General features: G+C 67.9%; 39 protein-coding genes and 3 pseudogenes. 19 read left to right on the top strand and 23 right to left on the bottom strand.

The annotated features are described in order from the left end of the window. Positions 1–379: 379 nt before the first annotated feature. From ACZ7M3_RS04255 to ACZ7M3_RS04240, 4 genes are all read right to left on the bottom strand, one after another. Positions 380–907 carry an SbtR family transcriptional regulator gene (locus ACZ7M3_RS04255; protein ID WP_472060581.1) on the bottom strand — a complete coding sequence of 176 codons (528 nt, stop codon included), beginning with the start codon at positions 905–907 and terminating at the stop codon, positions 380–382. A 166-nt stretch (positions 908–1073) separates the two neighbouring features. Beyond that, complete coding sequence (locus tag ACZ7M3_RS04250; protein ID WP_472060579.1) at positions 1074–3509, bottom strand: ATP-binding SpoIIE family protein phosphatase; 2436 nt, start codon at positions 3507–3509, stop codon at positions 1074–1076. Positions 3510–3560: 51 nt separating this feature from the next. Continuing rightward, positions 3561–4328 carry a SpoIIE family protein phosphatase gene (locus tag ACZ7M3_RS04245; RefSeq protein ID WP_472060577.1) on the bottom strand — a complete coding sequence of 256 codons (768 nt, stop codon included), beginning with the start codon at positions 4326–4328 and terminating at the stop codon, positions 3561–3563. Positions 4329–4902: 574 nt separating this feature from the next. Continuing rightward, on the bottom strand, positions 4903–5535 hold the full coding sequence (locus ACZ7M3_RS04240) for a TetR/AcrR family transcriptional regulator (RefSeq protein WP_472060576.1): 633 nt from the start codon (positions 5533–5535) through the stop codon (positions 4903–4905). A gap of 244 nt (positions 5536–5779) precedes the next feature. Here ACZ7M3_RS04240 and ACZ7M3_RS04235 point away from each other — a divergent pair, with 244 nt between their 5' ends. The 3 genes and pseudogenes from ACZ7M3_RS04235 to ACZ7M3_RS04225 all read left to right on the top strand — a co-directional run. Further along, positions 5780–9001 carry a bifunctional cytochrome P450/NADPH--P450 reductase gene (locus tag ACZ7M3_RS04235; protein WP_472060575.1) on the top strand — a complete coding sequence of 1074 codons (3222 nt, stop codon included), beginning with the start codon at positions 5780–5782 and terminating at the stop codon, positions 8999–9001. Between the two features lie 162 nt (positions 9002–9163). Next, positions 9164–10210 (top strand): zinc-binding dehydrogenase, encoded by a 1047-nt coding sequence (locus tag ACZ7M3_RS04230; RefSeq protein WP_472060573.1) that lies wholly within the window; start codon positions 9164–9166, stop codon positions 10208–10210. 108 nt (positions 10211–10318) lie between these two features. Further along, positions 10319–10507, top strand: a pseudogene (locus ACZ7M3_RS04225) (TetR/AcrR family transcriptional regulator); the annotation flags it as partial. A 429-nt stretch (positions 10508–10936) separates the two neighbouring features. Here the strand turns inward: ACZ7M3_RS04225 and ACZ7M3_RS04220 are convergent. Beyond that, complete coding sequence (locus ACZ7M3_RS04220; RefSeq protein ID WP_472060571.1) at positions 10937–11572, bottom strand: TetR/AcrR family transcriptional regulator; 636 nt, start codon at positions 11570–11572, stop codon at positions 10937–10939. A 138-nt stretch (positions 11573–11710) separates the two neighbouring features. Between ACZ7M3_RS04220 and ACZ7M3_RS04215 the strand changes: the two genes are divergently transcribed. The 14 genes and pseudogenes from ACZ7M3_RS04215 to ACZ7M3_RS04150 all read left to right on the top strand — a co-directional run bounded on the left by ACZ7M3_RS04215 (position 11711) and on the right by ACZ7M3_RS04150 (position 25101). After that, on the top strand, positions 11711–12856 hold the full coding sequence (locus ACZ7M3_RS04215) for a VOC family protein (RefSeq protein ID WP_472060569.1): 1146 nt from the start codon (positions 11711–11713) through the stop codon (positions 12854–12856). After that, positions 12853–13791, top strand: a complete 939-nt coding sequence (locus tag ACZ7M3_RS04210) for a fumarylacetoacetate hydrolase family protein (protein ID WP_472060567.1) — start codon at positions 12853–12855, stop codon at positions 13789–13791. The genes ACZ7M3_RS04215 and ACZ7M3_RS04210 overlap by 4 nt, the downstream gene beginning before the upstream one ends. Beyond that, complete coding sequence (mhpA, locus tag ACZ7M3_RS04205) at positions 13788–15407, top strand: bifunctional 3-(3-hydroxy-phenyl)propionate/3-hydroxycinnamic acid hydroxylase MhpA (RefSeq protein WP_472060565.1); 1620 nt, start codon at positions 13788–13790, stop codon at positions 15405–15407. The genes ACZ7M3_RS04210 and mhpA overlap by 4 nt, the downstream gene beginning before the upstream one ends. After that, positions 15404–17437: an acetoacetate--CoA ligase gene (locus ACZ7M3_RS04200; RefSeq protein WP_472060563.1), complete on the top strand. Its 2034-nt coding sequence runs from the start codon at positions 15404–15406 to the stop codon at positions 17435–17437. The genes mhpA and ACZ7M3_RS04200 overlap by 4 nt, the downstream gene beginning before the upstream one ends. Beyond that, positions 17434–17787, top strand: a complete 354-nt coding sequence (locus ACZ7M3_RS04195) for a DoxX family protein (RefSeq protein WP_472060561.1) — start codon at positions 17434–17436, stop codon at positions 17785–17787. The genes ACZ7M3_RS04200 and ACZ7M3_RS04195 overlap by 4 nt, the downstream gene beginning before the upstream one ends. Positions 17788–17899: 112 nt before the next feature. Continuing rightward, a complete protein-coding gene (locus ACZ7M3_RS04190; RefSeq protein WP_472060559.1) occupies positions 17900–18592 on the top strand; it encodes a hypothetical protein in 693 nt (230 codons plus the stop codon). A 430-nt stretch (positions 18593–19022) separates the two neighbouring features. Continuing rightward, positions 19023–19454 (top strand): annotated as a pseudogene (locus ACZ7M3_RS04185) (TraM recognition domain-containing protein); the annotation flags it as partial. A gap of 78 nt (positions 19455–19532) precedes the next feature. Then, on the top strand, positions 19533–19997 hold the full coding sequence (locus ACZ7M3_RS04180; RefSeq protein WP_472060557.1) for a hypothetical protein: 465 nt from the start codon (positions 19533–19535) through the stop codon (positions 19995–19997). Next, on the top strand, positions 19994–20758 hold the full coding sequence (locus ACZ7M3_RS04175; RefSeq protein ID WP_472060555.1) for a hypothetical protein: 765 nt from the start codon (positions 19994–19996) through the stop codon (positions 20756–20758). The genes ACZ7M3_RS04180 and ACZ7M3_RS04175 overlap by 4 nt, the downstream gene beginning before the upstream one ends. A gap of 282 nt (positions 20759–21040) precedes the next feature. Next, on the top strand, positions 21041–21637 hold the full coding sequence (locus ACZ7M3_RS04170) for a hypothetical protein (RefSeq protein ID WP_472060553.1): 597 nt from the start codon (positions 21041–21043) through the stop codon (positions 21635–21637). Further along, positions 21634–21840 (top strand): hypothetical protein, encoded by a 207-nt coding sequence (locus tag ACZ7M3_RS04165; RefSeq protein ID WP_472060551.1) that lies wholly within the window; start codon positions 21634–21636, stop codon positions 21838–21840. The genes ACZ7M3_RS04170 and ACZ7M3_RS04165 overlap by 4 nt, the downstream gene beginning before the upstream one ends. After that, positions 21840–23117, top strand: a complete 1278-nt coding sequence (locus ACZ7M3_RS04160; protein ID WP_472060549.1) for a DNA cytosine methyltransferase — start codon at positions 21840–21842, stop codon at positions 23115–23117. Before ACZ7M3_RS04165 ends, ACZ7M3_RS04160 begins: the two co-directional genes overlap by 1 nt. Further along, complete coding sequence (locus ACZ7M3_RS04155; RefSeq protein ID WP_472060547.1) at positions 23117–24385, top strand: DnaB-like helicase N-terminal domain-containing protein; 1269 nt, start codon at positions 23117–23119, stop codon at positions 24383–24385. Before ACZ7M3_RS04160 ends, ACZ7M3_RS04155 begins: the two co-directional genes overlap by 1 nt. Before the next feature lie 317 nt (positions 24386–24702). After that, complete coding sequence (locus tag ACZ7M3_RS04150; protein ID WP_472060545.1) at positions 24703–25101, top strand: hypothetical protein; 399 nt, start codon at positions 24703–24705, stop codon at positions 25099–25101. Between the two features lie 101 nt (positions 25102–25202). Here ACZ7M3_RS04150 and ACZ7M3_RS04145 read toward each other — a convergent pair whose 3' ends face one another. The 7 genes from ACZ7M3_RS04145 to ACZ7M3_RS04115 all read right to left on the bottom strand — a co-directional run bounded on the left by ACZ7M3_RS04145 (position 25203) and on the right by ACZ7M3_RS04115 (position 37208). Then, positions 25203–27710 (bottom strand): NACHT domain-containing protein, encoded by a 2508-nt coding sequence (locus tag ACZ7M3_RS04145; RefSeq protein ID WP_472060543.1) that lies wholly within the window; start codon positions 27708–27710, stop codon positions 25203–25205. Continuing rightward, entirely contained in the window at positions 27707–28054 is a 348-nt protein-coding gene (locus tag ACZ7M3_RS04140) for a hypothetical protein (protein ID WP_472060541.1), read from the bottom strand. The genes ACZ7M3_RS04145 and ACZ7M3_RS04140 overlap by 4 nt, the downstream gene beginning before the upstream one ends. Before the next feature lie 143 nt (positions 28055–28197). Then, positions 28198–28773 carry a hypothetical protein gene (locus ACZ7M3_RS04135; RefSeq protein WP_472060539.1) on the bottom strand — a complete coding sequence of 192 codons (576 nt, stop codon included), beginning with the start codon at positions 28771–28773 and terminating at the stop codon, positions 28198–28200. Positions 28774–29180: 407 nt separating this feature from the next. After that, on the bottom strand, positions 29181–33434 hold the full coding sequence (locus ACZ7M3_RS04130) for a hypothetical protein (RefSeq protein ID WP_472060537.1): 4254 nt from the start codon (positions 33432–33434) through the stop codon (positions 29181–29183). Positions 33435–34275: 841 nt separating this feature from the next. Further along, complete coding sequence (locus ACZ7M3_RS04125) at positions 34276–34668, bottom strand: hypothetical protein (RefSeq protein ID WP_472060535.1); 393 nt, start codon at positions 34666–34668, stop codon at positions 34276–34278. A 16-nt stretch (positions 34669–34684) separates the two neighbouring features. After that, positions 34685–35440: a transposase family protein gene (locus tag ACZ7M3_RS04120; protein WP_472060534.1), complete on the bottom strand. Its 756-nt coding sequence runs from the start codon at positions 35438–35440 to the stop codon at positions 34685–34687. Positions 35441–35660: 220 nt separating this feature from the next. Continuing rightward, positions 35661–37208, bottom strand: coding sequence for a restriction endonuclease (locus tag ACZ7M3_RS04115; protein WP_472060533.1), 1548 nt, complete (start codon positions 37206–37208; stop codon positions 35661–35663). 357 nt (positions 37209–37565) lie between these two features. On the opposite strand from ACZ7M3_RS04115, the gene ACZ7M3_RS04110 reads away from it, so the two are divergent. After that, entirely contained in the window at positions 37566–38927 is a 1362-nt protein-coding gene (locus ACZ7M3_RS04110; RefSeq protein ID WP_472060531.1) for a competence protein CoiA family protein, read from the top strand. Here the strand turns inward: ACZ7M3_RS04110 and ACZ7M3_RS04105 are convergent. The 9 genes from ACZ7M3_RS04105 to ACZ7M3_RS04065 all read right to left on the bottom strand — a co-directional run bounded on the left by ACZ7M3_RS04105 (position 38924) and on the right by ACZ7M3_RS04065 (position 51225). Further along, positions 38924–40033, bottom strand: a complete 1110-nt coding sequence (locus ACZ7M3_RS04105; RefSeq protein ID WP_472060529.1) for a three-Cys-motif partner protein TcmP — start codon at positions 40031–40033, stop codon at positions 38924–38926. The genes ACZ7M3_RS04110 and ACZ7M3_RS04105 overlap by 4 nt on opposite strands. Before the next feature lie 98 nt (positions 40034–40131). Then, positions 40132–40887, bottom strand: coding sequence for a DUF5131 family protein (locus tag ACZ7M3_RS04100; RefSeq protein WP_472060527.1), 756 nt, complete (start codon positions 40885–40887; stop codon positions 40132–40134). 327 nt (positions 40888–41214) lie between these two features. After that, positions 41215–42411 (bottom strand): Wadjet anti-phage system protein JetD domain-containing protein, encoded by a 1197-nt coding sequence (locus tag ACZ7M3_RS04095; RefSeq protein WP_472060525.1) that lies wholly within the window; start codon positions 42409–42411, stop codon positions 41215–41217. Between the two features lies 1 nt (position 42412). Continuing rightward, positions 42413–45829, bottom strand: coding sequence for an ATP-binding protein (locus ACZ7M3_RS04090; RefSeq protein WP_472060523.1), 3417 nt, complete (start codon positions 45827–45829; stop codon positions 42413–42415). Further along, a complete protein-coding gene (locus ACZ7M3_RS04085) occupies positions 45826–46452 on the bottom strand; it encodes a DUF4194 domain-containing protein (RefSeq protein ID WP_472060521.1) in 627 nt (208 codons plus the stop codon). The genes ACZ7M3_RS04090 and ACZ7M3_RS04085 overlap by 4 nt, the downstream gene beginning before the upstream one ends. Continuing rightward, positions 46449–47930, bottom strand: a complete 1482-nt coding sequence (locus ACZ7M3_RS04080) for a DUF3375 domain-containing protein (protein ID WP_472060519.1) — start codon at positions 47928–47930, stop codon at positions 46449–46451. The genes ACZ7M3_RS04085 and ACZ7M3_RS04080 overlap by 4 nt, the downstream gene beginning before the upstream one ends. Before the next feature lie 827 nt (positions 47931–48757). Beyond that, entirely contained in the window at positions 48758–49867 is a 1110-nt protein-coding gene (locus ACZ7M3_RS04075) for an IS110 family RNA-guided transposase (RefSeq protein WP_472060517.1), read from the bottom strand. 523 nt (positions 49868–50390) lie between these two features. After that, complete coding sequence (locus tag ACZ7M3_RS04070) at positions 50391–50753, bottom strand: hypothetical protein (RefSeq protein ID WP_472060515.1); 363 nt, start codon at positions 50751–50753, stop codon at positions 50391–50393. Positions 50754–50970: 217 nt separating this feature from the next. After that, positions 50971–51225 (bottom strand): Smr/MutS family protein, encoded by a 255-nt coding sequence (locus tag ACZ7M3_RS04065; protein WP_472060513.1) that lies wholly within the window; start codon positions 51223–51225, stop codon positions 50971–50973. Between the two features lie 635 nt (positions 51226–51860). On the opposite strand from ACZ7M3_RS04065, the gene ACZ7M3_RS04060 reads away from it, so the two are divergent. After that, on the top strand, positions 51861–52154 hold the full coding sequence (locus tag ACZ7M3_RS04060; protein ID WP_472060511.1) for an integrase core domain-containing protein: 294 nt from the start codon (positions 51861–51863) through the stop codon (positions 52152–52154). Positions 52155–52330: 176 nt separating this feature from the next. Here ACZ7M3_RS04060 and ACZ7M3_RS04055 read toward each other — a convergent pair whose 3' ends face one another. Together ACZ7M3_RS04055 and ACZ7M3_RS04050 are read right to left on the bottom strand one after the other, a co-directional pair. Further along, positions 52331–55480: a VCBS repeat-containing protein gene (locus ACZ7M3_RS04055; RefSeq protein WP_472060509.1), complete on the bottom strand. Its 3150-nt coding sequence runs from the start codon at positions 55478–55480 to the stop codon at positions 52331–52333. Positions 55481–56287: 807 nt separating this feature from the next. Further along, a pseudogene (locus ACZ7M3_RS04050) lies at positions 56288–57525 on the bottom strand (IS701 family transposase). Positions 57526–57671 lie beyond the last annotated feature (146 nt).

The raw sequence follows: 57671 nt of genomic DNA, 5'->3' as shown, positions 1-57671 counted from the left end.
AGGCGACGCTCCTACGCCACCCCCGGAGCGCCCTGCCCCCGAAGCCCGAAACCCCCACACCCGGCGCGCTGTACCGCGCCATGGTCCGCCTCACCCGACCCAGCGCCGACCACATCAGCGAAAACCGCTGCCCCTTACCCCCGCAGCGCTGAACAGCGAGCACACGAAAGCCCGGAGCTCTCGGCGATGGAACAGGGGCCGTGCAATCACCGTCCGGCCTGCCCGTTCACCCTTCGGCGTTCACGTCGTCGGGGGCAGCCGCATCCGGATCACGCAGCGGAGCAGGTCCTGGTCAGCACCGCTCGCCGCGAAATTCAGCAGGTAACGACCCAAGACGCACCGGGCCCACCGACCGGGCCATCCAAGAGGACCGGCGCGATCAGGTGGCGCTACTGCGCTCGCGGGAGGCGATACTCGCCGCCCCGGCACGGAGCATGGCCTCATACAGGACGTCATCCGCGGGTGCGGCAGGCAGCGGGCCCCGCGCAGGGGCCTGGAACGACTGGATCAGCAGCGCGACCAGGCGGCGCCAGGCGTCCGGGACAGTGTCGCCGGCGAAGGTGACGACACCGGCGTTGGCGACGAGCAGGCGGACGAGATCCTGGGTAGCGAAGTCCTCCCGTAGCTGCCCATTGCCCTTGGCGCGGGCCACCAGCTCCAGGAACCCCTGATACCCCGCCACGCGCCGCTCCTCCAGGCTCTCGGCGGCCGGGAACGTCGTGGTCAGCACGTCGGCGAAGCCCCGGTCGGCGGCCTGCATGGCACAGATGGCCTCGATGAACCCGGTGAAACCCGCCCACGGATCGGGCGCGCCGAGAGCTTCGTTTACGGCGGTGACGTAGGCGTCCATGCGGTCGGCGAAGACGGCGGCCCTCTGAGACAGATGCACGGACGTGCCGGAGTCCACCTCATCCTGCTCCCTTGACCGGCACCCAGCGTCACCACCAACTGCGGGACAGACCCTCATTCCTGATGGACCCGAGCAAGACGGTCTGGGCCGAGTTGAGCGAGAAGGAGCCTGCCGGCTTCGCGCTGTGGGACCCCCCTGTAGGCGCAGAGCTTTCGGGCCGTGATCAGCGGGGGCACGCGATCGGCTGCTCGGACCAGATGGTCTTGCGGTTCTGGCCATGGCGGCAGCCCCAGCGCTCGGCGAGTTGGGCAACGAGGAACAGGCCGCGTCCGCCCTCGTCGGTGGTGCGAGCGCGGCGCAGACGGGGTTGGGCGGTGTTGGAGTCGGTGACCTCACAGACCAGAGCATTGTGGCGGATCAGTCGCAGATCCGCCGGCTGACGACCGTAGCGGATCGCGTTGGTAACCAGTTCACTGACGATGAGTTCGGTGGTGAAGAGGAGGTCGCCCAACCCCCATGCGGTGAGTTGGCTGGTCGCCCATGCCCGAGCATCCGAGACAGCAGCCGGATCGGCCGGTATCTGCCAGTGCGCGGTGTCCTCGGCCGGTACGGCGCGAGTGCGTGCCAGCAGCAGGGTCGCGTCGTCACGCGGTGCATCGTCCACCAGATCGGTGAGGAGGGCCCTGGCGGTCTCGTCCAAGGCGCGGTCCGGGCGGCAGGAAGTGGCGAGGGCATCGGTCAGCCGCCGGAGCCCGTCGTCGCTGTCGAGCGCGCCGCGGTGGACCAGGCCGTCGGTGTAGAGCGCGAGGACGCTACCCGGCTCCAGGTCGATCATCGTGGTCTCGTACGGCATGCCGCAGACGGCGAGGGGCGGCCCTGGGGAGACGTCGACGGCTTCGGCGGTTCCGTCGGGCCGTACGAGCACGGGCGGCGGGTGCCCGGCGCTGGCCATGGCGCAGCGTCGGGTGACCGGGTCGTAGACCGCGTACAGGCAGGTGGCGCCCATGACGTCGTGGTCGCCAGGTGGTGCTTCCGCCGCGAGGCGCTGGACCAGGTCGGCGATCCGGGTGAGCAACTCGTCCGGCTCCAGTTCGAGGTCGGCGAGAGTCTGGATGGCGGCGCGCAGACGGCCCATGGTGGCGCTTGCGGGTATGCCGTGGCCGATCACGTCTCCGGCGACGAGGGCCAGCCGGAGAGAGGGCAGGGGGATGGCGTCGTACCAGTCGCCGCTGGTGCCCGCCCCACGGCCTGTGGGCAGGTAGACGCCGGCGGTCTCGGCTGCCGGAGTGTCGGTCGTGGCCGGGGGGAGGAGTCTTTGCTGCAGGGCCATGGCCGCTCTGTGCTCGCGCGTGTAGCGGCGCGCGTTGTCGATGGCGAGTGCTCCCCGTGAGGCGATCTGCCTCATGAGATCCACCTCGTCCTCGGTGAACGGATCGGATGGGCCGGTGCGCCAGACCACGATCGCGCCGAGGGTGAGGCCGTGGGCGTGCAGCGGTGCCACCATCACCGCGTGGGTGTCCTGCGGGAGGTACTGCTCGAGCAACTGTGGGCCGCCGATCAGGGCGATGTAGTCGTCCCGGCCGTAGACGACCGTCTCGCCGTGCTGGAAGCGGAGCAGGCGGGCGTGGTCGGACAGGGGTGGGACGAGGTTGCCGCGCTGAATGCCGGGCGGCCAAGCCGCGGTGGTCGGCGCCAGGGCCGCGATGCGCAGATGCAGATCTCCTCCGCCGAGCCGCGCGGGTTCGTCACCGTCGAAGACGGCGTGCGCAAGGTCAACCGCGGCGAGATCACCGAAGGTGGGTACAAGGACGTCCGCGAGATTCTGCGCGGTCCGCACGGCATCCAGGGAGCCTCCCACGCGCTCGGCAACCTCATGGGCAAGATCCAGCTGTCGGCGGGCACGCAGTTGGTCGGTGTTGTCTACGTACAGGGCTGCGACCCCGGCGGGGCGTCCTCGCGCATCCTCCAGTCGGAAGGCGGTCAGCGACAGCGCGTGCCGGCGCGCCGGATGGTGCCGCCAGCTCACTCGCTGGTTCCGGTGGATCACCGGGACACCCGTCTCGAGCACCTGCCGCAGCACCGCCTCGATGCTCTCGGCGTCCTCGGCACACAGCACGTCGCCCAGCCGGGCGCCGGGCTGTATGGGACGGCCGTCGGGAGTGTCCGGCATGGCGTTCGTCTGCACGGTGGTGAGATCCGTGTCGTGCAGGGCGATCGTGATCCGGTTCTGTGCGGACAGTGCGCGCAGGAGCGCTGCGCCGTGCTGGCGGTCGGTGACGTGAGGGGTGAGGGCCGCGAGCACGAGGAAGTCCGCCGAGCCCTTCACCCGTGTGGTCCGGAATGTGACGTCGATCGTGTTGCCGCACTGGTGTCGCAGTCGTACCCGGCCGGTCGCCGGCCATTGCGTGACCCTGCGCGGGTCGTGCGGGAGGTCGGCCACCAGTTCCTGCACGGGGCGTCCGTGGACCTCATCGGCGCAGAACCCGGTCAGTTCCTGTGCTGTGCCGGTCCACCCCACCACCGCTCCTCGCTCGTCGAGCACGGCTGCGGCCAGACCGTCGAAGGCGGGTGGCTTGCCGCCTTCGACGGTGCCGGAGACGCTCGTCGCTCCTTGGGAGGCGCCTGCCGGGTCGGCGTTTTCAACATCCGATGCGTCCATGTCTCTGGCTTTCATTACGGGAGAAGGGGGTCCTGTGACGGCTGTCGTCGCTCAGAGGGCGCCGACTGTGGACGGCAGGTCTTGTTCGGCCCAGACGACCTTGCCGTCTGCTGCGGAGCGGGAACCCCACCTGCGCGACAGTCGCGCGACCAGGTACAGGCCGCGGCCGTGCTCGTCGAGAGTGCGGGGATGACGGGGGCGCGGTTGGCCGGTATTGGTGTCGGAGACCTCACACGTCAGCACCCGGTGCTGGATGAGGCACAGGCGGCTCGGGCCGCCACCGTGGCGGATCGCGTTGGTGACCAGTTCACCGACGATCGACTCCACGGGCGTCACCAGCGGTTCCAGACCCCATTGCCTGAGCTGGCGGGCGGCCAGGTGCCGGGCTGTCGGGACGGTGACGAGTTCGTTCGGCAGGTCCCAGGAGGCGACTTGGGCGGGTTTCAGTGCGCGGGTCCGCGCGAGGAGCAAGGTGACGTCGTCGGCTGATGCCCGAGCCGGCAAGGTCTTCATCGCCCGCGAGCACAGGTCCTCCAGGGAGGCACCGGGCTGTGCCAGGGCGGCGCCCAGGCGCTGCAGGCCGACGTCGATGTCCTCGTCGCGGGACTCGATCAGGCCGTCGGAGTAGAAGGCGAGGACACTTCCTTCGGGCAGTTCCAGTTCCACGGACTCGAAAGGCACCAGGCCGAGACCCAGACCCAAAGGGGCCCCGGCGGGCAGGTCGGGGATGGTGACCCTGCCCTGCGCGTCGACGATCAGGGGCGGCGGATGCCCGGCCCGCGCCAGCGTGCACCGTCGGGTGACCGGGTCGGACGCCACTCGTGCGCCGAGGAGCAGCAGTTGGTCGCCTGGGCGTGGTCCGCCGCTGCTCCGGAGAATGCAGGTGTACCAGCTACACCATGCCCGCGTGCTTCGACCGGCGCCGCGCAGACAGCTCGGCTGCCAAGGCGTGGTCAGGCTCGTTGTCCGAAGTGCGAGCGAGCCGCGCAGCTACGTCCAGCGCCCCTGCGCGCGCACCGTCCAGGTGAGCGCACGGCGCCCAGGGGCCCGGGGTCCGGCGCAGCGCCGAGGGGGAGAAAGGCGCGGCCCGCGGCGACGAATGAGGGTGTAGTTGCCGGGAGGGCAGATCCGGGGGCGCGCACACAAGCTCGGGGCAGTCGTGACGAGGGCCGCCCGGAGCGCTCCGGACCGCGGACCTGTCCGTGGCGGTGCCGGCCTGTAAGTCCTTCCCCGCCGCTCGCCACCGCGCAGCCGGGTCAACAACACACCGTGCACAGGCAGCGGCTGCCCTGGGACGGTCTTCCCGGACATGACGGGTGACTCCAAGTACGTCGCAGGCTGAACTCGCCGGATCACGGGCGCCCCAGGCCGCAAACGCCTTGGAACCACCAACTCAGCGGCCGGCACCCTGGCCGTTACGACCGGCGGCGAGCCGGCCCTCCAGGCCCGTGATGAGTGTGTCGATCACCAGCCGGAACATGTGGTCCTGATCAGGGCCTGTCTGGTCTGCGTCCGTGACCTCGTCCGCGCCGGCAGCGGCACCGGGGGGCTTGAGGCTCGCCCACTGCTGGAGCGAGCCGTTGAGTTCGGCGCCGAGGACACCGACGACGACGGCGACCATGAGAGCGGCGGTCTCCGGGACATCCGACTGCGACACCCCGGCAGCGGCCACGATCGCGGTGAGCGCGGTCCAGAACGGGTCGTCGGGCTGAATGAAGTCCGGCTGGTGACTGAACGAGTAGGCCATCAGCTCCGGGTGACGGTGCGCCAGGGTCCGGAAGTCCATGGCGAGCAGGCGGATGCGCTCCTGCCAGGGAGCATCCTGAAGCGTCACGGTGCGGAACTGGGCTCCGACCATTCTCGCCACGCCGCGCAGCACGGCTTCCTTGTTCGGCACGTGGTGGTACAGCGACATCGGGTTCGCATCGAGCACGGTGGCGAGTTTGCGCATGGTGAGCGCCTCGACCCCGTCCTCGTCGATGAGCCGCAGGGCGGCGGCATAGATCCCTGCCTCGGTCAGAGGCACGTCTCTCTTTCTCGTTCCTCGCGGGGGACGCCTCACCTTCTGTTCCATACCCCGTACGGTATCAGTTCCGTACGCCGTATGGAAATGACCTGAATCACAGCGGCCACAGACGTGGCCGGGATTGCTTCACATTTCCATACGCCGTACGGTACTAATTCCATACGGCGTATGTTTTCGTACGGCGCCACGCCATCGACCTGCGCAGCGCGCCCTCGCCCATCCCCTCCACGCAGAGGAGCAAGCCATGACCACGCACTCCGCGAACGACCTTCGCCCCATCCGGTCCCCGCGCGGGATCCCCCTCCTCGGCAACACGCCGCAGATCCCCGACACCAATCCGGTGGAGTACTTCGGTGAGCTGTCCAAGCAGTTCCCCGAGGGCATCTACGGCATGGACATCGCCGGCATCGAGCAGGTCTTCGTCTACGACCCGGACCTGGTGGCCGAGGTCTGCGACGAGACGCGGTTCTTCAAGCAGATCGACAAGACGCCGCTGCACCACGTCCGGGACTTCGCGGGCGCGGGCCTGTTCACCGCTCACCAGCACGAAGAGGAATGGGGCATGGCACACCGTGTCCTATTGCCGGCGTTCAGCCAGCGGGCCATGAAGGCGTACTTCGGGCAGATGCTGGAGATCGCCCAGGACCTGGCGGGCAAGTGGGAGCGCAGGGAGGGGCAGTCGGTCAACATCACCGACGACTACACCCGCCTTACGCTGGACACGATCGCTCTGTCGGGGTTCGGCTACCGGTTCAAGTCCTTCGACAAGGAGGAGCTGCATCCCTTCCTCAACGCGCTGCTGGGCGCGCTGGTGGAGTCGCTGAGGCGCTCGCAGGAGCTGCCGATGATGACCAAGCTCCGTAAGGCGGACGACCGGAAGTACCGCCAGAACATCCGCCTGATGCAGGACCTGGTCGAGAGCGTGATCAAGGAGCGCCGCGAGGGGAGGGGCACCAGCGAGGAGGACCTGCTCGGCCTGATGCTGGAGGCCACCGACCCGGACACCGGCAAGCTGCTGGCCGACGACAACGTCCGCGACCAGGTGCTGACGTTCCTGATCGCCGGTCACGAGACCACCAGTGGTCTGCTGTCGTTCGCCACGTACTCACTGATGCGCAATCCGCATGTCCTGTCGCAGGCGTATGCCGAGGTGGACCGCCTGATGCCCGGCGACACCGTGCCGGACTACGACACGATCATGCAGCTGGACGTCATCCCGCGGATCCTGGACGAGACCCTGCGCCTGTGGGCTCCGATCCCGGCGTTCGGCAAGGCCCCGCTGGAGGACACCGTCATCGGCGGCCGCTACCTGCTGAAGAAGGGCACCCGGGTCAACATCCTCGAGGGCCCCCTGCACACCCACCCCAACGCGTGGGAGCGTCCGGACGAGTTCGACATCGACCGGTGGCTGCCGGAAGAGCGGGCTCAGCAGCACCCGCACGCCTACAAGCCGTTCGGTAACGGCGTACGTGCCTGCATCGGCCGCCAGTTCGCGCTCACCGAGGCCCGCCTGGCCCTGGCGCTGGTGCTGCAAAAGTTCAAACTCTCCGACACCAGCGACTACAAGATGGACGTGCGGGAGGCGCTGACGCGCAAGCCCGGCAATTTCGAGCTGATCGTCCGTCGCCGGCAGGAACACGAGCGGACCGTCTTCGGCGCCGCGGACCTGCAGACCGGCGACACGCAGGCGCAGGCAGCGGTCAGCGGCGTCGGCGTCAACCTCACTGTCGCCTACGGATCCAGTCTCGGCTCGTGTGAGGACCTTGCGCGCACCATCGCCGACCGCAGCGAGCGCTCCGGCTTCGGCACCACCCTGGTGAGCCTGGACGAGCTGGGCGACAACCTGCCCACCGAGGGCCTGCTCACCGTCGTCGCCGCCAGCTACAACGGCAAGGCACCCGACAACGCCCAGCGCTTCGACGACCTGCTCGCCGCCGGACTGCCGGAGGGCGCGCTGTCCAATGTGCGGTTCGCGCTGCTGGGCGCGGGCAACACCCAGTGGGTGGCCACCTACCAGGCATTCCCCAAGCGGATCGAGGAAGGTCTGCTGGCCGCCGGCGCCACCCCGGTCGTCGAGCGCGGCATCGCGGACGCCGCCGGTGACTTCGACGGCATGGCCACTCGGTGGATGGACACTCTGTGGGCCACCCTGGCCGAGGAGTACGCCGCCGACACCTCCGAGGCGAGCGGCCCGCGCTACCAGGTCCAGCTGCTCACCGAGTCCGACGTACGCCCGGCCATCGTCTCCGAGCAGGCGTACCCGCTCACTGTCGTGGCCAACGGGGAGCTCGTGGCCGACGCGACCGGCCTGTGGGACTTCAGCATCGAGCCGCCGCGCCCGTCAGCGAAGTCCCTCACCTTCGAGCTGCCCGACGGTGTCACCTATGACACCGGCAACCACCTGGCCGTCTTCGCCAAGAACGAACTCGCCCTGGTGGAGCGCGCACTGAGGCGGCTCGGTGTCGACTACGACCAGGTGCTCCGGCTCGACCAGCCGGCCGGTGGCCGCACGCACCTGCCGGTAGGCACTCCGGTCACCGCCGGCATCCTGCTCACCGAGTTCCTGGAGCTGCAGGACGTGGCCACCCGCTCCCAGATCCAGACCCTGGCCGAGTACACCGACTGCCCGTGGACCCGGCCGCAGCTCCAGGCGTACACCGCCGACACGCAGGAGGCCGAGGAGCGCTACCAGCAGGAAATCCTTGGCAAGCGGGTCTCGGTGCTGGGCCTGCTGGAGCGCTTCCCCGCGGTCGAGCTGCCGCTGGCGGTCCTCCTGGAGATGACGGGGCCGATCCGTCCCCGCTTCTACTCCATCTCCTCCGCCCCGTCGGCCAACCCGCGCCACGTGCGCCTGACCGTCGGCCTGCTGGAGGGCCCGGCCCTGTCCGGCGACGGCCAGTACCGCGGCACCTGCTCCTCCTACGTCGCCGGCCTCGAGCCTGGGGACGTCGTGTACGGCTACGTCCGCGTCCCCTCCCCGACGTTCGCCCCGCCCGCCGACCCCGCCACGCCGCTGATCCTGATCGGTCCCGGCACCGGCATCGCGCCGCTGCGCGGCTTCCTGGAGGAGCGGGCCTGGCAGCACGCCAACGGCACAAAGGTGGGCCTGTCACAGGTCTTCGTCGGCTGCCGCCACCCGGAGCACGACTACTTCTACCGCCAGGAGATGCAGGACTGGGAGCAGGCCGGGATCGCCCAGGTCCACACCGCCTTCTCCGCGGTGACCGGCCACCCTGCCCGGTTCGTTCAGAACGCCATCGCCCATGCCGCCGACATGGTGTGGCAGGCCATCGAGGACGGCGCGTACATCTACGTCTGCGGTGACGGCCGCCGTATGGCACCCGCCGTCCGCGAGGCCCTCGCCGCCATCTACCGCCGGCAGACCGGCTGCGACGACGAGACCGCCCAGCAGTGGCTCGCCCAGCTCGAGGCCGACGAGCGCTACCAGCAGGACGTCTTCGCCTGACCGTCGCACGCCGTCACGGCGTGCGACCCCCAGCCGCCGGGAGGCGTGCGGCACCCCCGCTGCCTGCCGTACGCCTCCCGGCCACCACAAGCCATTCAGACGCCACACGGCACCCATGTCCCCGAACCACCGGGCGGTGCCGCTCACAGAAAGCAGATCGTCATGGACACCATGCTCGCCGGACGCTTCCACCTGGACAGCAAGAAGTTCGCCGTGGAGGAGGTCCCCATCCCCGTACCGGGCCCTGGCGAGGTCCTCATCAAGGTGAAGGCCGCAGGCGTCTGCCTTTCGGACGTCCACCTGATCGACGGCTCCCTCGTCCCGCTGTTCGCCACCTCCGACACGGTCACCGTCGGCCACGAGGTCGCAGGTGTGGTCCACACCCTCGGCCCCGACCTCAAGCGCGGCCTGCCCGTCGGCACCCGCGTCACCCTGGAGGCCGGCAAGACCTGCGGTACGTGCGCCGGATGCGTGCGCCGCCGCCCCTGCACCCAGATGCTCACCGCAGGCATCGACTACGACGGCGGCTGGGCCGAGTACGTGATCGCCCGCGAGGACACCCTCATCCCCATCCCCGACAGCCTCCCCTTCGACCAGGCAGCGATCATCCCCGACGCGGTCTCCACCCCCTACGCCGCCGTCGTCACCACCGCGGGCGTCCGTCCCGCCCAGTCCGTCGGCGTCTGGGGTGTGGGCGGCGTCGGCGCCCACAACGTACGTCTCGCCCGCCTGGTCGGCGCCGCGCCGATCATCGCCGTCGACCCGCTGCCCACCGCCCGTGAGCGTGCCCTGGACTTCGGTGCGGACTACGCCCTGGACCCGGCCGCCCCCGACTTCGCTGACCAGGTCCGCGCAGCCACCGAGGGACGGGGCCTGGACTTCGCCTTCGACTGCGCCGGCGTCCCCGCCGTCCGCGAGCAGGCCGCCTCCGTGCTCGGCCTGGGCGGCTCCCTCATCCTGGTGGGCATCACCCCCAGGCCGCTCACCATCACCGAGGGCCTGACCTTCAACTACCTGTGCAAGCAGGTCCGCGGTCACTACGGCGGTAGTCCCGAGTCGGTTTCCGAGCTGGTGCGGCTGACCGCGGCAGGCCGCCTCGACCTGGCCCCCTCCATCACGGACCACATTTCGCTGGTGGACGCGCCCGACGCGGTCAGCCGTCTGGAGAACAAGATCGGCGACCCGATCCGCCTCATCCTCGTCCCCTGACGCCTGTCAGCAGGACATCAAGCCACCCTGGGCAGGGGTGAGTGGGCGCCGGTGCGTGAGGGAGCACCGGCGCCCACGGCTTTCCGGCAACCGTGGAGAGGCAGAACCATGCAGACGACCACCGCCCCGGGCCGCGCTCCGCAGCGCAAGGATGCTCACTCCAACCGCAGACGCGTCCTCGCGGCCGCCCGGCAGAAACTGCGGCAGGACCCCGACGCGAGTCTCGACAGCATCGCTCAGGCAGCCGGTGTCGCCCGGCGTACCCTCTACGGACACTTCCCGAGCCGGGATGCGCTGGTCGCCGAGCTGACACAGGACGCAGGCCATGAACTCCGGCAGGCGTTCGCCGCAGCCCGTACCCCTGATGCTGACCCGATCGAGGCGATGACGCGGATGGTGTTGGCGGCATGGGCGGTGGGCGACCAATACCGCATGCTCATCGCCTTGGCGCGACGGCATCTGGGAGGAAATGCGATCCGCGCCACCCTGGCACCGGCCCGCGCAGAAGCCGTCGCCACCCTACGACGTGGTCAGTGCGAAGGCGTCTTCGCGGACCACCTTCCAGCACCCCTCCTCGCCCAAGCGCTGGAGGCACTGATGCCGGCACTCGCCGAGGAGAACGCCGCGTGCACGTGGGACGACCTCACAGGTGAGGCCGCGGCCACCGCGTTCCTCGTCGCCGCCGGCGTAGCGCACAGGCGGCTGCGCTTCAGGTGCAGGACGTTGTCAGGCGGATTCGGGCAGCGGGCGCCGGGTGACCTCATGGGCGTCGTCCGCAGCGAGGCCGAGCATGCGCAGGACCATCTCGGCGAGGTCGGAGGCGGCCTCATCGCCGTCCAGGTCCGGGCGGTCCAGCCTGAGAGCCACGAGGGACAGCAGGGTGCCGCCCAGTGCGGACAGGGCGGTGGTCGCGTTGCCGCAGGTAAAACGGCCCGACGCGATGCCGATCTCCAGATCGCGCAGGGCCCTCGGGGATAGGCCGCTGTCGGAGTGGATGTGGAACAGGCCGCGGTCACGCAGGATCCGCATCAGTTCCGGGTGGGAGTCCGCCATCCGGGCGGTGAGCCGGAAACCGGCCGCGACCAGCTCGGCCGGGTCGTCGATGCCTTCCACACGCGCGTCGATGACCTGCCCGAACTCCTCCAAGGCGTCCGACACCGCGGCGTCGAACAGCTCCGTCTTCGACTCGAAGTGGTTGTAGAAGGATCCGAAACCGACATCGGCGCGCTCGGCGATGGCCTGGATGCTGACGCTGGTGTCCCCGGTCTCCGCGAGGATCTGACGGGCCGCACGGACGAGCGCCTGACGGGTCTCGGCGCGGCGCCGCTCGAAGCGGTTCTTGGGCGGGGCTGACGTCGACATACGACCCAGTGTAACCGCCGCCACGATGGCACTGCCATTACTGATGAGATCCTCAATTATTTGGGCCGCACCCATTGACGCAGGGAAACGGCAGAGTTGATGATTTCCTCATTACGGCAGTGTTGCTTGGAGGACACCATGTCTCACATCCCCGTTAACAAGGGCGGTCCTCTGACGCCCCACCAAGACCTTCACAGTGAGCAGGGCGCCCTGCGCGGCGAGCACCCCGCACGATCCCGAAATCCGGTGATCAAGGTGGCGGACCTGGCCTGGCTCGAGTTCGAGAAGCCCGACCTGGACCGGGCCGAGGTGTTCGCCCGCGACTTCGGCTTCGCGATCGCCGCCCGCACCCCGCACGAACTGTGGCTTCGCGGCACGTACGCAGGCTCTCCCTGCATGGTCATCCGGCGTGGGCACGCCTCCCGCTTCCTCGGGCCGGCGTTCCGTGCGGCCGAGCGGGCGGACGTGGACCGGCTGGCCGCCGCCGTCGGACACACCGTCCGGGACATCGACGTCCCCGGCGGCGGTCGGTCGGTCGCCTTGTTCGATCCCTCGGGCCTCCCGGTCCGGGTGGTGCACTGCGCCGAGCCGTTGCCCGCGCTGCCCGAGCAGCCGCCGCTGACCCTCAACACCGGCACCGAACCCCGACGTACGAACACCACCCAGCGTCCGCCCCGGGAGCCGTCCCGCATCCAGCGCCTCGGCCATGTGGTGCTGGAGACACGGACGTTCACCCGCACCCTGGACTGGTACCTGGACACCCTCGGACTGATCGTGTCCGACTTCCTGTTCCTGGACGGGCAGCGCGAGCGCGGGCCGACGATGGCGTTCATCCGCTGCGACCAGGGCAGCCTGCCCGTGGACCATCACACCCTCGCCCTGCACCTGGGGCCCGGCAACGGGTACGTCCACTCCGCCTACCAGGTCACCGACCTCGACGCGATCGCCGCCGGCGGGGAGTACCTGGCCGAGCGCGGCTACCGGCGCAGCTGGGGGATCGGTCGGCACATCCAGGGCAGCCAGCTCTTCGACTACTGGCGCGACCCCGACCGCTTCATGCTGGAGCACTTCGCCGACGGCGACCTGTTCTCCCGCGACCTCGAACCCGGATGGGCGCCGATGTCGGCGAGCGGCCTGGCCCAGTGGGGTCCGCCCGTCACCCGCGACTTCCTGGGCACCAACCCCTCTCCCGCCAAGCTTCGCGAGGTCATGACGGCCCTGCGCGGCGACAACGAACTCGACCCCGCACGCCTGCTGGGCCTGATGAAAGCGATGAGCTCATGAGCACCAACGTTCTGCGCACCCCCGACGGCTGGTGGGCCGTCCGGGACGAGCACGCCGTCCGCATCGAGACCAAGGCGGTCACCACCGCCGAATTGCTCGCCGACCGGGCCGCCGTGCGGGAGGCCGCCGCCTCCGGCGAGAGCGGCACGCCCGTCGCCGGCCTGGTGACACTGTCCCCGGTCACCACTCCGTGCCGGGTGGTCGCCCAGATGGTCAACTACCGGAGTCACGCCAAGGATTCGGGGTTCACCGGCGACATCCCGCCCACCTTCTTCCGTAAGGCGTCCGGCTCGGTCAGCGGCCCGCACGAGACGATCGTCCGCCCGGCGCATGTGCGGTTTCTCGACTACGAGGTGGAACTCGGCCTCGTCATGGGCGCACCCCTGCCGGTGGGCACCGTCGTGGAGGAGCGGGACCTGCCCTCGTATGTCGCCGGACTCGTCCTCACCAACGACGTCAGCGCCCGTGACGTCCAGCTGACCAAGACCCAGTTCTACGAGAGCAAGTCCTACCCGACCTTCACGCCCACCGGGCCGTACCTGGCCCTGCTGGAGCCCGAGGACTTCGCCCGCCTGATCGACCTGCGGCTGCGTCTGAACGTCAACGGCGTGCCGCGCCAGGACCGCACCCTCGCCGACATGATCGTACGGCCGGCACAGGCGCTCACCCTGCTCGCCCGCTTCCAGACCCTCGACCCGGGCGACCTGCTGCTCACCGGCACACCCGGCGGTACCGCCCTGAAGGCCCCGCCCAAGCCGGTCGAGAGGATCGCAGCCCTGCTGCCCCCCGCCCTGAAATGGAAGGCGTTCTTCAACGGCCAGGCCAAGAACCCCCGATACCTGCGTAATGGAGACCTCGTCACCGCCACCATCGCCACCCCCGACGGGCACATCGACCTGGGCGAGCAGCAGACCGCTGTCGCGGACGCCACGTGAGCGCCGCATCCCGGAGACCCGTGGTCATCATCGGCGCGGGACCCGTGGGAGTCACGGCTGCGCTCCTGCTGGCCCGGTACGGCGTGCGCAGCCTCGTCCTGGAACGCCACCAGGACGTCTACCCCCTGCCACGTGCCGTCGTCGTGGACGACGAGGTGCGCCGGATCCTGCAGAGTGTCGGCATTCACGAGGAGTTCGCCGCCCTCGCCCGGCCGGCGCGCGGGCTGCGGCTGTTGGACGCCCGGCACCGCGTGATCGCCGAATTCACACGATCCCGGCACGGGCAGCATGGCTTCCCTCAAACCAGCATGTTCGACCAGCCGGACCTTGAGCGTCTGCTGCGCGACGCTCTGGCGCGCCGCCCGGAGTGCGAGCTGTGGGGCGGGGTCGAGGTCGTGTCCGTCACGCAGGGCACCGACGGGACGGCTCCGGTCCGGATCACCTTCCGCCGCGACGGCAGCGACGAGGACGAGCATGTCTGGGCCGATGGAGTCCTCGGCTGCGACGGCGCCGGCAGCCTCACCCGCGACGCCATCGGCGCCGTATGGGAGGACCTGCACTTCGAAGAGAGCTGGCGGGTGATCGACGTACGCACCAGCCGGCCAGTGCGGACCTGGGAAGGCGTCGACCAGATCTGCTGCCCCACCCAGCCCGCCACCTTTATGCGCCTCAGCGAGGACCGCTACCGCTGGGAGTTCCGCCTGGCCGACGACGAGGTCCTGGACGGACCGGGAGGGCTGAAGCGCCTGCGCGAGCTGGTCGCCCCCTGGGTGGACCTGCCGTCCGACGCCTCGTGGGGTGACTTCGCGGTGATCCGGCAGGCGCAGTACACCTTCCGGGCCCGCCTGGCCGACCGGTGGCGCCAGGGACGCGTGTTCCTGCTGGGTGACGCGGCCCACCTCACGCCGCCCTTCATCGGGCAGGGTCTGTGCGCGGGCCTGCGCGACGCCCGCAACCTCACCTGGAAGCTCGCCCGCGTTCTACAACAGGGCGCAGACGAAAGGCTGTTGGACACCTACGAGCGCGAGCGCAAACCGCACGCCCGCTACGTGATCCGGCTCGCGGTGGCCATGGGCTGGGCCATGACCGGTGGACAGGACCGCGGCGCGGCACTCCGCCGAGCCGTCGTCGGTGCTGCATCCCGCGTCCCAGGCGTGACCGCGGCGGTGAGCCGCGACCTCAGCCCCGCGCTGACCGCCGGCCCGCTCGTACGGCGCCGCCCCGGCCTCATCGGCCGTCGGCTGACCGGCACCTTCTGCCCACAGCCCTGGGTGATCGTCGAGGGCAGGCGAATGCGCCTGGACGACGTCCTCGGAGACTCCTTCGCCGTCCTGACCGCTGTGCCGCCCACCCCGCACATGACGGCCGTGGCCACGGCACTTCACGCAACCACGATCCGCCTCGACGACCTGGAGGACGACGGAACGCTGGTCGCCTGGCTGGCACGCGGCCGGGCCGACGCCGCCCTGCTACGCCCCGACCGCGTCGTGATGGACACCGTCCCCGCCGGCACCGGCCACTTCCCGGACCCCACCGCCTGGGCCTCCCTGCTCCACCCGGCCCGTCGTACCGCCGATTCCCGGTCCGTTCCCCCGCCGAGGAGCACCGCACCATGACAACCCAGCACCCCACGCCGCATCCGCAGCCGTTCCTGCCGCCCGACCCGGAGACGGCGGCCGGCAGCCGCGTCGCGGACTTCGCCCGGTGGGCCGCCCGGCACCAGGGCGCCGAAGGGATCCAGGACTCTACCGACTACCAGGCCCTGTATCACTGGTCCGTCTCCGACCTGCAGGGGTTCTGGGCGGCAGTGTGGGAGTACTTCGACATCGACGCTGCCACTCCGTACGAGCGGGTGCTGGCCGAGGAGACCATGCCCGGCGCCCGTTGGTTCCCCGGCGCCACCCTCAACTACGCCCACCATGCACTGCGCAACCTGCACCCGGACGCCCCCGCGATCACCGCACTGGACGAGACCGGAGCCGCCTACGAGATCACGGGCCGACAGCTCCGCGCCCAGGTCGCCTCCGTCGCCGCCACCCTGCGCGACCTGGGCGTCGGACAGGGCGACCGGGTGGTCGGCTACCTGCCCAACACCCCCCACGCCGTCATCGCCTTCCTCGCCACAGCCAGCCTCGGCGCGGTGTGGTCGGTGTGCGGCCAGGACTACGCACCCAAGGCCGCCGCCGACCGCTTCGCCCAGCTCGAACCCACGGTCCTCATCACCGCTGACGGCTACCACTTCAATGACACCCGCCACGACCGCCGCACCGCCTCCCTCGAACTGGCCGACGCCCTTCCCACCCTGAAGGCCACGGTGCTCGTGGATCACCTGGGCCTCACCTGGCCCGAGACCCAGCACACCCACCTGCCAGTGCCCTGGGACGCCGCCGCCACCCGCACCGAACACCTCACCCTCACCCCGGTGCCGTTCGACCACCCCCTGTGGATCGTCTTCTCCTCCGGCACCACCGGACTGCCCAAGGGCATCGTCCACGGACACGGCGGCGTCCTGCTCGAACACCTCAAAATCCTCGCCCTGCACTGCGACCTGGGCGTCGGGGACCGCCTGCTGTGGTACACCACCACCCACTGGATGATGTGGAACCTGGTCGTCTCCACCCTGCTGACCGGCGCCACCACCTGCACCTACGACGGCAGCCCCGCGCCGGTGGCGCGCCCGGACATCCTCTGGGAGCTGGCGGCCCGCCACAAGGTCACCGTCTTCGGCACCAGCCCCCAGTACCTGCTGGCCATGGCCAAGCTGGGCCTCGAACCCTCCGCGCACGACCTGTCGGGCGTCCGCGCCATCGGCAGCACCGGCTCCGCCCTGCCCGCCTCCGCCTACCCCTGGGTCCGCGACCATGTGGGCGCAGGCATCCAGCTGGCCTCCACCAGCGGCGGCACCGACGTCGTCTCCGCCTTCGCCGGCAGCGCCCCCACGACCCCCGTCTGGGCGGGCGAGGTTTCCGCCCCCAACCTCGGTGTGGCGCTGGCCGCGTACGACGGCGCGGGACGGCCGGTCGTCGACCAGGTCGGCGAACTGGTCGTCACCCGCCCGATGCCGTCCATGCCGCTGTACTTCTGGAACGACCCGGACGGCAGCCGCTACCGCGACGCCTACTTCACCGCCTACCCGGGCGTGTGGCGGCACGGTGACTGGATCACCCTCACCTCCCACGGCTCGGTGATCGTCCACGGCCGTTCCGATGCCACTCTCAACCGCAACGGCGTGCGCCTGGGCAGTGCCGACATCCACGACATCGTCGAACGCCTCCCCGAGATCACCGAGGCCCTCGTCATCGGTGCGGAGGAACCCGACGGCGGCTACTGGATGCCTCTGTTCGTCGTTCCCGCTCCCGGTGTCACGCTGGACGACGCGCTGCGCGAGAGGATCCGCGACGCCATCCGCACCGGGGCGTCGCCCCGCCACGTCCCCGACGAGATCCTCGCCGTTCCGGCCATCCCGCACACAAGGACAGGCAAGAAACTCGAGGTCCCGGTCAAGCGCCTCCTCCAGGGCGCCCTCGCCGAGCAGGTCCTCAATCCCTCGGCGGTCGACAACCCGGACCTCGTCGCCTACTTCGCCGACCTGGGAACCGAACGCCGTCAGGCCCGTCAGCCGCACACCGTCAAGGACGCTTCATGAGCCTCTCCTCCGCCCTGGCCTGTCTGATCGTGCTGATCTTCGCCGTGCTGGGGGTGGCCAAGATCATGGCGCTCGGCCCGATGCCCGAGTTGGCCGCCCATGCCGGCTTCACCACCGCCTCCTACCGGGTGATCGGTGCGCTGGAGCTGGCGGGCGCCATCGGCGTGGCCCTCGGCCCGGTCCTACCTGTCTCCGGAGGGCTGGCCGGCCTCGGCCTGCTGATGTTGCTCGCCGGTGCTGTGACCACACACGCGCGCAAGGGAGACCGACTGCCCAAACTCGTCCCCGCGATGGTGTGCGCCGCACTGGTCGCCTGGTATCTCGTGCTCCTTGCCGATGTGGGCTCGTGACGCCGGCCGCGGGCTGTAGCGGCCACCTGTCATGGGCGCCGGCGGCGGAGGCCCCTGAGTCCCGTTAGCGAGCCCGCGCCGGGGCTGGCAGACTGAATCTGTGGTTCCGCTGATGACCGCGACCGATCAGGCCGCGTCCTCATCGCTCACAGGCGCTGGTGTGGTGTCGGTCTGCGCGTTGCTCTTCACCGTGGCGTCGTTCTGGTGGCTCAACGCCAGACAGGGGCGCCTGAGGACGTGGGAGCCTCATTCCTTCGCAGCGATCGTCCACTCATCCACCGCCCGCCTGCGGCTCCCGCTCGTCCTTCACAACACCGGTCCCAAGCCGATAGTCGTGCAGGACCTCATCCTGACCTTCCCTGACGAGCCGGCTTCCCACCTGTCACTGCTGTGGGTGTCCTCACCGTCTCGCCTCCAGCCCGGACCGGATGAGGATCCAAAGCTGCCAGCCGGTTTCGTCGTGCCCGGCAGAGAAGCGCAACAACTCTTCATCGAGTTCGAGGCACCGTTTTCCGGGTTCATGCCGGAAGCCCGTGACTTCAAGGTCCAGCTGCAAGCGAGGGTCGGCCACCGCAAGGGGTGGCGCCGCCTGCTGACGTTCACCCTGCGGGCCGCCAACATCACCGATCCGGATCGCTACACCGTCTACAACAACGCGCCGATCGAGCTGACAAAGGAAGATCGGAAAAGGGCGGATGCCGCACTCCTTGAGCTGTTGGAAGAGCAAGGAGACGACTCCGCTCCAGGCGGCAGGAAACAGCCGCATTCTTCCAATGACGACGGCGACGCCGACACGAGCCGCTGATGCAGTTCCCGCCGGTCGAAGCAAGTCCTGCCGCGAGCAGGAGATCATGGCTACTGCGGCCACGCCGGCCCGTGAGCCCGGGGCGAGCGCCCTGGGTCAGCCGTTTCCTTCCAGCCAGCTAACGGACCATGCCCTCTCACATCACGGAGCCCCGCCAGAGGGAGGCGAGCCAGCGGGGGTTCTGCAGCGCCATTCCTGTCACGTCCCTATCACGAGCCCACGGACACCCTCACCTCACAGGGCTCTGACCTGGACCTACGTACTCGCCCTGGAGCAGTTGGACGCCCGGAGACGGCTTCTACGACATGTGCCATGTGGTACCCAGGGAGGGGCCCAAGATCAGGACAGGGGCGTCTTCTGGCCCGTCAAAGCGGTATTGCAGGGTGTTCGGTGGTGTCTCGCTCACCCTTCTGAGCCTCTCATCTGTCACCTGCAGAGCTACCGCCAAGGCCAGAAAGTCTGGGGCGACGCCGGCATGGACGCCATGTGGAGCGCCTCCACGATCAAGGTCATCGGGTCCGGAATCGACGACCCTGACTTCGCCGACAAGCTCAGCCGTCTGATCGGCGATCACGACGTCGAGACCACCTCCACCTCGACCTCCGAGTCCGGCAAGTCCACGTCCGTCAGCATGCGACAGGAACGCATCCTGGCCGCCGACGCCATCCGCGCCCTGCCCAAGGGCACCGCGCTCGCGTTCGCCACCGGCATGCGCGCGGCCATGCTCGACCTGCGCCCCTGGTATCTCGAGCCCGGCGCCGGCGAACTCTCCGCCGCCTCCGCCCGCGCGTCCAAGGGCATCACCGATCGCGCCGTCGCCAAGGCCGCCCCGAAGCAGACCGACTTCGGCACCGCCGCCTAGTCCGCGCGCCCCTTCTCCCCACTCAACTCGCTCACGGAGGCGCCCATTCACACCTACGAGCCCGCCGACCTGGACGACATGGAGCCGCACGAAGCCGTGGATGCCGTCATCGCCGACATGCGCGACCACCGCATCACCGGTGACGGAAGCGGCCTGTTCACCGCCACCCGGCACATCGGCCTGCTCTGCCATCTGGCCGCCCGCATGGCCGCCGACGCCGAGTACCAGCTCGCTCCGAACATCGCCAGCATCCCTCCGGCCGAGGCCCTAGGACAGACGACCGGGCACCTGGGACGGGCCATCGCCCACTACACCCAGGCCCTCGCCCCACTCGTCACCCTCGCCCAACCCGGCGGACAGACAACGCTCCACAAACAGCTCGACGCGATCGACCAGCACAGCCACCTGCGCGTCCACCTCGACGACGCCGGTCAGGACCTGGCAGCGGCCCGCGCCTGCCTTGGTGTGCCCCGCCGTCCCGCGACACCGAGCACGAGCGCCGGCGTCCCCGTGCCGGTTCCGGCCGTACGGCGCCGCGCATGACCACGCCGCCCACCGAATTCCTGCTGTTCGACGTGCCGCCACCGCTGACGCCCGTCGAGCGGCTGCTCAGCCTCGCCGATCAATACACCCGGCACAACGACGCGCTCGACCTCCTCCTTCGCGCTGCGACCGAGCCCGAGCCGCAGGCCCAGGTCGCTTCCGCGCAGCGCCTAGCGTCCGACACCCGCATCGCCGTCAAAGCCATCCACGATGAACGGATCTACGCGAGCACGGAGTTGACAGAGACCGTGGCGCGGCTGAAACAGCTCGCCTTTCTCAGCACCGCGTCAGCCGACTTGGGCGTCCAGGCGGCTCGTGAGCTGACCGCCCTGGCTCCCGAAGCCGCGGTCGGCTGCGCCGCAGCTCTCGCCGCAGAGACACGTCGACGTCACTGGTCGACCGCCATCGCACCGGATGAACGGCTCACAGCCACCCAGCGCACTGCCCTCGCGGAGATCGCCTGCGGGCATGTCGTGGCCAGCAGCTCCCTGGGTCGGGAGTTCACGCGCTCCCGGGAGCCCAAGGTCCTGATGAGCATGCTGCGGGCCCTGGAGTCGAAGGGCCTTGCCGAACGGACCCCGAACTCGGCTCTCGGTGCCTACATCGGCGGCCCGCCACAGGACCGCGTGCACCTCACACCAGCAGGCATCACGGCCCTCGCCTCCGTCATCGGACTACCCCCGGCAGGGCCAGGCACCGCCCCCAGCACGACGCCCCGTCCGATCCCCACCGCCACGCAGGCAACCACCCGAAGCCGCTGAATCGCCGTCCCCAGGAGCCATCCCATCTCCACGCCCCCGCTCGACCTGAATGAACAAGTCCGCCAACTCCGTCAACTAGCCCGAGACTTCGAAGCCCTCCGCGCACGCCTACGCGACGTCTCCTACGCCCCCGGCACGGACGCGCTGCGCCGAATCAGCCCTCTCCTGCTCAAGGCACAGAACCTCACGGCCAGCGCCCTACTGCGCCTGACCGCCTTCGACAACAGCACATACACCAACATCGCCAGCAGCCGCGCCGGGCTGGAGCTGCTGGCCTCGGTCGTGTCCGCTTCTTCGCTCGCCGGCAACGACATCGCCAACGCACTGTTCGCCAACCCGTACGAGGGCGCGCACTTCTCTGGCTACGTGGCCGACGACGAGGCGGTGCGCACCGCACGGCACGCCGAGGCCATTCCGCGTATGACCGGGCACCTCGACGATGCCGCCCACCAGCTCGACCTGGGCGCGACTGGGTGCCACTACCTCGCCCACGGCATCACCGAAGCCCTGGCATCCATGCAGGATCACACGGCAGCATCCGCACAGCAGACGACCGGCCTTGCACTCACCGCCGCCCAGTACGACGCCCTCAAGTCCCTCCTGGGAGGCGGACGGCTGTATGAGAGTTCACAACGTGGGCTGGGCGTCACCCGCGTCGCCACCGACGACGGCACCCGCGTCTCCATCGCCACCTACCGGGCTCTGGCCAAACGCGGACTCGTCACCACCGACACCAGCACCTCGCTGTACCACGGCCAGAAGATCACCGTCACCGAGGACGGGCACCGGGCCCTGACGCAGCCGCGTCACCGGGCCCCGCTGACGACCGCAGCGGCCACTGCGCCCAAGGCCGCCGTGGCGCAGGGAGCACGCCGGTGACGTCTTACGACGCCCCTGAACGCCTGCTGACCCTCGGCACCGCATACACCCGCCACCACGACGCACTCTCCGGCCGGCTGCACAGCGGCAACCGTGCCGTCGCGGTCGAGGAGATGGAGTACGGCGCGGTCGACAGCTGTTCTCCCTGGACCTGCCGGGGTGAAGTCCAGCCGGTGCAGAACAACTTCGGGATGGCTTCTTGATGCGGATCATCCTCGACCTGTTCGCCGGCCCCGGCGGCTGGAGCCACGCGCTCACCGTCCTCGGCGCGCGGGACATCGGCCTGGAATGGGACGAGCGGGCCTGCAAAACCCGTGCCCAGGCCGGGCAGTTGACGATCCGGACCGATGTCGCCCGCTATCCGGCGTGGATCTTCTCCGGCCGGATCCTCGGGCTGATCGCCTCCCCTCCCTGTCAGGCATGGAGCATGGCGGGCAAGCGCCTCGGTCTTGTCGACCAGCCGCTCGTCCACCAGGCCGTCGCCGACCTCGCCACCGGCCGTGACACCCGTGAGCAGCTGCTCGGCGCGTGCGCGGACGAACGGTCTCTCCTCGCGGCCGAACCCATGCGCTATCTGCACGCCCTCAACAGCGCGGGCGAGCCCGAGTGGGTGGTCATGGAGGAAGTCCCCGACGTCCTGCCGCTGTGGCGGCAGTACGCGGCCATCCTGCGGACCTGGGGATTCTCCGTCTGGGCTGGCATCCTCAATGCCGCCGACTACGGCGTCCCGCAAACCCGGAAGCGAGCGATCTTGCTCGCCTCCCGCGTACGCACCGCCCAGCCCCCGCCGCCCACCCACGCGACGGCCGCCGAGCCTGAGTCGCTGTTCGGACCCGGCCGTCACCGGTGGGTCTCCATGGCCGAAGCCCTGGGCTGGGGCGCCACTGACCGGCCCGTGCCCACCGTGTGCGCCGGCGGCGGACCGGGAGGCGGCCCCGAACCCTTCCCCTCCGGCTCACGTAAGACCCTGACCGACGCCCGCGCCCGCGGCGCCTGGACACCACATCCCGACTCCGAGATCGTCCTGGCCTCCCGCCGGGAGGGCTCCGGCTGGGCCGCCGGGCACGGTACCCGCGAGAACCGCCCCGCAGATGCTCCGGCCCCCACCTTCACCGCCGAGGCACACCGCTGGTCATGGTCACTGCGCAGCAACAACCAGTCCAACGCGACCGTGCGCCGCGCCGACGAGCCCGCGGGCACGCTGTTCTTCGGCCACCGGGCCAACGAGTGCACCTGGGTCGCCGACACCGCCACCGGCGTGCCGGACAGCGAGCACCGACCGGTGCCAGCCCCGATCAAGATCACCGCACAGGAAGCGGGCGTGCTCCAGAGCTTCCCCGCCGACTATCCCTGGCAGGGCAACAAAGGCCAAACGTTCTCGCAGATCGGCAACGCTGTCCCCCCGCGCTTGGCAGCACACCTGCTCGCCCCGAACCTCAACAAGCCCTTCAACCCCGACGACTTCACCCTCGCCGCCTGATGACCCACACCCCCGAACCCGACAAGGACAACGACCTCGACCTCGCGCCGGTGCCGAGGCCGGTCCACTATGCCGAGCAGGCCCTGCTCGGCGCCCTTCTCCTCGAACCTGCCCGTCTGGCCGACACCGAGCCGCTGATCGCCCACCACTTCGACAGCCACACCCATGCCGCGCTGTTCACCGCGATCCGCACCCTCCCACCGCCCGACCCCGCCGACCACGCAAAGGACACTGCCTGGCTCAACGCCGTGCTGGAGCACGCGCGTCCGCACGCTCCCGGCCTGAGCGCCTCCTACATTCACAGCCTGATCCAGTTCTGCCCGCAGCCCAAGCACGCTGCGGCGTACGCCAGGATGATCCGCGCCGACAACGCCCGCCGGGTCCTGCGCGGGCACGCCGAGCGCCTCGCGTCCACCGCGACCGACTCCGGCCTGCCCAACCCGGCCGCCTCGACGCTCGGCCTGGCTGATGACATCGGCCGCGTCCTGGACGCCCTTGCCGAACAGTTCGCCCCGCACCCCGGCTCCTTCCCCCGCACAGCACTCCCGGCGGATGTCCCGCAGCAGACCGGCGAGGAGGACCTCGACGAAGAGCGCCTGCTGTTGGCGACCGCCACCGCCTATCCGGCGGAGGTCCGCCAGATGCGGTGGCTGACCGAGGCGGACTTCCTTCTGCCACTACACGCCGCGCTCTGGCAGTCCATCACGGCGCTGGTCCACCGCGGCGACATGGTCGACCCGGTCACCGTCCTCGGTGAGGCCCAGCACCGCGGTCTCCTCACCGGCTCCCTCGCCCCCAAGGACGTGATGGCGCTGGTCTCCACACCCGCCGGCTCCCCCGAGTACTGGGGCGAGAAGATCGTCAAACGGGCCCTCCTCGCCCGCGCCCAGACAGTCGCGGCACGGATCACCGCCTACACCGACGACCCCGCCAACACCCCCCATCAGCTCATCACCGGCAGCCGCCGCGCCCTGGCCGACCTCAACGCCCTGCGCACCCGCTGGATGTGCGCCACCGCGACCCCGCCCGCTCCCGCGGGAAGCATGCCGGCACTCCGCGGGCAACCGCCCCGCGCGACCGGGCCACCGCCCCAGCCCGCGCGCCCACCGATGACCCTCCGCCGTCGGGCCCGGCCGCCCCTCGGCCGGGCCCGGACCAGAAACAAGCCCGCCTTTTATGCCCGGTATTCCTCCCGACGCCCCCGTCCGCCTCGACGCCCGGGTCTTCCTCGACGCCCCTCCCGCCCACCCAACCGCCCGCACGCCTGACCGGCAGTCAGTACCGCACCGCCCAGGCCCTCCTGACCGCGCACGGCTTCGACTCCCCCGACGAGCGCACCATGGTCCCGGCCCGGATCGACCGCGAGGAGCCGCACTGGCCCAGAAGGCCACCCATGCCCTGCACGCCGAGGGCATCACCGCCGAGATCCCCCCGGCCTGCAGGAAGTCATCGACGAGGAAAGGAAGATCGCCCGCAAGGGGGGCGGGGTGGTGCTGCTGGGCGGCACGCTGATCCGGACCGTCGGCGCTCCGGCAAAGAGAACCGGAAGAACTACTTCGGCAAGAGCAAATGCCATGGCCCGCTCTTGATCGCGCTCACCGACGATCGCGGCCGACTGCTCTGGGGCTCGGCGGCCCGGCCCGAACAGACCTCGGAGATCATCGCCTGTCGACACGACCAGCTCACCGTCAAGCTGTGGGCGGCCAGTCTCGGGGCGATCGCCAACCTGGGCTTCGTCGGGCTCGACGGCAGCGGCCCCGACACCGGCCCCGGAGTGATCACCGGTTACAAGGCCGCCCGCAACCGGCCCCTGACACGAGGACAGAAGCTGTCGAACACCGCACTGGCCGTGGGGCGGACACCGGTTGGCTTCGCCCACCTCAAAAACTGGCGCGTGCTCGGCAAAGTCCGCACCGACGCGACCTTGGCGACCGCCCTGGTCAGGGCCTTGTTCCCCCTCACCAACCGCGAAGTGTCCCGGTGACCGACGATCTTCACCGAAGTCATCCACCCACGACCAGCACGGACAACACGAAGCCCGCGCTCACAGGACCCGTGACCAGCAACTTCACGATGCACAGTGCTCTATGGGAGACCCGTGCGTATGGTTCGCGGCCCACGCTCGGTGAGGTGGAGGCGGTGGAGGTCTTCGTGGAGCCAGGCGTAGGCGTAGTCGGTCGCGGGGGCGTCGCCGAAGATCTCCGGTTCGCTCAGGACCGGCGTACTCGGGCGCGCCCAGGGGGACCTCGTCGGACGGGATCCGCGTGCGGTTGCACGCACGGGTTCGTACAGGGCGTCCTTTGCCGGGACGAGCCGGACGGTGACCGAGCTGCTGGGTGAGGGGTAGAGGGAAAGCCTCAAGCCGGGCGGCTCGTACGCGTCTTTGCCGCCGGGCGGAGCCGTGTACAGCTCGCCGGTCAGTGCGGTGGGGAGGGCGCTGGCCAAGCCGAGGACGGGCTTGAGGTGAGGGAACCACGTGTCGACGAGTGCAGTGTAGATCTCTACTGCGGCGGTGAGGACTTGCTCGGTGCGCAGCCTGAGCTGCTCTGGGCTGTAAGCGTCCCAGACCCAGTACCTTGGGCGGATGAGTTCTTGGTCGGGAACGGCATACGGGGAGTGCAGCAGGCCGTCGGCGTCAGCCCAGCGGCCCCGGGCCAGTTCCTCCTCGAGGCGCAGCAGCTCCGCCTGATAACCGGTGAACCGTGTGCCGAAGCCGCTCCTCACCGGCAGACTCCCCGGCTCGCCGTAGAGGTGATGGTGCAGTAGCTGGTGTACGTCTTCGGCGCGCAGCGGGGTGAAACGACGAGAGGGTAGTCTCATGAGATCCGCGGCCGCCAGCCACAGGCGCTCCTTGGTGTAGGCGTCGCAGTCGGCCAGGTCGAAGTCCTTGCGGGCACACATGGTGTGCAGGCGTGAGGCAACCAGCTTCAGCGTCTTCTGCCAGGGCCAGGCGGCATACTCCACGGCGGCGGATCCGAATAGCGCCGTCACAGGGCGCACACCCCGCGGTTCTGTCCACCGGTGCGCAGCGGGGATTGCGAGCCCTGGGGTGTGGTCACCGTCGCGTCGCAGGATGTGCAGTCCCAGCCTATTTCCCTCAAGGAACGCATCGACGGTGACCGGGCCGTTCCTCCCCATGGAGAAAAAGATGCGGTCTCCTGCTGGGCTGAGCGCTGCCTGCCAGGCATCGAGGGTCTCTTGTAGGCGCTGGCTTACCACGTCCGCCGGCAGATCCGGCCAAGGACCCACCTCCTCGAACTCAGCCTGCGGGATGGCCTCGTGGACGGCCCAGGCGACGACGCCGGGATGGGCACGCAGCAGCGGATCCAGCACTGTACGGGCTGGCTCCCAGCCAGAGGAGGCGATTGCCATCGCCAGCCCGTAGCGCCAGCGGTCCAGCAGCTCCACGCTCTGCACCACCTCCGCCAGCACTCCGTTGGCCAGCAATGCCTGACCGGCGAAGTACTGTTCGAGCACGGGCAGAGCGAAGGCCAGATGCCGGTCTCCGCGGCGCACCACCAGCCGGGTGTCCAGCAGCACTTGTACTTCGCCGGGGCTGCCCACATCCGCGGTCGCCCCCACTCCTCCAGCGCTGACACACACCGCGGCGAGTCGCCGCAACAGCCGCTCGGCGCGTTCTTCCTTGACGCTTTCGACATCGCGCAGAGCCCGGGTGACCAACGCGTCCAGGAAGGCCACCGGACTGTTCGGCAGACGCTCATGATCACGCTGGATCTGGGCTGCGATGATGACGAACAGCGGCTGGCGCAGCACGCTGCGCACCATGCCGGATTGGCTGTGCACCGCAGTGCCGTTACCGCCGAGCCGGTCCATCATCGCGGCCGCTTCGTCTGCCGACAACTCCGGCATCGGCCTGCGCAGCTTCTCGTCCACCTCCAGACCGGGACGGGCCGTAGCCAGGATGCGCCACCGCGCACCTGCCGGGGAAAGCGTCCAACTGCATGCCTGGTCCAGCAGTTCCTTGCCGCGGATCGGCCCGGGCTCTTCCAGCCCGTCCACGATCAGCCGTACCCCACGCACGGCGGGATCCCCGAGGACGCCTGCGGCGCGGGTGGCCGCGTCGATCAGGCTGCCCTGGACGTCTTGCGCGGCAAGACGGACAGGAATGGGGGCTTGCGCGTCAGCACGTGCGGCAGCGATGTCACGCTGGTGCTGGCGTTCAGCGGCGAGCGACTTGCCCGCCCCGAACACGCCCTCCAGGACCACCACTCCGTGTTCCGGCAATGCAGTCACCGCATCCGGCAAGGCTCCCACCTGAGGAGTGTCGGCGAGTTCGGCCGCGACCGTGGCCGATACACCAGCCGCGTGCCAGCGTTCCACCATGCGGATCCTGCAACTGGCGTCAAGGTCGTCCAAGGAGGCCGCGCCCACGACTCGTTCACCGGTCCCGGCCTGGAGCACAACAACGGTGTTGCCTTGGCCACCTACGACGGTTTCGGCGGAGCCACCGATGGCAATCGCTCCGTCACCCGGAGCCGACACCGTGCCGGGCACAATAGGCTCATCCTCTGCACGGTGAGTCGATTTGTTGTGCCGCCCGATGCTGAGGCGCTGCCACCAGGTGACGGTCATGTGCTGTTGCCGTCGCCCGTGACCGCCTCTCCAATGGAGCCGCCCGCGGCCACCGACTTGGTACCGGATGCTTCCGCCCGGCCACCCGGTGCTGGCGATCCTGGCGCAGGAGTTGGGATACCCCCGGTGCGCTGATTGTTGCTGCCCGTCACGGCCCTGCCGATACTGCCGCCGGCGGCGACGGACCCCGCTCCCGACGCGGTGACCTGGCTGGTGGTCTGGGCGGATTGGAGCACCAGAGCGCGCACGGCGAACACCGTCATGACAAGCGTGACGGTATCGGCGGCCAGGCCCGCCACGATGCCCGCCGTACTGAGATCCTTCAACCACAGCAACAGCGTCACTCCTGCACAAGTGAGGCCGGCTGCTGCTGCCACTGCCCACACCACGCCCCTGCGCCAGCCGGTCATCACGACAACGCCTCCTGCTCGTCCTTGTCTTGCGGCACCCTAACCGAAGGACGGTGAAGTACGGGGCGCGTGCGTTTTCAGTCTGCTGCGGATGCCGCGTCGCCCAGTGCACCACGTGCCCAGAAGCCCAGCGGGCTCGCACCGGCTACGGACTGGGAGAACGGAATCCAGCGCTGGCCACTCCCGCAGTGGTCTTCGTAGATCCCGGCGTCATAGGCCTCGTTCGTCACCAGAGCCACCACACCGACCGCGTCTCCCGCATACGCATCGTGGAGAGCTGTTGTCTCGGCATGAGCCCGGATGGTTTTCACGAAGGACGGGCTGGAGATGCGGGAACCGTCGTATTCACCGAATCCCGCGTGCAGGACAAGGCGCAACTGCGGCAGGAGATAGCCATCCTTGCGCGTGGCATTGGCCCAGTCCGCAGCCATTATGCGATCCAGTTCGGACAGCAGGAAGGCTCCCACCGTGCGCATGTCCGCTGCCCCGGTGAACAGAAGCAGGTTCTCGCCGCTGTCCTGTTCCTCTCCATAGGCCACCAGCCCCTGAGCACCAACCTGGTGCAGTGCCTGTTCCACGTAGGACTGCACAAGACGCCGACCGGGATGCACCGAGACAGCCTGCCCAACCCAGTTGACCAGGCCGATCAGCACAGGGAACGACGACCTTCACCTTGGCGGCGGGAACGCCCCGGGTCTCCTCGTCCGTAGGCATCGAACCCGCCGGGCCGCCTCCACCACCGAAAATCAGATAGTGATGGATGATGTTGTTATCGCCAGTCACGGCAATCTCTACGTCGCCGCCGACTGCGATTGCCCGCTCGCCCGACGCCCCAACCGAAGGGGGTACCGCCGGGACAGAGTTCGACTCCGACACGACCACATCTCTCCCTACCTGTTATACGGCCCCCGTACGATGGCAGCAAAAGGCGGACTGTGCGTACGCTCGGCCAGCGTAGGGCCTGCGCCGTGAGCGGCTTCGTGTCTCGATCAACTCATGTGCGTGGTCGAAGGCCAGCAGGTCACACCTGCCATCGTGGTGCGGTCTCAGCCGGTCCATCTCATCGGTGTGGGTTGGTCATTGAAGCGTCGAGCGCTCGGTGTGGCCCGCTCTGCGATGCTGGGTGCTCCCTCTCTTGTAGCAGCGGCCCCAGTACGGCTGGCAGAGCCTGGGACGCTGTCCGGCGGACCCCCTCCAAACAGGTGCTCCACGGGGCAAGACTCAGTGCTTCGACTGCGGCTTCACGGCCTGCGGGGCAGTCCCCCCATCCTTCGGCCGCGGCGGCCCGAAGTCGGCCTCGCTGGCGTTCCGTCCAGTCTTCCGTCAACTCCAAGGTGGCTGTCAGCAAGGCACCAGCCTCGTTGGTGAACTCGTCGGCGCGGTGTTGGGCGCCGTGTCGACGGGCGGTCGCCCCGATGGCGCACAGTGCGCGCACCTGGTCCGCGGGGTCCCAGAGGGCGCGGGCGGCAACAGCGGCTTCAGCGTACTGTCGCTTCGCCGCCGCGAGGTCCACGACGTTGAGCAGAGGGAACTTGCGCTGCTCAACGGGGTGTTCCGCGGCGCACAGGTCGATGGCCATGAGGAAGTCTCCGCGCCGAGCGGCCCAGCAGGCGACTTCATCAAGCACCCGCTCTCGCTGGAGCCCTTGCGGCAGGCTCCATGCCAGTTCGCGACCTACCGCGTAATGCCCAAAAGCCGCAAGAGCCTCGGCCAACGCGGCAGCGGCCTCATCCTTGCTGGGACTGTCATCCGGCAGTGCGCTGAGCAGAGACCAGGCCCGGTCGCGCTGGTCAGTCCAGGCCAGAGCAGCCACGACGGAGGCGAGGTCCTGCCAGTGATCTTGCACATTCGTGCTCTGTTCTGCAAGGAAAGCCGCCTCAGCGGTCATGTCCTCGTCGTCCGGGGTGTTGCCGGAATCCGCCGTCAATCCAGCGGCACTGCCACACAAAGCGCCACGCTCCGAATGTCGCCCAGGGTCTGCGATGTGCTGGCTAAGGGCAGCGGCGAGACCGGTGTGGCCATGGCGGAGCAGCAGTCCCACCTGTTCCAACAGCGCGTGGTCGGTCCAATCCGGGCTGATCAGAACGTCGGCCAAGGCGTGGGCATGACGGGCCAGGACCGAGTTCCGTACGATGCCGTCCGCCCTGGCCAGGGACTTCGCGGTCAACGCCAGTGCCTCCGCCTGGTCAGCCGCCCGTGGCAGGAGATCAAGGGCAGCCAGTGCGCGGGAAGTTGATCCGGCTTTCGCCCATACGGTGGCGATCGGCGCGGCAAGGCGCGCAGCACGTGGAAACGTCGCCAAGTGGCCCACAAGAGAGAGTGCTTTGTCATCCTCCCCACGCTCGGCGAGACCTCCCGCGATGGCCGCGAGGACCTCCGCCCGGGTCCAGTTCTGCTCAACGGTGTCGGCTACGGCGTCCGCCGCGTCGTCCTGCCCGTCCTTGGTGAAAGCCTTGGCAAGTGCGGCAAGGGCCGCTACGCGGTGATCGCTTGACACGAGGCTCCCTGGCGGTAGACCGCTCTCGATCTCTCGCATCTCCTGGATCAGGCTGGCCGCCACGCCCATGGAACCACCCCGGGCCGCCGCCGCTGCCACCCAGCCGAGCGCTTGTGTCCGGCGCCAGGGATCCTCGATCTCGCGGGCGATGTCCGCGCCCTGGTCAGGCTTGTCGGAAACTGCCGCGCCGACGGCCGCTTTCCTGAGAGCCATGGCCTGCCCGTCCGGCTCGTCAATCTTCCGGGCGGCCTCAACGGCAAGGCCCGGAGCGCCCGCCCGGGCAAGGACCACGGCCAGTTCGGCGACGTGATGGACGTCGCCCCATCCGGTGTTCCTCCGGGTCGCGTCCGAGGCTTCCTGCGCCAGGACCTGTGCCCGCGCACGGTCTCCGGCCGCGAGGTGGGCGGCCGCCAGGTACGCCAACGCCCGGCTCCGGCTGCGGGGAGAGCTCAAGCTGTGGGCCAGTTCAGTGGCCCACTCGAGATCGTCCGACATCTCTGCCAGTCCCCTCACCATGTCCGCCGCAGCCTCTTCCCGTGCCGCTGTCGCCGTAAGGGGAGCCAGCAATTCGACAGCCGACTTGTACTGTTGGGCCAGAGCCAGAGCGAGTGCGGCCATCGTGAGACCGTCGGCGCGCTGGTTGTCCGCGGTCACCTCATCCGCGAGGGCTGCGGCCTCGTGGGCCAGGTCCGCTGCTTCGCCGACCTCGCCGGAGGTGACCAGCAACGCTGCGACGCGAGCCAGGGATGTCATTCGCTTGTACGGGTCGGAGAGCGATCGGCAGATCTCGCCTGCCCGACTCGGTTCACCGGCATAAGCGAGGGCGAGAGCAGCTGGGACCAGGGCACGCTCTCCTCCCTCGGCGAGGGCTTCGGCGAGGGCTTCCTCGGCCACGACGAGCGCATCGGTATGCCCGTCCTCGACCATCGCCGAGGCGGCGTTTGCCAGCAACTCAGCCCGCAGGCCGCGGTTACGTACCGTCCGGATGACCGCCACAGCCTGTGGGCAGTCGCTGTCCAGGATCATGGCCTGCGCCGCTATGACCGGCACTGTGTCGGGGAGCGAGGCGGCGGCCGAACGAGCGAGTATCTCCGCCGTACCGCGCTGCCCCGCGTACAGGGCGGCTGTGGCCCCTGACGCCAGCACCTCGTTCTGCCCTTGCTGGGGCACCTGCGCACACGCCATGTTGTACGCCCGGTTCGTGGAACCGACTACGGCCAGCATGACCACCGCATACGTCGCGGCCTCCGTACGCCCCTGTCCGACTACAGCATCGGCCAGTTGGGCTGCCTCGTCGGCCACTTCCGTCGCACGCTGCAGCTCACCGTTCGCGACCAGCACCCGGACTACTTCCACGAGGGCTCTCAGACAGGCCACTTCACTCTGCCGGGCTCGAGCCAGGCTGACAGCGCGCCGGACCCGCCCCAGGCCCGCCCACACCGCGATCAAGGCGTCCGGGAGACTCTCGCTGCGCGAAAGCAGGGCGTCGCGCCGCACGGCGAGCACGAATGCATCAGCAACATCGGCAGGATCCCCGCCGCCCCCGGCCACAAGGCCCTCGAACGCCGCGGACAGCTCGGCCAGCCCATCCAGATCGGAACCGGACCGCTGCCACAGCCGCGTGTGACGGTGAGCGTCACCGGCCAGTCGAACAAGACGTCGCGTATCGCCCTGTGCGCGCAGCAGTTGGCCGTAGCCGCGGAGTAGATACTCCGGTGTGTGGGGCGGCCAGCGCCGCGCTTGGAAGTTGTCCGCCCACTCATGCAGACGCTCGCGGTTCGCCGCCAGCTCCTCTTCGGTGAGCAGTTCGACCGCGCTGCGCCGGATCTCCTCATGGGCCAGTACGTAGACACCGGAAGCGGACGCACCGGCGTCCTGGGAGGACCAGTGCGGCGTGCGGACGCGGAAGGCCCGCCCGGTAACGGTGCTCAATTCCTTTTCAACCAACCGGGGACGAGTGTCTGCCAGGCGGGCGAGGTTCGCCGCCGTCAGGCCGCCACCGGCCGCCGTCACCAGCCCCAGCAGTTGCCGTGCGAGACCGCCGGCCTGCAGCATCCGCATGAGACTGTCCTCCGCCTCCCGTCGCACGACTTCCGCGTACGGCGACGGTCCCAGCCATCGGTCGATGGCAGCACTTCTCAGCGGGTGCGCGGGGTACACATCGTCCGGGATGGGAGGATGCGGCCGCCCGGCTACCATCACCCGCATTCCGTGCCTGGGCGAGCGCGGGAGTAGCGCGGCGACGCTGTGGCTTCCGGGGCCCGCGAGCACCCCGCAGTCCTCGTCCAGACCGTCGACGATTAGCACCAGTCGTCGGCCGCGGCTCTCACACAGGGCTGCCGCCCGGTCCATCGCGGAGAGCAGGCTCTCCTCGCGCGTGTGCTCGGTGACCGCTGGTTCCTCCTCACCCAGCAGTGCGTAGAACTGCCGGTGGACCACCTCGCAGTAGGCGTCACGGTCGTTTTGCCGGTTCAAGCGCGATGTGATGAAGAAGGACACGACGTCGACCCCGGTAGGAGGCTCCATTACGAACTGGGCCATGAGAGCCGTCTTTCCGGCCCATGCGGGGGCGAGCCACCTCCAGTACGCACCCTCGGCGCTATCGGCATCTTCCCGCGTGGTGCAGAACTCCGCCATCAGTGCCAGTTCTTGAGACCGTCCGCGAAACTCGGCGGCGGCCAGGGACTCCACTTGGTAGCGGTAGTTGGACGTCGCGACTCGCTGTGGGGAGGCGACGAACTGGAACTGATTGCCGTCGCCCGTGACGACCAGACCGATGTCCCCCGCCGCCACCACAGATCGGGCACCGGTCGCCATAGGCATGCCCTCCAGGGGCAGCGACTGCTGTCGCCGTGGACGGCCCCACCGCTTACCCAACGTGCCGGGCCTCCCCCACATCCCTCGGAGCTCCGTGCCCACGCCTCACTGGATCCCGCACAGAAGATCCTGATACATCGTCTCGACGAGTCTAGTCCCGCGAAATCACACGGCTTCCCGGATACAGTCGAGGACTTCAGGGCCCGGGGCCCAATGGAGCCACCCCCGTAGTGCCTGCCTTCACAACCACCAGGGACATGGCACAGCCCGTCCAGACCACGGGACCCCCGTGGGACGAATGGCCCGCAGCGCACCCGATTGGGCGCCAACTCCCTCTATGTCAGGCTGTGTTGACAACGCCCCGCCTCACCACTCACGCACCGACCCGGCCATCGACTCTCCAGCACCCGCGAGGTCCTGCAAATACGCCGCTCACTGCGACAGGCCGACACGCGGGGATGTTCGTCAGCTCTTTCGCGGTCAACCTGCGCTCCGTCTTCCAGCATTCCGGGGAGCGCAGACCACCTCGCCGCGGTCCGCACCGAACCGTGCTGGACCATCTCCCCGACGAGCAGCGAGGGTTCGTGAGCCTTTTCCAACCTCAGGTTGAGGGTGGTGAAGGACGAAAACGGTCGTCACGATGTCGGTGATCCAGTTGGTGCTGTAGCGGAGCTTTCGCGGGAGGCGCCAGCTTTTTTGAAGGTGGCCATGGCCTGCTCGCCGATGCATCGGATCTTGGCGTGACTGCTGTGCGGAGGCGTACATGCCGCGCGCCCGCGCCCGCGCGGAGACGACAGAGCCGTTCCCGGTGACACGCACCGGGGACCCCTTGCCCGTTCGTTCAGGAAGCCCGGATCGCCTGGTCGATCTCCGCGCCGGTACGGGCCACGACGACGGGCCATTCGTCCCTGAGGGAGGCGGGCAGAAGCTCGCGGTCCTCGTCCCGCTGAATCATGATCGGCCCGCCCGGGACGACGAGCACGGCATCCAGTCGGCGCAGCAGGACGGCGAGGAGGTCTATGACCCCGTCCCCTCTGAAGCGGTTGAAGGTGATACCGGTCGGGCTGTTGAAGTACACGCCCGCCTCCTCCCCCTCCGCCGTACTCACCAGCAGGAAGTCCGTCTCGGGGTCCCGCGCCACCGCATAGGGGTCGAGGACCCCGTGCGCGGCACTCATGTCCAGCGGTGCCGGCTCACCGTTCTTGAACCGGCACACGAAGATGTCAAAACTCATGGAGTCTTTTCTAACCTCAGGTTGAGGCGTGGTGAAGGACGACGACGGCCTTCACAATGTCGGTGATCCGGTTGGTGCTGCAGCGGAGCTTCCGCAGAAGGCGCCAGCCCTTCAGGGTGGCCATGGCCTGCTCGCCGAGACAGCGGATCTTGGCGTGGGTGCTGTTGTGCCGCCGCTTCCAGGGTATGAGCCGACGGCCCCTGAACGGCACCCGGACGGGGCGCCCGGCGCCCTGGTAAGCCTTGTCCGCCCAGCACTTCACGTCGGCCTCGGCGAGTGCGTCGATGATGCCGTGGCGCCGCGCGGCGGTCAGGTCATGGGTCGATCCGGGCAATGCCGGCGAGGCCCACAGCAGTCGGCCGAACGGGTCGGTGAGGACCTGGACGTTCATGCCGTGACGCTTGTGTTTTCCGGAGTAGTACGGGGTGTCGGCGGCAATCCGGTCGATCGGCAGCAGGGTACCGTCCAGGATCACGAAGACTTTCGCCCGTACGGTCTTCATCGCCTCGGGCAGGGTCGGCGCGGCGGCGGCCAGGACGTCGATCACCTCACGTATGTATCGGTACACGGTCGCGACGCCGATGCCGAACCCGGCGGCGAGCCGCGCGTAGGTGTCCCCGCACCGCAGGTGAGCGAGGACGAGCAGGGCCTGACGGCCGACAGGCAGCCGTCGCCACCGGGTCCCGATCTCTCGCTGCCGAACACGGAGCCGCGTGGTCAGGTAACGCAGGGTGCCGCTGGACAGATCGATCGACGAGGGATAGACAAGCACGCGGAGCTCCTGGCGAACACGGGTGATCTTGGTCGAGAACCGGTTTACCAGGAGCTTCGTCGTTCCGTACAGCTGGCAACCTCCAACACCTCACCGCCGCAGTCAGGTTGGAAAAGGCTCAATGAGAAGGAGGCAACTTTCGGCCGTCTCTATGCGCAGGTTGACGAACTCAAACATATCGCCATACATGGACGAAGCTGTTTCGCCGCTAACTCGCTTACTATCCCATGCACAGTATTCTGAAATCATCGCCCGGCACGCCGCGATCACCCTCACTCAGGGCAGACCATTCGTCATCGGTGAGATAGCCGACGGCAGCCAGTTCCAACAGCGTACGAGAGAGTGCTCCACTGCATCCGATCCGGCGGGCATCCATTGCTGCATGGATCACGGCCTGCACGCGGGCCGGGGCAGTGGTATAGCGCTCCATGAGAGCGAAAGCGGCAGAGAGGTACTGGACAATCCGTCCGTCGCTGGCTTGGTGAAGTGCCTCTGCCAACCGCCGGTCCCCGTGTGCTGCTCTGCGTGCTTCCAACAGAGCTGGCTCATCGAACGAACGGGGGACGAGGATACTGTGGCCGGCAAGCAGCAGGCGGGCCTCTCGGTGCCGATCCGGTGCTCCTGAAGCGGGGGGCAGGGTTAGCCGTTCCCAGTGCTCCGGCCAGGCTGTTCCCAAGACCACGACCGGGCCCCGGGTGGGATCTTTGAGTAGCTCCCGCAGCGCCGCGGCCGCCTGCTCGCCCAGCTGAGGCGACGCCAGGTAGGGCTCGATTTCGTCGAGCCAGACCACCGTCCGCGGCCCGACGGACGGCATGCCATTGAGGAGTGCCTCTGCTGGGCTTGGAGCAATCGGATACCAGAGTCGCCAGTCGCCCGGTAGCGCCTGGATAGCCTCCCAGCATGCTCGTGTCTTGCCGGTGGAAGAGTCGCCAACAAGTACGGCCAGAGCGCTCTGTTCGGCGGTTGCCCGTGTGACGAGCTGGCCCACCCGCATGTCGTGTTCCCGGCTAATGTAGGCCGGCAGCGGGGGCAGCCGGTCACCGGGATCCCTCTCTTCGGCCTCGATGACACGGTGCACCTCCAGAGCGAACGGATCGGTGAAGTCCCGGATCGGCGAGCCCACCACGGTATGGGGCAGCCTGGCGGGATCCGGACCGTCTGCGCAGAACCCGTCTGCCGTCGCCCGCCCGAAGAAGCGGTCAACCAAGGCACGTTGTGGGAAGAGCAGGTCCGAGAGCTGCTGCCGGCCCCAGAGTTCAATGTCGAGGGGGTGATAGTCCTTACGCAGTTGATGGAGCCGATCCTCCACCGCAGTGTCACCGGTATAGGCAGTGGTGACCAGCACGAAGCGCGTGGCGTCGAAGGGGCGGGTTCCTTCGACATACATCCGAACCGCATCCGAGAGGGCATCGGCGGTGAAACTCTGCCGGCGCTTAGCCTGATAGACGGTCAGGCTGCCATCGTCGAAGTACCCCACGACATCGATGCCGTGCTGCTTCTGCCCGTTCCTGCCGTACAACCTGGACCGGACTGCACCCTCAACCTCACGAGCCAACGCCACAACCAGATGCTCGAGGCTCTCCCAGGACAACTGCTCTACCTGAAGGTGCAGCGGGGCTGTCACCGTGAGCGGCGGAGGAAGATCTGGAGGTGGAGCCACGAGCCTGTGACCAGCATCGATCTCTTCCCAGAGTTGTTCCAGGTCCTCTCCCCCCGAGGCGGCTGCGGGAATCGGCTCGGGGGGATCGTGCTGCGGCTTCGTCGTCATGCGGCCATCATGCATTCAGCCGCTGACAATGGGCCCAGCTCCACGATTGGACGGCCGATAGCCCTCGTATATACGCCAGTTGAACACCCCTGCTGGGTACACCCGCCGAACCAGATGCCCGCACGATCGCACCCGAGGCCATCGAGGTCGACGGTCGGCACCCAGGGCCGGGGCGGCCACGTACTCGGCATGGGCTCCGGCCCCAACCCAAAAATTGATCCTGGTCGATCACAACAGCACACGGAGACAAGCGGCGCGTTCACGGGGCGGGGTCGCTCGTCGGCCGAGGCGCCGCCTCCGACCAGCACCACGACGGCAACGAACTCCGTTGTCAGTGGCAGGACTTACTCTCAAAACATGACCCACAACGTGCTGCATCGCGGTTACGGGATCACTATCGACTTGAGTGCATCAGACCTGGGTAACCCCGACCGCCCGGGCCTCCTGCAGGAAATCCACCGCAACTACAAACCCGACCTTCTCTACTGCCTCGGAGCCCACGAATACGGGACCGTCTGCCCCGGATTCATGACCATCGTCGAGAAGAACGGCCGCTACCACGCCCGGCACGTGACCAGGGGCGAGGTGTCCGAGACAGCGGGCGAGAGCGAGCTGCACAAGGCGCTCAAGAACCACACTGCCGAAACAGCCAGTCGAGAGGGCTTCAGCGTCTCCGTCGAAGACCGAGCGGTACATGGTCGCCGTCGTACGGATGTAACGGTCGCCGGGGCCAGCGGAAGGAAGATCGGCTACGAGATTCAGATCTCGCCGATTGCGAGTGGTTCTGTGGACAGCAGGACGCGCACCGCGGTGAACGACGGCCTGACACCACTGTGGCTCGTGACGAACGAGAACTCGCTCGCCATCGATCGGGCGCCTTGGGCCAGGCTGAACATCCAGCGATGGCAGGACGTGGGTAGTCGGGACGCCTTGCGCGTACGAGGAGGTGTGAAGGCGTTGCGCATGGTCCGCTGTGACTGGAGCACTCAGCGCGAATGCCCCAGGACTGGTACGCGCTGTGGCGGTTGGCACGCCGCGTGGGAATCGACGCAGGCGCACTACGACGACATGGTGCGCATGACGACCACGGGCGAGCTCGTGACGCTGTTCATGCGAGCGCGCACAGGGCGGCGGCGCGGCTGGCACATGTGGGTGAAACCGTCGGACAAGGCGGAATTCCTCCAGGGCCGTCCGGAACCGGATCCCTATCTGCCGGCGTCCGCTGCCGACTCGACCGCCGCATTCCTCCGCGCGGAGCCGCTCCCGCCCGACCCGCAATGCCACTATGGCGAGGACACCGGGATCCGCGCGGAACTCGCGCAGCCCCGTGACAGTGGCGACCCCATCGATGCCTCCGACTGGCTGTCGAAGGGACCGCCGCCGGAGTACAGGTCCACGTGGAACGTGGATGGCTGGGAGATTCCCGGCGATGTAGTGGGGGCGAGGCTGACGCTGGACTCCGCCCTTCAGCACCTGAAGGCACTCGCCGACACCCTCCCGGCGGGAGCGGACATCGCGGCGGGGCGAATCGACATCACGAACGCAGAACGAGAACGGTGGCTCGCAGCCCAGGAAGAGTGCAGGCGATTGGCCGCCGCACTGGCGACCCACCCGTGGGTGCCCGCCACCCACGACCCGTTCAGTGCCCGCAGAGCTGTCTTCGCCGCCGCTCGCAAGGCTCAAGCCGTGGAACCCGCCAACGCGACCTATCAGCCCTAAAACAGCTCGCCTTGTCCAGGCTTCTCGGCGTAGAGGAACACCCGGGTCTTCTTGGTGACACGGCGTGGCTCTGTGGCGACGACCTTGTCGTCCCGCATCTTCTCTATGAGCGAGATGACCTGGGCGGGACGGTAGACCGTCTCGAGCAGCGTGTACTGCTGGAGGTCCTCGACTATCCGCCCACCGGGCCTGCCGGCGATGAACTCCAAGAGCATTCGGCGCAGTGGATCCGTGTTGGGCTCAAACTCCAGGTCCAGGGCCTGTTGTTGCACGTCCTTCGGATCCCGGTACTGGATACCGTATGCGGGATCGACGCTCCACATGGCGTCCTTCATCTTCTCTACGCCCAACTCGTGACGGGTGCCGTAGAGAAGGTAGAGCGGGTGTCCGCCTTCATCCACCATCTCGAAGTAGAGGGTGTAGGTGAATCCGGCGCGTTTGATCGACTCTCGATATCGATCGCGCAGGTATGCGAACTTGCGGCCTGCGGGTTGAGTGAACACGCCATGCCATTCGGTGTCACCGAACGCGGCGTCGCCTGCGGCCCGATGGCCGTCGTTCTTCTCAGCGAAGCGAGTGAGGAAGTTAGGGACGAAGGTCAGCATCACCTCGGTTCGCTTGAACTGGGCCAGCTGCTGCAACAGAGCGAACGGAATGTCCGGGCCGCCGTAGCTGTCCAGCAGCACGAAGAGTGGCTTATCGAGATGCCCGCCTGCGCGAAGTCTGTCGAGGAGAGTGGGGTGGCAGGTTCCTGTGTGCAGCTCGCCCTGCATGCTGGCGCTGATCTCAGCTGGTGTCTGCTCGCGCGCGAGTGCCAACTGACGCTGCAGCTTCTCCACTCGACGGGCATCCTCTTCCACGAGGACCATGCGGACCCTCTTGGGGCGTTGTTGCAGGGCCTCCGCGAAGACCCGGTAGGCGACAATGGGTGACCCAGGTTCGCCCCCTTCGTAGACCCCGGGGCCGGCAAAGCCCTCCGCGTAGGTGACGCTGTCCTGGTGCGTCAGCAGAATGCGTGTCCACGGCTGCAGGTACTTCTTGAGGAGGTCGTGCTTGGCTGCCGTATGCGGGTCTCTTGGCCAGACGACAGCTCTCGGTACAGCCATGTTCCCTCCCCGTTGCGGAAACTGCCCCAGGGCTGAGGATCACACAGCGTTTTCAGCCGACGCCAGGGCGCATACAGCCATTGGCTTGGTCTCTTCGCTCAGCCGACCGAGGGCTGCAGCCGAGCGGGCGTCTGCGACCAGGTTTCGCCGGCGAGCTCTCGTCCGCCGGCTTTCGGGGTGCGGCCACCCCATTGCTTGAAGAAGAACGGTACGTCGGCCTCGCGGCAGGTATCACGGATCCCGGTGACCCATTCCTCCTTCAGTGGGCGATGGTTCAGGCCGGATTCGCCGCCGGCAATCACCCAGCCGATGCCCTGAAGGTCGAGGTCAGCGAGCGGGCCCAGGAGCGGCTCGCAGGAGAGGAAACGTACGGCGGCAGGGACTTGGCGGAGGTCGTCGATGCGGTCGAGCTGGTCTTGCGACTCCACGGATACACCCATCCAAAGGTTGGGGGGCCAGTCGAGACGATCCGCAAGACGACGCAGGCGCCTGGCACGCTTGGTCAGCAGCTGGTACGTGTGCTGCGGTGTCTCCGCGATGACCTGAAATACCTGTTCCACAAAGGCCACAGGAACCTTTGCGTGTAAGAGGTCACTCATCGAGTTCACGAAGACCATGCGGGGCGCCTTCCAGCGGAAGGGAACCCCGAGTGCTCCTGGGTGCAGGGTGAGTCCGAAGCCAGGACCGGAGGTTCGAGGGTCACCGTCGTTCTGATACTTGGCTGTCCCCATGGCCTTGAGGCGCCTAGCCAGGACTAAGGCATAGCAGTTGTCGCACCCTGGCGTGACTCGATCGCAGCCTGTCGTGGGGTTCCAGGTGGCTTCAGTCCACTCGATCGCGCTTCGATCGCTCATCGCTGCCTCTCCTGCCGTGAGCCTCGAAGCGCCTTGCGTGCCAGGGCGCTTCTGGTGCGCTGCCTAACGAGCCGCGTACCGAACTGGCACGCGACCAACCCATCATTCCTTTCGAACGTTCGTTCCGAAAAGGGGGTGTGCCTCAACGCATGTAGCCCTAACGACGATTGCCGTCAGCCCATCGGACGTGGGGCCCCTGCCGCTCTGAGTATGGTCTGCAGACCGAACCGTTCGGCGCCGACGCCGCGCCCTGCACCCCGGGTACGGCAGAACGGCAGCGACGCCGCAGTTCCCGGTCTCCGGCGGCTAGCCAGGCACGAGGGGCGGTCACCGCGGCCCTTGGCGTAGGTCGTTGAGGGCGTCTTCGAGCAGGTGGTAGCGCACGCGTTCTTGTTCGAGTCGCACATTGGGGCCGAACTCGCCGTCCACGAGGCAGGCGTAGACGTCGGCCTCGTCCGGGGTGATGGCGCCGAGAGGCTGGTGGGTAGGGGCGTCCTCCTTCACCCATTGGCCGCGGTGCTCCAGCAGAGTGCTCCGGTCCATCAGGATGGACTGCGTGTGCGGGAAGGCCCGATGCAGCCGGTCGAGGATGGTGAACCCGTGAGTGTCCAAGTCGCCCCAGTACACGAGGCGTACATCGTGCAGCCAGGTCAGGGCTGATAGTTGGGTGACGGCGTAGCCGCCGCCGTGGATCACGATGCTGTGGGGCTGGTCGGGGAAGGCGAGGTAGGTGGTTTCGTTCTCGATGACGTACACGGTCGTGATGCCGGGCGGCGGTGCGGTGAACTCATCCGCGCGGACCGTGAGTTCGCTGAAGCCCCCCAGCGACTCGCCGCCGAGCAGCCGGAATCGCAGGTAGACGGGCTTGCGTAGGAAACGGAAGCGGGCGGCGAAGTCAGTGCGCGCGGCCTCGGCGTCGATGCGGTCGTCGGGAAGGCACTGTTCGAGCAGGGTGGTCAGGATGGCGCGGTGGCGTTCGATGAACTTGGTGTCCACCCCAGGTACGTCGAGCTGGCGCAGGTAGACGGCTGGTCCACGGTAGTCGGTGATCCAGCGGATCGTGTCCGCCAGGCGGGGCCAGTCGGCCTCCCGTTGGAGGACCTGCATGGGGTGGGCGACCATCCAGTCGATGAGAGCGGGCAGCCTTTCCTGGGTGGAGGCCAGCAGGGCTTGGTAGCGGGCGACCGTGGGGGTGACGCCGAGTAGGCGCCAGAGGTCGTCGCGGTCGTCGATCCAGACGCGGTCGGGGATGTTGTTCACGCCGGCCAGGCGTCCGCCGAGTCGGCGGTATTCGATGCGCAGGTGCCGGTGTGCGATGGGCGCCCACGATTCGGTCCAGGCGAGGACGTCGTCGTAGTGGCGGGTGATGTCGCCGGCTCTGGGGCCGCGCAGGGGAATCTCGACGGGGTCCCAGGGCGCCCCGTCGGCGAGTTGGGTGAGGTAGGTACCCGTGTTCCAGCGTTTGTGGAGGCGTTCGAGGACGGCCTGCGGCGTGGTCCAGTTGGAGCTTTGATGCGTCGTCATCTCAGTCTCCCTGTCCGGCGGCGGGCTGCAGGCCGGCCAGGGTGTGGGCGAGGCGTTCTTGGCGGTACTGGGTGATGGTCAGGGTTCGTAGGCGGGAGTGGTGTCCGCTGGGGTTGTCGACGAAGCCGACGGCGGACACGTAGGGCTCGATGACGTGGATCTTCTGCAGTGGGGTGACGATGAGGAGTTGCAGGCCCAGGCGTTTGAAGAGGTCCAGGGCGAAGCGGGCGGATTCCTCCGAGCCGCGTCCGAAGGCTTCGTCGATGACCACGAAGCGGAAGGTACGGCTTCTGCTGGGGGTGGTGTCGAGCTTGAACTGGTAGGCGAGAGAGGCGGCCAGGATGGTGTACGCGAGCTTCTCCTTCTGTCCGCCGGACTTGCCGCCGGAGTCGGAGTACACCTCGTACTCGGAGTCGTCCTCGCGGCGTCGTTCGCTGGCGCTGAAGACGAACCAGTACCGCACGTCGGTGACGCGCTTGGTCCAGCCGCGGTCGCTGTCCGCGTGGCCTTCGCGGCCCTTGAAGCGTTCGATTAGGTGCTGGACCTGGTGGAACTTCTCCTCGGAGTACAGGTCGGAGTCGTCGCCGGATAGGACGTCGTCGGTACAGGCGCGCAGTTCCGCGGTGAACTCGCGGATCTCGGTGTTGGGCGTCTGCTCGGGCTTGAGCATGATGTAGCGGCCCGGGTTGTAGTCAATGCCGGCCAGCGACTCGTTGATGGTGTTGATGCGGTCGCCGATCTCGTCGGCCCAGATGTTCAACTGGGCGTGGAATCCGGCGATTTCGCGGATCACGTTGGTCTTCAAGTAGGTGCGGAACTGGTCCTGGAAGCGCGGCAGGTCGTCGGCGACGAGCTGCTGGTGCAGGGCACGGTAGCCAGGGGAGGAGGCAAGGGAGGCGTCGAGTTCGCTGGTCTCGACCTGATAGGTGGTGCGGAAGGAGCTCATCTGGGCGGCGATCGTCTGGGCGAGGCGGGTCTGCTCCTTGGCCCAGCGGTGCTGGTGCGCCGTCATCTCCTCGCGCAGCCGGGTTTCGGTCTGCGCGCACTCCTGCGCGGTCCGGCACGCCAGGCGGGCGGTGGTCAAGCGCTGTTCGAGGGCCGGAAAGTGCGCCTGTGCAGAGCGGGCGGCTGGTTCGTCGAGTACCGCGCGGGCCTCGTCGCGGGCGCGTTCAGCTGCGTCGCGCTCGCCGTCGACCCGTCCCCAGCTCTGGCTGGCCTTCTCGTAGGCGGCTTCCTGTTCGGTGATTTCGTCGGCGATCTCGGTGAGGCGGCGGGTGAGTTCGTCCAGGTCGTTGGAGGCGGCTTGCAGGCGCTGCTTCTCCGCGGTCAGTTCGGTGATGCGCCGTACCGCGGACGGCCAGTCGATCTCGCTGTAGTCCACCATCGCCGTCAGCCGGTCGAGGACCTTGTCACGGCTGATGGCGTCCTCGTAGGCGGCTCCCAGCTCGCGTTTTTTCTTCTCCATCTCGCGCTGGGCGCCATGGACTCGTCCCGCCTGATCCAGGAGGGCATCGATCTTCGCTTGGTTCGTCCAGCCGAGCACATACGTGCTGCGGTCGTCGATGCGGGTGGTGTCGTTCTTCTCGTGGCGGCCCCGCGTCCCCTTGATCAACCCCTGTGCGGTGATGGCTAGTTCGGCGTGCCGGAAGTCCTCCATCGTCGGCACGCAGGCGTGGGAGGCACGGCGTTCGAGCTCGTCGGCCAGCCACGGGGCGAACGGCGAGTCCTCGCGCACTTCGAGCTTGGTGAACAGCGCCGTGGACGCACCGGTGGGCAGGCGCCGCGGCGGGAGCTTGTCCGGGACGCGGAAGTAGACCAGCTTCGTCCCCAGGTGGTGGTCGTTGATCCAGTCGGAGACGCGAGCGTACTGATCGCCGGGGACCAGGAGGGACACGGCGAAGCCGCGCAGCAGCCGCTCGGCGGCTCCGGCCCACGCCTGTTCCTCGTCTCGGACCTGAATGAGTTCGCCGGCGAAGGGCAGGGCACTGTCCTCGATGCCGAGTTCGCGGCTCAGGCGGGCGCGTACCTCCAGCTGCTTGCGGGGGATGTTGCTGCGGCGCGAGCGCAGACTGATCAGGTCTGCGTTGAGGTCCTCGGCCCGCTGCTTCAGCTGTGCGGCCTCGACTGCGAGCGTCTCCAGGGCCGTGCGTGTCTCCTGTGTCGTCGCGGCGACGTCGTGCTGGGCCCGGGCGATCTCCTCAATGCGGTCGGTGAACTGCGCCTGATCGGTGACCGGGGCAAGCTCTGCCTGCTCCAGCAGGGTTGCGTGCTGGCGGGAGCGCTTCTCCTGAGCGGCGCGCTGCTGCTCCGTCTCCTCGATCTGGCGCTCCAGTTCGCCCAGGCGCCCGCCGCCCAGGCCCTCACGCTGCAGTTCCCACCGGCGTTCCTGGTCCCGCAGCCGCTCCAGCTCGTCCTTCGCGGTCTTCTTCTCGACCTCCAGGCGGGCGAGCATCCGCTCCACCTCGGCGCGCTGGGCTTCGTGCAGCGCCGACGTGCGCTGGGCGATGAAGTACCGCAGGGCGGCCTGCTGGCCGTCGGCCTCCTCGATGCGTGCGGCCAGGCCCTCATAGGCGTCGCAGTCCTCAAGCAGCGGGGTGAGGGCCTCGATCTGGGCATGGGCCCGCTGAACGGAGTTGTAGGTGGTAGTCAGAGCGTCGAAGTGGCTCACGATGTTGTCCGTCATCGCCGCCGCATCGAACGGTTCGAGCATGTGACTGCGCACGAACTCGTCCAGGCTGCCCACGGACTTCATCGACACCGTCTGATGGAAGAGCTCCAGCGCCTGTTCAGACTCGATGCCCATCCGGCGCCGGAAATCCTTGCTGTATGGCGGGAACGTCTTGTGGACGCGGACATCGCCCGCTTCGAGACGCTTCTTCAGCGCCCGCACCTCGGTGCCGAAGTCGGCGAAGTCTCCGGCGACGGACAGCGTCCGGTCGGCGACGAGGAACAGCCGCTCGGGGCTGGTGGCGTTCCCGTCGGCCAGCCAGAACACCTGCCCCAGGGTGACGGTCGCCGCCAGCGCCGGGTTCGTGAACACGCCCAAGATGACGGAGTAGCTGCCCGGCTTGCGCAGCGCCACCGGCTTGGTCGTCCCGGTGGTCTCGTTGCGTTCGGACTTGTAGTGGCCCAGCACATAGGAGCGCAGGCTGCGCTCGCCGCTCTCCGCACCGGCTGCCTTGTTGTAGGCGATCTTGCGGGCGGGCATGAACAGCGTGGTGATCGCATCCACCAGGGTGGACTTGCCGGAACCGATGTCACCGGTCAGCAGGGCGTTGGCGCCGCCGAGGCCGAACGACCACACGTGCTTGTCGAACGTGCCCCAGTTGTAGACCTCCAGACGCTCCAGTCGGAAGCCTGCCGCAGCCGGGTCGGTGGAGGCACCCGTGTCGGCGGGGCCGGGCTGGGCGGGGATCACTGCTGCTTCTCCTGGGGGGTGTGGGTGGCGGCGTACTGGGCCAGGTTCGTGTCGAAGTCGGCGAGCCACTGCCCGTCGACGAAGGCTTTGATGATCCGCTGCACCTCGAACAGCTGTTCCTGCCCGCGAGCGCGGCGCAGGAACTGCAGGTCCACCACCTTGTTGATGTGGCCGTCGATCTGGTCGACCAGGCGTGCCTCGTTGCTGCCGGCCGGGAGGAACATGCGGATCATCTCGACGATCTCGTCCCGGGTGATCATCAGGCGGGTGCCGTCGGCGCCCGCGTCGAACTCGGCAAGCCTCTTGCGCAGCAGCACGACCAGCAGACTGACGGGGTAGGACAGCGAGCGGCGGGGCATCAGCCGCGGCGGCGCCATGCGGGGATCGCGGTCATCGTCCTCGTCATCAGGTTTCGACTGGAGGAAGGCGTAGCCCTCCATCTCGTCGATCACCACGCGCAGCCCCATGACGTCGACGTAGTCCTTCACGCCGGCACTGTGGTGCAGCAGCGCGTCCCAGGCCCGCTCGTGCTGGTCGCGGAAGACCGGGCCCTTGAGTAGCTGGTTGACTGGCAGCGAGAGGGCGTACGGCTGCTGCGGGGTGAGGTTGGCAGGTGTGGTCATCGCCCCTCCTTCGGGCTGGATACCCAGGCGATGCCGGGGCTGGTGCGAGCAAAGGTGACCACGGGCACAGTGGCGACCTGCTGGACGTCGTCCTCGCCGATCCACGTGATCTCTTCTTGGCGGTCGTCGTCGAACACGGTGGTGAACCCGTCGTCCGGTAGCGCGAAGTAGGCGACCAGTTCGGCAAGCCCCTGCTCCAGGGGATGCTCGCGCAGCGTCTCGGCCAAGGACACCTGCGTGCGCAAGCCCAGGGCGTGGTGCACCGCGGCCGTGAGCCGGGCGGGATCCACATACACCGCCTCGAACAAGGCGTCGGCGGTGAACTCCTCGTCCCCCGCCTCGATGCCGGTGCTGTCGATCGGCGCCTTAACCACCGGCGTATACAAGGGCCGCTCCATCGGCAGGGTGATGGCCGGGGCTGCCGCATCGATCTCGGCGACCAGATTCACGCCCGGCACGTCGCGCAGGGCCAGGGCCTGCGTCTCGATCGCGCGCACCAGTTCCAGGACACGGCGGTCTTCCAAGCGCACCTGGTCGTCCAGGAATCGGCGGAGCTGATCCGACAGCTGCCGCACCGTGGCCTGGGTGCGTTCGGCGGCCTCCAGCCAGTCCCGGGGCATACGACGCATGCGCGGGTCAGGCTCGTCGATTGCTTCCATGGCCTCAACCTCGGCCAGCAGCGTCTTGAGTTCGTCCTGACGGCTCGGGGCGAGCAGGAAGTCGTAGAACGCCTGGAAGGTCCGTCCCTGGTCCGACTCAGCGATACTCTCGCGGCTGCCCAGCACCTCATCCAGAAGTTCGCCCTTGGCCCCGTCCCACGCGGCGATCTTGCTCCGCAGGTCCCGGTCCAAGTCCCGGAAGTTCGCCTCAACCTCGCGGAAGTCGGCCAGCAGCCCATGCGCCGTCGTCGTCACCTGCTGGTAGCGGTCCCGCAGCGCCGCGCTGTCCAGGACGTCTACCTCGCCGGCCTCAACACGCTCGATTTCCTGGTCGATTTCATGCCGTCGCCGGGAGAGCTCGGCCAGTCGCGCCTCGGGGTCGGTTTCGGTGCCGAACGTCATCTGCCGCAGCAGCTCGAAGATCGTATTCAGGCGCGACTCCGTACCGACGAACGAACGCTCTTCCAGCGACCGGACCCACGCGATCGCCTTCTCGACCGCGGCCGTGGCGTCGTAGTGCGGCTCGTCGGAATCCGCCGGGTAATACTTGCGCAGCCAGCCGTTCCCCGGTGCCGACCAGACATCCAGATACGCCTTCGCGGACTTGGGAAACGTGCCCTGCCCGAGCCGGTCATTGAGGGCGAACAACTCGTCGTCCAGACGTTCGACAAGCTCCGCACCGGCAATCGAGCGCGCTCCCTGCTCGACGAACACCTTGTTGAAGAAGCTCAACATCAGTGCCGCGTTGTCGGCCTTCAGCAGCCGCCAAGCAGCGCTCTGCTTCCGCAGGGCGACCAGACGGTCGTAGTCCAACTCCATACATCCTGCCCTCTCACTACCCCGGCAAGTACGACCGCATTTCCCGCCAACAACGAGAATGCACGCCCCACTCGGTCGGCACTCATGCCCGCACAGCCGTGCATGGGCATTCCGCGCCGCCACAAGGAACCGTAGAGGTCACCACTGACAACGGGACTAGGCCCGAGCCGATGACGGGATAGGCCAGGCTGCCTCGGGGCGGGAAAACGGCAGGCAAGAGGCCGGATACATCCGGATTCTGGGTCGTTCCCGTTCTCACCCTTGCGACCCTTCCCGAACACATTTCCGAGTCCCGGCCGGGGATTTTGGCTCGCCTACCGGTCCGCCGACCCTGCCCCATCCGGGCGGACGCGAGGCCGTGCCATCGCATCTTGATCCCGTCCAGTGAGAGCTGGGTCGTGGCCGGTTGGGTTTTCTGTCGAAATTCCAGTCGTTGTTTCCCTGTGACAGCCATGACGGCGCAAATGCAGGGAGGGACTCGCGGATGAACGGGCAGATCGATCAACGGATGGTGCTGCTCATGCTCGTTGGTTGCGGCACTGTGTATGTCGCCTTCGAACACCCGTCGTTCGGCACCGCCCTCGTCGTCGGTGTCGCCGTGGTGACACTGCCTCCTGATGCGGAGGCGCTGACCCGCATGCCGCTCAACTTCGATGGCACGCGCTCATGGTTCTCGACAGCCGCACTTGTTCGCAGCCCAGGACAGCTAATCGGAGCAGAGCAAAACCCGTCGACCACCGCTCAACCGGGCCCGTCCCTGCACGCGGAGACCCCCGCCGGATCAAGCCGACGGGGGTCCACATCGGTCACACCTGTCACGGACGCCCCTATAACGGGGGGTCGGTAGTGACCGTCCGGGCCAGGTTGAAGACCTCGCGGGCGGCATATCGCTTGAGGCATCGGATGATCTCACGCCGGGTCTTTCCCTCCTGAGTGCGGCGTTCGTAGTACGCCTGGGTACGCGGGTCGTGGCGCAGCCGGGTGAACACGATGCGGTGCAGAGCGGTATTCGCCTGCCGGTCGCCGCCATGGTTGAGCCGGCGCGAGCTCTGCCGGCCCGAGGAGTACTCGATGGGACTGACCCCGCACAAGGCGGCGAAGGACGCCTCGGTGCTCAGCCGCTCGGGATTGTCGCCCATGGTGATCAGGAGCGTGACAGCTGAGTCCGGGCCGATACCCACCGGCGCGAGCAGCTGCGGGGCATGGCGTTCGACGAGCCAGGTCAGGCGCTGATTCAGCTCATCGATCTGACCCGTGAGCTGCTCGATGCGCTCGGCCAGCAGCCGCAGGGTGATGCGAGTGGCCTGGGCCACGGCATCCTCGTCGCCCCCGCCGTCTTCGCCGCCGCGCGGGCTGAGGCACGCGCAGGTGCGGAACAGCTCGCGGTTGCCCAGGTCGGACAGCCGCTCACGCAGAGCCGGGTCGGCTATGACCAGGACGGCCTTGAGCTGGTTGATCGCCTGGGTACGGGCCTTGACCGCGGAGTCTTTGGCGATTTTGAACATCCGGGCACTCTGCACCGGACCGTCGCCGGCTTTGGCCCGCGCCCGGGCGCGACCACTCAGCACAGCCCTCGCAGCAGCCTGCGCATCGAGCGGGTCCGACTTCCCGAGCAGACGACGGGCCGACCGGTCGGGCCGGTTCACCTCGAACACCACGACATGCTGCGCCAGCAGGTACCGCGACAGACCCGCTCCGAAGGTACCGGTGCCCTCCACCCCGGCCCGCCGCACCATGCCTAACTTGCGGGCCCAGGCGAGCAGCCGACGGTAGCCGGCCGCCGTGGCCGGAAAGGACTTGGTGCCCAGGATCTGGCCCAGTGAGCAGACCACTGCGGCAACATGAACCTCGCCGTGCGTGTCCACGCCCAAGACAACCTCGCCCCAAGCGGGCGGGCCTGTGCTGGTGGAAGAGGTGCTGCGTTGTCTGGTCGTCATGGTGGTCTGCCTCCCGCGTGGTGATGTGCTGGGTGGCTGGCACCGGCCCGGTCCGGGCGGTCTGAACCGTGATGGCGCCTGATCGTCGGCAAGGCCCCTATTGGGACACGCCCTGTGGCTCGGTGACAGCAGGCACCGCCCGCAACGGCAGTCGACATGTCCGCGACAAGACACTTCGGTCAAAGGTGTCATGAGTCAGACCCTCGCCCGGAACGGTACTACGCAACCGTCCCACTGCCCCCGGCACAACCGCATGACCCGACCGCTCCCGGGAGACCTTGTCCGAACCGGCACTGAACCTGCCCTGGACGGGATAACGATGAGTTGACTCCTCGTCCACCCGTGACCGGCATTGACGGACAGCCGAGCGGCGCGCCACACCGGCTGTCCGGTTCGCACCGAGGAGCGGCCGTCGGCCGAGCGGGGAACGATCAGATTTCCCGGGCTGGAACGCTGGCACCGGTCGGGCGTTCGGTTTCCGCCCACAGCCTCGCCAGCTACTGCCGACGCATCACGACTCAGTTCACGCGGACGCCCGCCATGACGCCGCATTCAGAACGGTGCCGTTCCCGGAAAGCCCAGGCGGTCTTGCGCCCAACGGCGGAGCGCCTGCAGGAAGCGGCAGACTGCTCGCAACGAACTGGTTCAGGATGTCGTCGCGATCCATGAACATGATCTGGCTCCGCTTCGTCGCGTCCAGGTCGGCGACCGAGAGCGCGTCGGAAGAGATGAGGTACTTCGGTGGGAGCGGCTCGGCCCTCAGCTTCCATGTCCGGACGCGGCCACGCATGCCGATGGCCCGGGTGATGACCGTGACCTTGCCGGCGTCAACGGCCTGCTGGAGGTAGGCCGCGCGGGCCACAGTCTCGTTGTCGTTGTTGTTCACCCGCTGATGCCCCAGGTCATCGGCGAGGACGGCTGACCGTCCCGGTGACTGACGTCCCGTTCTGGCACGACAAACTCGCCTACGGCCTATACGACTTGCCTGTCACCTGGTGACGGCGTCCGTTCCATCCTGAGATGAGATGGCGTGCGAACCGGGGCGCCGGATGGACGGCCCCGGAACGGGCGCCTCGGTGCCCCGAACCGAGGCGGGAGAGGACTCAGGGGCGTGGCGCGAAGTGGACCAGGATCCGGCCCGTGTTCGCCGTGTCGATCTCCACGCGGTCGTACAACTTCCTGATGTGCTTCTGGCCGAGGAACGCGAGGACGCGCCCCTGGAGCTGCCCAGTGCCCTTTCCATGAATGATCTGCACTACGGGCTCCCCCGTGCGTTTCGCCTGGAAGACGAGCTGCCGCAGCGAGAGTTCGATGTCTCGGTTGTTCCGGAAGATCGGGTGCAAGTCCAATGTCAGCAAGGTGCTACCTCCCGCTGCCGCCTCCTGTGGCGACCCGGTCCGAGTGTGTCATGCGACACCCTGCCAGGACCCCGACCTGGGCAGGTCCGAACGGATCGCATCGAGTCCGGTCAATTCCACCTGTCGACCCATCCAGTTCTGTCCATGATTGCCGGATACATCCTCCCGAGACGGCGAGTCCGAAGGGCCGGTGTACCGGATGACAGCATCCCCGGTGGAGATGAGGATCTCAGCGAGTTCGGGACGCCGGGTGAACTTCGCCCACAGCGGACCGGCTCGGAAAACCTCTCCGCCCGCCAACGCTCGCCTGACGTACCCAGTCTTCCTCACACGCCCGCATCCAGTCGAGTTGACTGAGGGCGCCTGCAGCGGAAGCTCCGCACCGGTCTTCAGGCCGCAGACAACGGAAGCGACACACGTCGCCCCAGGCCGAACTCCTCGGCCTCGCCGCTGGTCCGCCGCCCCCAGCAAGCGGGCCAAGCTCGTCCTCGACGCCCTCGACATCGCACTGTGGCGCCGCGACCGCGCCGGAACTCCCGCTGGACCGGGGCTGGTTCAGCCTTCGGATGCGGGCAATCAGCCCGCACTCAACCGGTCGTCGCAACACCGGTTTCCCGGGCCGATAGTAGATGTTCGTGTTCACCGCACACCTGATCGATGCCAGCATCGACGCCTCGATCGGCACCATCGGCGACGCCCTGGACAACGTGCTCATGGAATCCCAGATCGGCCTCCACAAAACGGAGTTGATCAGGCCCCGAAAGCCCCGGCGCGGCCTCGCCGACATCGAACTCGCCACCGCGGAATGGGTCGACTGGTTCAACGCCCAGCGCCTCCACACAGCGATCGGACACGTCCCGCCCCACGAGCATGAAACCAACTACTACGCTCAACACCAGCCCCAACCGGCGGCTGGAGCTAACGCATAGAGCCTCCACCGATCCCGCAGCGGTTCAGTCAGGGTATACGGCGGCGGGGAACCTCACTCTGGCGACTTCGCCGCCTGCCATTCGACGAATCTCCGGTTCGGAACATCGGTTGCCGGGCTTGCTCCGGATCCATGGGTAGCCGGCGTGCACGGATCCGGAGCTGTGGAGAGCGCCCGTCAGGTCAGTGACTGGAAGTTGAGCCAGCCGGTGGTGCCTACTGCGGCGGGTGTGCCGTGGCTCATGCTGGTTACTGACCGGTAGAAGTACAGGCCCTTGCCGGTATCGGGGCTGGTGGCCCACAGGTCGGGCTTGCCGTCGTTGTCGGCGTCACCGTCCGATGTGATCAGTGGCCGGTTGGTTGGAGTCCAGCCGGAGCCGATCTGGACGCGGGTTGTGGCCTCACCCAGGCCCTCGCCGGCGGGGCCAGTCCCCGGGTAGAAGTACAGGGCACCGGCATCCTTGTTGCGGGCCAGGATGTCGACGTGTCCGTTGTTGTCGACATCTCCCGGGGCGACGATATCGAAGCCGGACCATCCACCGTTGCCCACGAGGACAGGGTCTTGGGTTTCGTCGAGGTGGTAGCTGCTCGCGCCGTAGTAGAGCCACAACAGGCCGCCTTCTTTGACCAGGAGGTCGGGGAAGCCGGGTACGTCGATGGTGCCGTCGTCATCGACGTCCAGAGGGCCGTCGACGTCGCCGATGGCGATGATTTGGTCGGCGTTCTGCCAGTGGTTGTTGGCTGGGTCGTAGACGGTGAGTTCCTGGCGGCCTGTGGTGCAGGCGCCGCTGTCAGCCTGTTCCCCGGGGGTGGTGCAGGCGTAGCCGTAGCCGTTGTTGGGGTAGAGCTGGAGCGTTTCGCTGCCGGCTGTGCCGTTGGTGGCGATGAGGTCCTCGTAGCCGTCGTCGGTCCAGTCGCCGCGGTGTGTGATGGAGGCGCCGTTGAAGTTGGTGGAGCTGGCTACGGAGTAGGTGCTGAGAGATCCGTTGCCGGTGCCGGAGTACTGCCAGAGGCCGCCATCGGTGCGCACTCCGTACAGGTCGCTGTTGCCGTCACCGTTGAGGTCGCCCGGTTCGTCCTTGATGTTGGGGCTCTTGACGTAGAAGAGGAATCCCACGCGGTCGGAGGTGTTCCCGCCCCGGTCGATGCTGCGGGCGTAGAGGAAGTGGGCTCCGGCCGATACGGGCGTCAGTTTCACGTCCTTGGATCCGCCGAGGGCAGCGGGTGTGGCGGCGCGGACGGTGGGATCCCAGTCCGTCCAGTACTCGTACTTGGCGACGTCGATGACACCGCCGTTGGCGATGGTGAAGGTGCCTTCGGTCCGGACGGGGCTGGTGTTCTCTGGCCAGCCGTCGGTGCCGTCGGGGAACTGGGCCGATGTGACGGTCGGTGGGTTACTCGGGCGGGTGCCGTCGAACTGGAAGTGGCACTGGGTACTGAAGGCGCTGCTGGTGGTGCCGTCCTCGGCGCGGGCGTACCAGGTGAAGGTGGCTGTTCCGGTGACGCCGGCGTCCTTGAGAAGCGTGGCCAGTTTCGTCTTGGGGACTACGAGTTTGCTGATGGTTCCGGAGGTGGCGGAGACGGTGCTGTTGACCTCGTTACTTGCTCCGCCGTGGCCGGTGGGCCACAGGATGAAGTGGGCCTTGATTGTTCCGCCGTCGGAGTCGGTGAACTTGCCGCCCAGAGTGATGTCGGTGTTGCCGATCACGGTGTACGGGGTGGTGGTTCCGCAGTTCGTGCCACTGTCAGGCGACGTGTAAAGGCCGGTGGGGACGTTGGGCACGGTGTTGTATTCCGTGGAGAGCACCGCGCTGTGGGCGTCGAACTTCTTCCACGCGTAGACATCGCTCTCATTGGCAGCGCGCATGCCAAGGGTGATGTTGTTCCACTTCTTTGCAACCGCGTCCTTGGCGGCCGAGGTCACGTCGAAGGCGAGGTTTCCGGCTGGGCAGGCGCTGCCCCAGCCCAGCGACTGGTTGACGGACGACAGCGTGCGGGCCCAGCTGGGCCGGTTGTTCCACGTGGTGGAGGAGCTGATGGATCCGGTGAGACCGGCCTCCACGGGGCGATCCGTGCAGGACCACGACCACGTGTTTTTGATCCGGAAGGTGGATTTGAGGACCTGCTTGTTGGTGTTCCACAGGTTGTTGGAGTCCATGCGGAAGAAGGACTCGGCCAGGCCGTTCGTCTCGTTCTCGTAGCCCACACGGGCGGTAGTCGTGGAAGAGCCGGAACCGCCCCATCCAACTCCGTTGTAGAAGGAGGAGTTGGGGTACTTCTTGTAGGCGATTGTCCACGCCTCGCGGGCGCCCGAGACGTACGGGTCGATGTACACCGGGTAGTGGGTGTCGGGCCCTTTCAGTAGATCCTGGTCCGGAGTGATCGACAGATGCGTGTTGGTCACCTTCACGTCCATTGCGGCTTGCTTGGCACCGTAACCCGGCTCGAACTCGCCGGTTGGCACGTCGGCCTCTTCACCGTTGTCTCCGGCGCCCTGCACGGCCTTGCGGGACAATCCCTGAGGGGCGGCTGCTGTGGTGCTGTCCCACATGCGGGGCGTGGGGCTGGTGAAGACGTCCTGCCCTGCCGGGTTCACGGCAGTGAGGTTGCCGTTGCTGTCGGCGTTCACTTCGACGCCGTCGGTCGACATGCCGTACTGGAGGTTTGCCAACTCTGGATTCGCTGCCGCCTCCGGGGTCTTCACTACCAGGAGCTGGGCAAAACCGCTGGCTCCAGCCTGAAGCTTCAGGTCGACGTCCGAAAGCACATCGGGGTATGTCACGCTGTCCGCGGCTACGACAGGTTTCGGCAACGTAGCCGGCCAGAACAAGGAGATCCTGCGCCCGTCGCGTGTGACGGTGGCCATGGGTCCGGTGCCGCCTCCGGAGAAGGTCACATCTACGGCTGTCGCCTTGGTTGAAAGGCTTCCGTCTGGGTTGAGCTGCAGAGTGGCGTCGATGGGCGCCAGTTTGTGCCCTTTGCGGACCCTCAAAGGCAATGCGTGCTGGTCTTCGGTGAAGGTTCCGTCGGGATTGGCGTAGACCTCGGTGTTTTCGGTGCGCTTGGCTTTCACCTCGACGGGCTGGCCAGTCTTCGTCGCCTCTTGCACGGCCGCAGCCATCGGGTCTTGCTTCGGATCAGCAGGCGCCTCCGCCGCGGTTGTCGCTACAGCGGTCGCCGAGACGGCTACCGGCAATATCAGGGAACCGATGGCCAAGGCGGCGGCCCCTGTCAGCGTTCTGCGACGGTGACGGCTGTTCCACGGCCATCGTCTGGATGTCCTCATAACGGATCCTTCTTTGAGTACTTGGTACGGGCTCGCAGCCACCAACTCAAGGCGCAGCCGGCAGTGGAGTGGTTCTTCGCTTCCATGGCGGGCGAGGCCGGCGACTACCGGAGAGCCCGCGGATACTCTTTGGATTGGGGCGAGTTGGCCTGATCGCTCTGTCGCTCTCGTCCGCCCTGGCAGGGGTGAGGTCCGGCAAAGCTGACGGTGCCTGCATTACGGATGAATGGGCCCAGCTGGGGAGATCTTCTGGCCATCACTTGCGTGGGCGGGCGACGTTCGGTCACCTCCGCCGGAGATGTTCGGCCCAAGCGCTGGGGCCCAGCGGGCTACTGCCGTCGGCCTGGTGCCGATTGGTACCAGTGTCGGCCAGGCGGCTGCTCCCGCGGGCGCCACTGGACAAAGGAGCAGTGGTGCGCGCTGCATGGGATCGAGAAGTAGCGTGCACCTGCGGGCCCTGAGCGCGGCAACCGAAGAATACTTCAGCTCTCTGACCGCATTCCATGGTCCACCTCAGAGCCCGGCACGGGCCCCTTTCTCCTGGCAGAGGGCCCATACCGGGTGGCAGAGTCCTGACACCTGAAGAGGCGAGCACAGGCGATGCGCTGGCCGCACCACGAGAAAAGCCCGCAGCTGGCGCAGTGCGTCTGCACTGCCGAATTCCGTTTTTCCCAATCCTGAATTCCATTACACCCCCTACAGGATCTTCACAGACTCAAGTGCGCCACGCAACCCGCTCAAGATGCCGAACGTCTCGCGGTGTGCAGATGAACTTCGGGTGCAGGACTTCCCCCTCTGGGCTCGTGCGGTGCTCGCGGCAGGTAGTACTCCAGCCGTAGATCGTGATCTTCATGCCCGAGTGGCTTGTTGCCGGTAGTGGCTGGCCTGGGATCGGGCCTGGTGGCGGCGCCGCCAGTTCGACCAACCGAGCCGGTGGGCTGTGTCGTGGACGGGTCGGACGACGAGAGTGATAAACAGGCACTGGATCTCGTTGCAGGCGAGCGGAATGAGGGCATCGGATGCAGGGCGGGTGGCTCGTCTGCGCGTACGACGGCGAGGAAGGCGTACGCAAGCAGGGCCAGGGTGCCCCAGCGAGACCAGGACGTGTAGCGGCGGACCTGGTGCTCATCCAGTCCGGCCAGGCCCTTTCCGGCCTGGAACGTCTCTTCCACTCGCCATCTTGATCCAGCCACCCGCACCAGGTTGGTCAGGGGTACGGGACGGGGTAAGGAGCAGCGGTAGTAGGCGAGTTCGCCGATGGTGCGGTTGCGGCGGATCAGCAGTTGGCGGCTGCCGGAGGGCGGGGTCGGGCAGGTCTATGGCGGCCCGGTCGTAGAAGCGGTGCCCCTTGGCTCCGGCTCCGGCGGACAGCTTCTGCCATGCCTGCTTGGGCAGTTACCTGGCCAGGATGTCCGTGCGGAACTTGGCGGCCTGGGTGGTGACTTCGTGGGAGCAGGCGACGGCGAGCACGTAGCCTGTGCCGCGCTCCTCCAGCGCGGCACGCAGTTTCGGGTTGCCGCCGTACACCTCGTCGCCCGTGACTCACGCCGCGTGGTGGCCGGCGTCCAGGAACCGGGTATCGGGTGATCATGGGGGTGGCCAGTTCCGGCTTGGTGGCGAAGGCGGTGTCCTCGGCAAGGCCCGCGGGGCAGCAGCGCGCGGGGTCGGAGGTCCAGGAGCGCGGCACGTAGAGTTCCCGGTCCGCTGCGGCGTGGCCGCGCTGACCTGCGTAGACCAGGTAGACGGCGACTTGCGCGTTTTCGATCCGGCCGGCGGTGCCGGTATGTTGGCGTTGGACGCCGACCGTGCCGGTGCCCTTCTTCACGTCACCGGTCTCATCGATGACCAGCACCGCCTGGTCGTCATGCAGGTGCTCACCACGTAGCCGCGCACGTCGTCGTGGACCTGATCGGCATCCCACTTGGCCTTGCCCAGCAGGTGCTGCACGCTGTCCGGGGCGGTCTCGCCGACTCGCTCGGCTATGGTCCAGCCGGTCTTGCGCGGCAGGTCGCCAATAGACCAAGCACCAACCGCGCCGCCCTGCGCCGGGGTTCGACCCGAGCGAAGCGCCCCGCGACCCGGCCCATCAAGCCCTCGAACGCGTCCCGCCAACGAGCGGGTTCAATGCTGTGACCTGCAGCCACCGTCTCCTCGTCAGTCCACACAACTCACGATGATCAACGGTGGCCGCACCCATGCCCGCACGGGTCCCTACTAGCAAGATCACGATCTA

It is taken from the genome of Streptomyces sp. NPDC111656, assembly GCF_055656965.1.
The sequence above is the reverse complement of the archived record's forward strand: the minus strand, read 5'-3'. Positions and strand labels throughout refer to the sequence as shown.

Excerpts from the sequence above, each read along its gene's own strand:
- ACZ7M3_RS04250 (WP_472060579.1), bottom strand. The coding sequence starts at position 3,509 with ATGGACGCATCGGATGTTGAAAACGCCGACCCGGCAGGCGCCTCCCAA.
- ACZ7M3_RS04235 (WP_472060575.1), top strand. The coding sequence starts at position 5,780 with ATGACCACGCACTCCGCGAACGACCTTCGCCCCATCCGGTCCCCGCGC.
- ACZ7M3_RS04230 (WP_472060573.1), top strand. The coding sequence starts at position 9,164 with ATGGACACCATGCTCGCCGGACGCTTCCACCTGGACAGCAAGAAGTTC.
- ACZ7M3_RS04220 (WP_472060571.1), bottom strand. The coding sequence starts at position 11,572 with ATGTCGACGTCAGCCCCGCCCAAGAACCGCTTCGAGCGGCGCCGCGCC.
- ACZ7M3_RS04215 (WP_472060569.1), top strand. The coding sequence starts at position 11,711 with ATGTCTCACATCCCCGTTAACAAGGGCGGTCCTCTGACGCCCCACCAA.
- ACZ7M3_RS04210 (WP_472060567.1), top strand. The coding sequence starts at position 12,853 with ATGAGCACCAACGTTCTGCGCACCCCCGACGGCTGGTGGGCCGTCCGG.
- ACZ7M3_RS04200 (WP_472060563.1), top strand. The coding sequence starts at position 15,404 with ATGACAACCCAGCACCCCACGCCGCATCCGCAGCCGTTCCTGCCGCCC.
- ACZ7M3_RS04195 (WP_472060561.1), top strand. The coding sequence starts at position 17,434 with ATGAGCCTCTCCTCCGCCCTGGCCTGTCTGATCGTGCTGATCTTCGCC.
- ACZ7M3_RS04190 (WP_472060559.1), top strand. The coding sequence starts at position 17,900 with ATGACCGCGACCGATCAGGCCGCGTCCTCATCGCTCACAGGCGCTGGT.
- ACZ7M3_RS04180 (WP_472060557.1), top strand. The coding sequence starts at position 19,533 with ATGGAGCCGCACGAAGCCGTGGATGCCGTCATCGCCGACATGCGCGAC.
- ACZ7M3_RS04175 (WP_472060555.1), top strand. The coding sequence starts at position 19,994 with ATGACCACGCCGCCCACCGAATTCCTGCTGTTCGACGTGCCGCCACCG.
- ACZ7M3_RS04160 (WP_472060549.1), top strand. The coding sequence starts at position 21,840 with ATGCGGATCATCCTCGACCTGTTCGCCGGCCCCGGCGGCTGGAGCCAC.
- ACZ7M3_RS04155 (WP_472060547.1), top strand. The coding sequence starts at position 23,117 with ATGACCCACACCCCCGAACCCGACAAGGACAACGACCTCGACCTCGCG.
- ACZ7M3_RS04145 (WP_472060543.1), bottom strand. The coding sequence starts at position 27,710 with ATGACCGTCACCTGGTGGCAGCGCCTCAGCATCGGGCGGCACAACAAA.
- ACZ7M3_RS04130 (WP_472060537.1), bottom strand. The coding sequence starts at position 33,434 with ATGGCGACCGGTGCCCGATCTGTGGTGGCGGCGGGGGACATCGGTCTG.
- ACZ7M3_RS04125 (WP_472060535.1), bottom strand. The coding sequence starts at position 34,668 with ATGAGTTTTGACATCTTCGTGTGCCGGTTCAAGAACGGTGAGCCGGCA.
- ACZ7M3_RS04115 (WP_472060533.1), bottom strand. The coding sequence starts at position 37,208 with ATGACGACGAAGCCGCAGCACGATCCCCCCGAGCCGATTCCCGCAGCC.
- ACZ7M3_RS04110 (WP_472060531.1), top strand. The coding sequence starts at position 37,566 with ATGACCCACAACGTGCTGCATCGCGGTTACGGGATCACTATCGACTTG.
- ACZ7M3_RS04105 (WP_472060529.1), bottom strand. The coding sequence starts at position 40,033 with ATGGCTGTACCGAGAGCTGTCGTCTGGCCAAGAGACCCGCATACGGCA.
- ACZ7M3_RS04100 (WP_472060527.1), bottom strand. The coding sequence starts at position 40,887 with ATGAGCGATCGAAGCGCGATCGAGTGGACTGAAGCCACCTGGAACCCC.
- ACZ7M3_RS04095 (WP_472060525.1), bottom strand. The coding sequence starts at position 42,411 with ATGACGACGCATCAAAGCTCCAACTGGACCACGCCGCAGGCCGTCCTC.
- ACZ7M3_RS04085 (WP_472060521.1), bottom strand. The coding sequence starts at position 46,452 with ATGACCACACCTGCCAACCTCACCCCGCAGCAGCCGTACGCCCTCTCG.
- ACZ7M3_RS04080 (WP_472060519.1), bottom strand. The coding sequence starts at position 47,930 with ATGGAGTTGGACTACGACCGTCTGGTCGCCCTGCGGAAGCAGAGCGCT.
- ACZ7M3_RS04075 (WP_472060517.1), bottom strand. The coding sequence starts at position 49,867 with ATGACGACCAGACAACGCAGCACCTCTTCCACCAGCACAGGCCCGCCC.